Source organism: Pseudomonas sp. RW3S2 (assembly GCF_014268955.1).
In the GTDB taxonomy this organism is placed as follows: domain Bacteria; phylum Pseudomonadota; class Gammaproteobacteria; order Pseudomonadales; family Pseudomonadaceae; genus Aquipseudomonas; species Aquipseudomonas wayambapalatensis.
In genome coordinates, this window is sequence record NZ_JABWRM010000018.1 from 1 (window position 1) to 57671 (window position 57671).

At 63.0% G+C, this 57671-nt stretch carries 37 protein-coding genes (1 of these 37 running past the window's edge); 29 read left to right on the plus strand and 8 right to left on the minus strand.

The window, feature by feature from the left end:
- On the minus strand, positions 1 to 13433 hold a 13433-nt coding region (locus HU748_RS21700; protein WP_186721907.1), incomplete at its 3' end, for a retention module-containing protein.
- 338 nt (positions 13434 to 13771) lie between these two features.
- On the opposite strand from HU748_RS21700, the gene HU748_RS21705 reads away from it, so the two are divergent.
- From HU748_RS21705 to HU748_RS21740, 8 genes are all read left to right on the plus strand, one after another.
- Positions 13772 to 15109: a TolC family outer membrane protein gene (locus HU748_RS21705; protein WP_186665445.1), complete on the plus strand. Its 1338-nt coding sequence runs from the start codon at positions 13772 to 13774 to the stop codon at positions 15107 to 15109.
- A 45-nt stretch (positions 15110 to 15154) separates the two neighbouring features.
- Entirely contained in the window at positions 15155 to 17311 is a 2157-nt protein-coding gene (locus HU748_RS21710; RefSeq protein ID WP_186665447.1) for a type I secretion system permease/ATPase, read from the plus strand.
- Positions 17301 to 18677, plus strand: a complete 1377-nt coding sequence (locus tag HU748_RS21715; RefSeq protein WP_186665448.1) for an HlyD family type I secretion periplasmic adaptor subunit — start codon at positions 17301 to 17303, stop codon at positions 18675 to 18677. The genes HU748_RS21710 and HU748_RS21715 overlap by 11 nt, the downstream gene beginning before the upstream one ends.
- A gap of 386 nt (positions 18678 to 19063) precedes the next feature.
- Positions 19064 to 19963, plus strand: a complete 900-nt coding sequence (locus HU748_RS21720) for a TauD/TfdA family dioxygenase (protein ID WP_186710846.1) — start codon at positions 19064 to 19066, stop codon at positions 19961 to 19963.
- An 18-nt stretch (positions 19964 to 19981) separates the two neighbouring features.
- The gene (locus HU748_RS21725) at positions 19982 to 21001 is read left to right on the plus strand and encodes an ABC transporter substrate-binding protein (RefSeq protein ID WP_186665450.1); all 1020 of its coding nucleotides are present in this window, start codon (positions 19982 to 19984) and stop codon (positions 20999 to 21001) included.
- A 6-nt stretch (positions 21002 to 21007) separates the two neighbouring features.
- Entirely contained in the window at positions 21008 to 21871 is an 864-nt protein-coding gene (locus HU748_RS21730; RefSeq protein ID WP_186665451.1) for an ABC transporter ATP-binding protein, read from the plus strand.
- A 16-nt stretch (positions 21872 to 21887) separates the two neighbouring features.
- On the plus strand, positions 21888 to 22751 hold the full coding sequence (locus HU748_RS21735) for an ABC transporter permease (protein WP_186721909.1): 864 nt from the start codon (positions 21888 to 21890) through the stop codon (positions 22749 to 22751).
- A gap of 112 nt (positions 22752 to 22863) precedes the next feature.
- Positions 22864 to 23052 carry a hypothetical protein gene (locus tag HU748_RS21740; protein WP_186666128.1) on the plus strand — a complete coding sequence of 63 codons (189 nt, stop codon included), beginning with the start codon at positions 22864 to 22866 and terminating at the stop codon, positions 23050 to 23052.
- A 90-nt stretch (positions 23053 to 23142) separates the two neighbouring features.
- Here HU748_RS21740 and HU748_RS21745 read toward each other — a convergent pair whose 3' ends face one another.
- Positions 23143 to 23700 carry a WYL domain-containing protein gene (locus HU748_RS21745; RefSeq protein ID WP_186710841.1) on the minus strand — a complete coding sequence of 186 codons (558 nt, stop codon included), beginning with the start codon at positions 23698 to 23700 and terminating at the stop codon, positions 23143 to 23145.
- 204 nt (positions 23701 to 23904) lie between these two features.
- On the opposite strand from HU748_RS21745, the gene HU748_RS21750 reads away from it, so the two are divergent.
- The 8 genes from HU748_RS21750 (at position 23905) to gcvP (ending at position 35129) form a co-directional block, all read left to right on the plus strand.
- Entirely contained in the window at positions 23905 to 24717 is an 813-nt protein-coding gene (locus HU748_RS21750; RefSeq protein WP_186710839.1) for a tetratricopeptide repeat protein, read from the plus strand.
- 175 nt (positions 24718 to 24892) lie between these two features.
- Positions 24893 to 25336, plus strand: coding sequence for a MarR family transcriptional regulator (locus HU748_RS21755; protein ID WP_186721912.1), 444 nt, complete (start codon positions 24893 to 24895; stop codon positions 25334 to 25336).
- Complete coding sequence (locus HU748_RS21760; protein WP_186721914.1) at positions 25333 to 27420, plus strand: FUSC family protein; 2088 nt, start codon at positions 25333 to 25335, stop codon at positions 27418 to 27420. The genes HU748_RS21755 and HU748_RS21760 overlap by 4 nt, the downstream gene beginning before the upstream one ends.
- Positions 27417 to 27629 (plus strand): DUF1656 domain-containing protein, encoded by a 213-nt coding sequence (locus HU748_RS21765; RefSeq protein ID WP_054895000.1) that lies wholly within the window; start codon positions 27417 to 27419, stop codon positions 27627 to 27629. Before HU748_RS21760 ends, HU748_RS21765 begins: the two co-directional genes overlap by 4 nt.
- Complete coding sequence (locus tag HU748_RS21770) at positions 27626 to 28501, plus strand: HlyD family secretion protein (RefSeq protein WP_186665461.1); 876 nt, start codon at positions 27626 to 27628, stop codon at positions 28499 to 28501. Before HU748_RS21765 ends, HU748_RS21770 begins: the two co-directional genes overlap by 4 nt.
- Complete coding sequence (locus HU748_RS21775; protein WP_186721916.1) at positions 28498 to 29916, plus strand: efflux transporter outer membrane subunit; 1419 nt, start codon at positions 28498 to 28500, stop codon at positions 29914 to 29916. Before HU748_RS21770 ends, HU748_RS21775 begins: the two co-directional genes overlap by 4 nt.
- Before the next feature lie 246 nt (positions 29917 to 30162).
- Positions 30163 to 32139 carry a methyl-accepting chemotaxis protein gene (locus tag HU748_RS21780; RefSeq protein WP_186665464.1) on the plus strand — a complete coding sequence of 659 codons (1977 nt, stop codon included), beginning with the start codon at positions 30163 to 30165 and terminating at the stop codon, positions 32137 to 32139.
- Between the two features lie 116 nt (positions 32140 to 32255).
- Entirely contained in the window at positions 32256 to 35129 is a 2874-nt protein-coding gene (gcvP, locus tag HU748_RS21785) for an aminomethyl-transferring glycine dehydrogenase (protein ID WP_186710835.1), read from the plus strand.
- A 77-nt stretch (positions 35130 to 35206) separates the two neighbouring features.
- Here the strand turns inward: gcvP and HU748_RS21790 are convergent, their stop codons facing one another.
- The 3 genes from HU748_RS21790 to HU748_RS21800 form a co-directional block, all read right to left on the minus strand.
- Positions 35207 to 35521: a DUF2388 domain-containing protein gene (locus HU748_RS21790; protein ID WP_054894995.1), complete on the minus strand. Its 315-nt coding sequence runs from the start codon at positions 35519 to 35521 to the stop codon at positions 35207 to 35209.
- Positions 35522 to 35612: 91 nt separating this feature from the next.
- Positions 35613 to 37292 carry a GspE/PulE family protein gene (locus HU748_RS21795; protein ID WP_186721918.1) on the minus strand — a complete coding sequence of 560 codons (1680 nt, stop codon included), beginning with the start codon at positions 37290 to 37292 and terminating at the stop codon, positions 35613 to 35615.
- A gap of 101 nt (positions 37293 to 37393) precedes the next feature.
- A complete protein-coding gene (locus tag HU748_RS21800) occupies positions 37394 to 37720 on the minus strand; it encodes a hypothetical protein (protein ID WP_065862344.1) in 327 nt (108 codons plus the stop codon).
- 126 nt (positions 37721 to 37846) lie between these two features.
- On the opposite strand from HU748_RS21800, the gene HU748_RS21805 reads away from it, so the two are divergent.
- Entirely contained in the window at positions 37847 to 38317 is a 471-nt protein-coding gene (locus tag HU748_RS21805) for an Lrp/AsnC family transcriptional regulator (protein ID WP_186665468.1), read from the plus strand.
- Positions 38318 to 38377: 60 nt separating this feature from the next.
- On the opposite strand, the gene HU748_RS21810 is transcribed toward HU748_RS21805, so the two are convergent.
- Positions 38378 to 39757 carry a CYTH domain-containing protein gene (locus HU748_RS21810; RefSeq protein WP_186665469.1) on the minus strand — a complete coding sequence of 460 codons (1380 nt, stop codon included), beginning with the start codon at positions 39755 to 39757 and terminating at the stop codon, positions 38378 to 38380.
- A gap of 104 nt (positions 39758 to 39861) precedes the next feature.
- Here HU748_RS21810 and argE point away from each other — a divergent pair, with 104 nt between their 5' ends.
- Positions 39862 to 41004 carry an acetylornithine deacetylase gene (gene argE, locus HU748_RS21815; RefSeq protein WP_186710831.1) on the plus strand — a complete coding sequence of 381 codons (1143 nt, stop codon included), beginning with the start codon at positions 39862 to 39864 and terminating at the stop codon, positions 41002 to 41004.
- A 125-nt stretch (positions 41005 to 41129) separates the two neighbouring features.
- A complete protein-coding gene (argA, locus tag HU748_RS21820) occupies positions 41130 to 42428 on the plus strand; it encodes an amino-acid N-acetyltransferase (RefSeq protein ID WP_186665472.1) in 1299 nt (432 codons plus the stop codon).
- A 151-nt stretch (positions 42429 to 42579) separates the two neighbouring features.
- Here argA and HU748_RS21825 read toward each other — a convergent pair whose 3' ends face one another.
- A complete protein-coding gene (locus tag HU748_RS21825; protein ID WP_054894988.1) occupies positions 42580 to 43956 on the minus strand; it encodes a glutamine synthetase family protein in 1377 nt (458 codons plus the stop codon).
- Positions 43957 to 44624: 668 nt separating this feature from the next.
- On the opposite strand from HU748_RS21825, the gene HU748_RS21830 reads away from it, so the two are divergent.
- From HU748_RS21830 to HU748_RS21860, 7 genes are all read left to right on the plus strand, one after another.
- Positions 44625 to 45983 carry a glutamine synthetase family protein gene (locus HU748_RS21830; protein ID WP_054894987.1) on the plus strand — a complete coding sequence of 453 codons (1359 nt, stop codon included), beginning with the start codon at positions 44625 to 44627 and terminating at the stop codon, positions 45981 to 45983.
- Between the two features lie 48 nt (positions 45984 to 46031).
- On the plus strand, positions 46032 to 47393 hold the full coding sequence (locus HU748_RS21835) for an aspartate aminotransferase family protein (protein WP_186665477.1): 1362 nt from the start codon (positions 46032 to 46034) through the stop codon (positions 47391 to 47393).
- Between the two features lie 169 nt (positions 47394 to 47562).
- Positions 47563 to 48660 carry a polyamine ABC transporter substrate-binding protein gene (locus tag HU748_RS21840; RefSeq protein WP_186665478.1) on the plus strand — a complete coding sequence of 366 codons (1098 nt, stop codon included), beginning with the start codon at positions 47563 to 47565 and terminating at the stop codon, positions 48658 to 48660.
- Between the two features lie 162 nt (positions 48661 to 48822).
- On the plus strand, positions 48823 to 49917 hold the full coding sequence (locus tag HU748_RS21845; RefSeq protein WP_063541738.1) for a polyamine ABC transporter substrate-binding protein: 1095 nt from the start codon (positions 48823 to 48825) through the stop codon (positions 49915 to 49917).
- 69 nt (positions 49918 to 49986) lie between these two features.
- Positions 49987 to 51129, plus strand: a complete 1143-nt coding sequence (potA, locus tag HU748_RS21850) for a polyamine ABC transporter ATP-binding protein (protein WP_054894983.1) — start codon at positions 49987 to 49989, stop codon at positions 51127 to 51129.
- 35 nt (positions 51130 to 51164) lie between these two features.
- A complete protein-coding gene (locus HU748_RS21855; protein ID WP_172964842.1) occupies positions 51165 to 52046 on the plus strand; it encodes an ABC transporter permease subunit in 882 nt (293 codons plus the stop codon).
- Positions 52043 to 52936 (plus strand): ABC transporter permease subunit, encoded by an 894-nt coding sequence (locus HU748_RS21860; protein ID WP_186665480.1) that lies wholly within the window; start codon positions 52043 to 52045, stop codon positions 52934 to 52936. Before HU748_RS21855 ends, HU748_RS21860 begins: the two co-directional genes overlap by 4 nt.
- 95 nt (positions 52937 to 53031) lie before the next feature.
- On the opposite strand, the gene HU748_RS21865 is transcribed toward HU748_RS21860, so the two are convergent.
- Entirely contained in the window at positions 53032 to 53487 is a 456-nt protein-coding gene (locus HU748_RS21865; RefSeq protein ID WP_186711037.1) for a transposase, read from the minus strand.
- 262 nt (positions 53488 to 53749) lie between these two features.
- Here HU748_RS21865 and HU748_RS21870 point away from each other — a divergent pair, with 262 nt between their 5' ends.
- The 3 genes in view from HU748_RS21870 to HU748_RS21880 are tightly spaced (each overlapping or abutting the next) and all read left to right on the plus strand, a layout consistent with a single transcriptional unit that may run on beyond the window.
- Positions 53750 to 54838, plus strand: a complete 1089-nt coding sequence (locus HU748_RS21870; protein WP_186665484.1) for an efflux RND transporter periplasmic adaptor subunit — start codon at positions 53750 to 53752, stop codon at positions 54836 to 54838.
- Positions 54835 to 55902 carry an efflux RND transporter periplasmic adaptor subunit gene (locus HU748_RS21875; protein WP_186665486.1) on the plus strand — a complete coding sequence of 356 codons (1068 nt, stop codon included), beginning with the start codon at positions 54835 to 54837 and terminating at the stop codon, positions 55900 to 55902. Before HU748_RS21870 ends, HU748_RS21875 begins: the two co-directional genes overlap by 4 nt.
- Positions 55899 to 57671, plus strand: partial view of an efflux RND transporter permease subunit gene (locus HU748_RS21880; protein ID WP_186711039.1) — the 5' portion only. The gene runs 1278 nt beyond the window's last position; only the first 1773 of its 3051 coding nucleotides appear in the window; the start codon lies at positions 55899 to 55901; its stop codon lies off the right edge, out of view. Before HU748_RS21875 ends, HU748_RS21880 begins: the two co-directional genes overlap by 4 nt.

The window sequence follows — 57671 nt, forward strand, 5'->3', positions numbered from 1 at the left end:
GTGACCTTGTCGCCATTGCTCAGGGTGACGGTGAGCGGACGATCCAGCGGCTGGTTCACTTTGACGGTGAACGACGGCTGCTGGGCTTCGTTCACATCGCCATTGCTGACGATGGTGACCGAGACCTTGTCGCCTTGGTTGCCTGCACCCGGGGTGCCGGTGCCGGGCTCGTCGGTGACAGAGGTGGTGACAGTATTGCTGCCGAGGGTCAGCTTCTCGAAGTTGTCGCCGCCGGCGACCGACTCGATCTTGTTGACGATGTTCGGCTGGCCGCCGACATAGACGTCGTCTTTCGCGGTGATGGTGAAGGTGCCAGTGGCGCTGCCCGCTGGAACGGTGACTTTGGTGCCGTCGCTCAGGGTGAACACCAAGCCGTTGTGGCCGGTAACCGATAGGCCCTGGGCGTTGGTCAGGGTGACAGTGTAGGTGACCTGGCCACCTTCGCTGACGGTGGTTTTGTCGGCGCTGAGGGTCGCGACTACTTCGCTGATGGTGTCAGCGATCTGCACGGTGGCCGAACCACCGAGCTCCAGGTTTTCGAAGGTCTTGCCTGGAACGGTGGCGTCACTGATGCCCACGGTCAGGGAGCCCGAGTCTTTGAAGACATCATCGCCCTGGGCCGGTGCCTTGTATTCAACTTGGGTCTGGCCCGCAGCGATGGTGACCTTGTCGCCATTGCTCAAGGTAACGGTCAGCGGACGATCCAGTGGCTGATTCACTTTGACAGTGAACGATGGCTGCTGATCTTCGGTGACATTGCCGTTGCTGACGATGGTGACAGAGACCTTGTCGCCTTCGTTGCCGGTGCCCGGAGTACCAGTGCCCGGTTCATCGGTGACGTCAGTTTTCACTTCGCCCTGACCCAAGGTCAGTTTTTCGAAGTTGTCGGCGCCAGTGACGGACTCCAGCTTGTTCACGATCGATGGCTGACCGCCAACGTACACGTCGTCCGGTGCGTGGATGGTGATAGTGCCGGTGGCGCTGCCAGCCGGAACGGTCACTTTGGTGCCATCCGAAAGAGTGAAGGTCAGGCCGCCGTGGCCTTTGACATCCAGACCTTGGGCGTTGGTCAGGGTAACGGTGTAAGTGATCTCGCCGCCTTCGGACACGGTGGTCTTGTCAGCGGTGAGACTTGCGACAACTTCGCTTTCGGTGTCGGCGATTTGAACAGTCGCCGAGCCACCCAGTTCGAGGTTTTCGAAAGTCTTGCCCGGTACGGTGGCATCGGTGATGCCGACAGTGAGCGAACCGGAATCCTTGAAGACGTCATCACCTTGTGCCGGTGCCTTGTACTCAACCTGAGTCTGGCCGGCCGCGATGGTGACTTTGTCGCCATTGCTCAAGGTAACGGTCAGCGGACGGTCCAGCGGTTGGCTCACTTTGACAGTGAACGACGGCTGCTGGTCTTCAGTGACATTGCCGTTGCTGACGATGGTGACGGAAACCTTGTCACCCTCGTTGCCAGTACCCGGAGTGCCAGTGCCTGGCTCGTCTGTCACCGTGGTGGTGACGGTGTTGTCGCCGAGGGTCAGCTTCTCGAAGTTGTCGCCGCCGGTGACGGACTCGATCTTGTTGACGATGTTCGGCTGGCCACCGACGTAGACGTCGTCCTTGGCGGTGATGGTGAAGGTGCCAGTAGCACTGCCCGCCGGAACGGTAACCTTGGTGCCATCGCTCAGGGTGAATACCAGACCGCCATGGCCGGTGACAGACAGACCTTGGGCGTTGGTCAGGGTAACGGTGTAGGTTACCTGGCCGCCTTCGCTGACGGTGGTCTTGTCGGCGCTGAGGGTGGCGACTACTTCGCTGATGGTGTCAGCGATCTGAACGGTCGCCGAACCACCCAGTTCAAGGTTCTCGAAGGTCTTGCCCGGAACGGTGGCATCGGTGATGCCAACAGTCAGAGAACCCGAGTCTTTAAAGACATCATCGCCCTGGGCCGGTGCCTTGTATTCAACTTGGGTCTGGCCCGCAGCGATGGTGACCTTGTCGCCATTGCTCAAGGTAACGGTGAGCGGACGATCCAGTGGCTGGTTCACTTTGACAGTGAAGCTTGGCTGCTGGTCTTCGGTGACATTGCCATTGCTGACGATGGTGACGGAAACCTTGTCGCCTTCGTTGCCGGTGCCCGGAGTGCCAGTGCCCGGCTCGTCGGTCACAGTAGTGGTGACGGTACCGTCACCCAGCGTCAGTTTCTCGAAGTTATCACCACCGGTGACCGATTCGATCTTGTTGACGATGTTTGGCTGACCGCCGACGTAGACGTCGTCAGGGGCATGGATGGTGATGGTGCCGGTGGCGCTGCCCGCCGGAACGGTAACTTTTGTGCCGTCCGAGAGCGTGAAGACCAGGCCATTGTGGCCTTTGACGTCCAGACCCTTGGCATTGGTCAGCGTAACGGTATAGGTGATCTCGCCGCCCTCGGACACAGTGGTCTTGTCGGCGGTAAGGGTGGCGACAACCTCACTTTCGGTATCAGCGATCTGCACGGTAGCCGAGCCGCCGAGTTCCAGGTTTTCGAAGGTCTTACCTGGAACACTGGCGTCGCTGATCCCAACGGTGAGCGAGCCCGAGTCTTTGAAGACGTCATCACCTTGGGCTGGAGCCTTGTACTCAACCTGCGTCTGGCCCGCAGCGATGGTGACCTTGTCGCCATTGCTCAGGGTGACGGTGAGCGGACGATCCAGCGGTTGGTTCACTTTGACAGTGAAGCTTGGCTGCTGATCTTCGGTGACATTGCCATTGCTGACGATGGTGACGGAAACCTTGTCGCCTTCGTTGCCGGTGCCCGGAGTACCAGTACCTGGCTCGTCCGTAACGGTTGTGGTGACGGAGTTGTCGCCGAGGGTCAGCTTCTCGAAGTTATCTGCGCCAGTAACGCCTTCCAGCTTGTTCACGATCGCTGGCTGGCCACCGACGTACACGTCGTCCGGTGCGTGGATGGTGATGGTGCCGGTGGCGCTGCCAGCCGGGACAGTAACCTTGGTGCCATCCGAAAGAGTGAAGGTCAGACCGCCATGACCTTTGACGTCCAAGCCTTGGGCGTTGGTCAGAGTAACGGTGTAAGTGATCTCGCCGCCTTCGCGAACAGTGGTTTTGTCTGCAGTCAGGGTGGCGACAACCTCACTTTCGGTGTCAGTGATCTGAACAGTGGCGGAGCCACCCAGCTCCAGATTCTCGAAGGTCTTGCCTGGGACGGTTGCATCGCTGATGCCAACGGTGAGCGAACCGGAATCTTTGAAGACGTCATCACCTTGTGCCGGCGCCTTGTACTCAACCTGAGTCTGACCTGCCGCGATGGTGACCTTGTCGCCATTGCTCAAGGTGACGGTCAGCGGACGATCCAACGGCTGGTTCACTTTGACGGTGAACGACGGCTGCTGGTCTTCGGTTACGTTGCCGTTGCTGACGATGGTGACAGAGACTTTGTCGCCTTCGTTGCCGGTGCCCGGAGTACCAGTGCCCGGTTCATCGGTGACGTCAGTTTTCACTTCGCCCTGACCCAGAGTCAGTTTCTCGAAGTTATCCGCGCCAGTAACGCCTTCCAGCTTGTTCACGATCGCTGGCTGGCCGCCGACGTACACATCGTCCGGTGCGTGAATGGTGATGGTGCCTGTTGCACTGCCCGCCGGAACGGTCACTTTGGTGCCGTCGCTGAGGGTGAACACCAAGCCGTTATGGCCGGTAACCGAGAGACCTTGGGCGTTGGTCAGGGTAACGGTGTAAGTGATCTCGCCGCCTTCGCTGACAGTGGTTTTGTCTGCAGTCAGGGTGGCGACAACTTCACTTTCGGTGTCAGCGATCTGAACAGTTGCCGAACCACCGAGCTCGAGGTTTTCGAAGGTCTTGCCCGGTACGGTGGCATCGGTGATGCCAACAGTCAGAGAACCCGAATCCTTGAAGACGTCATCACCTTGTGCCGGTGCCTTGTACTCAACCTGAGTCTGGCCTGCAGCGATGGTGACTTTGTCGCCATTGCTCAAGGTAACGGTCAGCGGACGGTCCAGTGGCTGGTTCACTTTGACGGTGAACGACGGCTGCTGGTCTTCAGTGACATTGCCGTTGCTGACGATGGTGACGGAAACCTTGTCACCCTCGTTGCCAGTACCCGGAGTGCCAGTGCCTGGCTCGTCTGTCACCGTGGTGGTGACGGTACCGTCACCCAGCGTCAGTTTTTCGAAGTTATCCGCGCCGGTAACACCTTCCAGCTTGTTGATGATCGATGGCTGACCGCCAACGTACACGTCGTCCGGCGCATGGATGGTGATAGTCCCGGTGGCGCTGCCAGCCGGAACGGTCACTTTGGTGCCGTCGCTGAGCGTGAATACCAGGCCGTTATGGCCGGTAACCGACAGACCTTGGGCGTTGGTCAGGGTAACGGTGTAAGTGATCTCGCCGCCTTCGGCCACGGTGGTCTTGTCAGCGGTCAGGGTTGCGACGACTTCGCTTTCGGTATCGGCGATCTGCACGGTGGCCGAACCACCGAGCTCGAGGTTTTCGAAGGTCTTGCCCGGAACGGTGGCATCGGTGATGCCAACAGTCAGAGAACCCGAGTCTTTAAAGACATCATCGCCCTGGGCCGGTGCCTTGTATTCAACTTGGGTCTGGCCCGCAGCGATGGTGACTTTGTCGCCATTGCTCAAGGTAACGGTCAGCGGACGGTCCAGTGGCTGGTTCACTTTGACAGTGAAGCTTGGCTGCTGGTCTTCGGTGACATTGCCATTGCTGACGATGGTGACGGAAACCTTGTCACCCTCGTTGCCAGTACCCGGAGTGCCAGTGCCTGGCTCGTCTGTCACCGTGGTGGTGACGGTGTTGTCGCCGAGGGTCAGCTTCTCGAAGTTGTCGCCGCCGGTGACGGACTCGATCTTGTTGACGATGTTCGGCTGGCCACCGACGTAGACGTCGTCCTTGGCGGTGATGGTGAAGGTGCCAGTGGCGCTGCCCGCTGGAACGGTGACTTTGGTGCCGTCGCTCAGGGTGAACACCAAGCCGTTGTGGCCGGTAACCGATAGGCCCTGGGCGTTGGTCAGGGTGACAGTGTAGGTGACCTGGCCACCTTCGCTGACGGTGGTTTTGTCGGCGCTGAGGGTCGCGACTACTTCGCTGATGGTGTCAGCGATCTGCACGGTGGCCGAACCACCGAGCTCCAGGTTTTCGAAGGTCTTGCCTGGAACGGTGGCGTCACTGATGCCCACGGTCAGGGAGCCCGAGTCTTTGAAGACATCATCGCCCTGGGCCGGTGCCTTGTATTCAACTTGGGTCTGGCCCGCAGCGATGGTGACTTTGTCGCCATTGCTCAAGGTAACGGTCAGCGGACGGTCCAGTGGCTGGTTCACTTTGACGGTGAACGACGGTTGCTGATCTTCGGTGACATTGCCGTTGCTGACGATGGTGACGGAAACCTTGTCGCCTTCGTTGCCGGTGCCCGGGGTGCCGGTACCTGGCTCGTCAGTCACTGTGGTAGTGACGGAGTTGTCGCCGAGGGTCAGTTTCTCGAAGTTATCCGCGCCAGTGACACCTTCCAGCTTGTTGATGATCGACGGTTGACCGCCAACGTAAACGTCGTCCGGGGCATGGATAGTGATGGTGCCGGTGGCGCTGCCCGCCGGAACGGTCACTTTGGTGCCGTCGCTGAGGGTGAAGACCAGGCCGTTATGGCCAGTAACCGACAGACCTTGGGCGTTGGTCAGGGTAACGGTGTAAGTGATCTCGCCGCCTTCGGACACGGTGGTTTTATCGGCCGTCAGGGTCGCGACCACTTCACTTTCAGTGTCAGCGATCTGAACGGTAGCCGAGCCGCCGAGTTCCAGGTTTTCGAAGGTCTTACCTGGAACACTGGCGTCGCTGATCCCAACGGTGAGCGAGCCCGAATCTTTGAAGACGTCATCGCCTTGAGCTGGCGCCTTGTACTCAACCTGAGTCTGACCTGCCGCGATGGTGACCTTGTCGCCATTGCTCAGGGTGACGGTCAGCGGGCGATCCAGCGGCTGGTTCACTTTGACGGTGAACGACGGCTGCTGGTCTTCGGTTACGTTGCCGTTGCTGACGATGGTGACAGAGACTTTGTCGCCTTCGTTGCCGGTGCCCGGAGTACCAGTGCCCGGTTCATCGGTGACGTCAGTTTTCACTTCGCCCTGACCCAAGGTCAGTTTTTCGAAGTTGTCGGCACCAGTGACCGATTCCAGCTTATTCACGATGCTTGGCTGGCCGCCAACGTACACGTCGTCAGGTGCATGAATGGTGATGGTGCCGGTAGAACTGCCTGCTGGAACGGTGACTTTTGTGCCGTCCGAGAGGGTGAATACCAAACCGCCATGACCTTTGACATCCAGACCCTGGGCATTGGTCAGGGTAACGGTGTAAGTGATCTCGCCGCCTTCGCTGACAGTGGTCTTGTCAGCAGTCAGGGTCGCGACGACTTCGCTTTCGGTATCGGCAATCTGAACAGTTGCGGAGCTTCCCAGCTCAAGGTTTTCGAAGGTTTTGCCCGGAACACTGGCATCGGTCACGCCAATGGTGAGTGAACCGGAATCCTTGAAGACGTCATCGCCTTGAGCTGGAGCCTTGTACTCAACCTGAGTCTGGCCTGCGGCGATGGTGACTTTGTCACCATTGCTCAAGGTGACAGTCAGCGGACGATCCAACGGCTGGTTTACTTTGACAGTGAACGACGGCTGCTGGTCTTCGGTGACATTGCCATTGCTGACGATGGTGACGGAAACCTTGTCGCCTTCGTTGCCGGTGCCCGGAGTGCCAGTGCCCGGCTCATCGGTGACGGAGGTGGTGACAGTGTTGCTGCCGAGGGTCAGTTTCTCGAAGTTATCCGCGCCGGTAACACCTTCCAGCTTGTTGATGATCGATGGCTGACCGCCAACGTACACGTCGTCCGGCGCATGGATGGTGATAGTGCCGGTGGCGCTGCCAGCCGGAACGGTGACTTTGGTGCCGTCGCTGAGGGTGAAGACCAGGCCGTTATGGCCAGTAACCGACAGACCTTGGGCATTGGTCAGGGTAACGGTGTAGGTGACCTCACCGCCTTCAGATACGGTGGTTTTGTCAGCAGTCAGGGTCGCGACAACTTCACTTTCGGTGTCAGAGATCTGAACAGTGGCCGAGCCGCCGAGCTCCAGGTTTTCGAAAGTTTTACCTGGTACGGAAGCGTCGGAAATACCAACGGTAAGGGAGCCCGAGTCTTTGAAGACGTCATCACCTTGGGCTGGAGCCTTGTACTCAACCTGCGTCTGGCCTGCAGCGATGGTGACCTTGTCGCCATTGCTCAGGGTCACAGTCAGCGGACGATCCAGTGGCTGATTCACTTTGACAGTGAACGACGGCTGCTGATCTTCGGTGACATTGCCATTGCTGACGATGGTGACCGAAACCTTGTCGCCTTCGTTGCCAGTACCCGGAGTACCAGTACCCGGTTCATCGGTGACATCGGTTTTCACTTCGCCCTGACCCAGAGTCAGCTTCTCGAAGTTATCTGCGCCGGTAACACCTTCCAGCTTGTTGATGATCGACGGCTGGCCGCCGACGTAGACATCGTCCGGCGCGTGGATGGTGATGGTGCCGGTGGCGCTGCCTGCCGGAACGGTGACTTTGGTGCCGTCGCTGAGGGTGAAGACCAGGCCGTTATGGCCAGTAACCGACAGACCTTGGGCATTGGTCAGGGTAACGGTGTAGGTGACCTCACCGCCTTCAGATACGGTGGTTTTGTCAGCAGTCAGGGTCGCGACAACTTCACTTTCGGTGTCAGCGATCTGAACAGTGGCCGAGCCACCCAGCTCGAGGTTTTCGAACGTCTTACCCGGAACGGTGGCATCGGTGATGCCGACAGTCAGAGAACCCGAATCCTTGAAGACGTCATCACCTTGTGCAGGTGCCTTGTACTCGACTTGAGTCTGGCCTGCGGCGATGGTGACCTTGTCGCCATTGCTCAGAGTGACGGTGAGCGGACGGTCCAGTGGCTGGTTCACTTTGACAGTGAACGACGGCTGCTGATCTTCGGTGACATTGCCGTTGCTAACGATGGTTACGGAGACCTTGTCGCCTTCGTTGCCGGTGCCCGGAGTGCCAGTACCCGGTTCGTCTGTCACTGTGGTGGTGACGGAATTGTCGCCGAGGGTCAGTTTCTCGAAGTTATCCGCGCCGGTAACACCTTCCAGCTTGTTGATGATCGATGGCTGACCGCCAACGTACACGTCGTCCGGCGCATGGATGGTGATAGTGCCGGTGGCACTGCCCGCTGGAACGGTCACTTTGGTGCCATCCGAAAGAGTGAAGGTCAGGCCGCCGTGGCCTTTGACATCCAGACCTTGGGCGTTGGTCAGGGTAACGGTGTAAGTGATCTCGCCGCCTTCGGACACGGTGGTCTTGTCAGCGGTGAGACTTGCGACAACTTCGCTTTCGGTGTCGGCGATTTGAACAGTCGCCGAGCCACCCAGTTCGAGGTTTTCGAAAGTCTTGCCCGGTACGGTGGCATCGGTGATGCCGACAGTGAGCGAACCGGAATCCTTGAAGACGTCATCACCTTGTGCCGGTGCCTTGTACTCAACCTGAGTCTGGCCGGCCGCGATGGTGACTTTGTCGCCATTGCTCAAGGTAACGGTCAGCGGACGATCCAACGGCTGGTTCACTTTGACAGTGAACGACGGCTGCTGATCTTCAGTTACGTTGCCGTTGCTGACGATGGTGACAGAGACTTTGTCGCCTTCGTTGCCGGTGCCCGGAGTGCCAGTACCTGGTTCGTCTGTCACTGTGGTGGTGACGGAATTGTCGCCGAGGGTCAGTTTCTCGAAGTTATCACCACCGGTGACCGATTCGATCTTGTTGACGATGTTTGGCTGACCGCCGACGTAGACGTCGTCAGGGGCATGGATGGTGATGGTGCCGGTGGCGCTGCCCGCCGGAACGGTCACTTTGGTGCCGTCGCTGAGGGTGAAGACCAGGCCGTTATGGCCGGTAACCGAGAGACCTTGGGCATTGGTCAGGGTAACGGTGTAAGTGATCTCGCCGCCTTCGCTGACAGTGGTTTTGTCTGCAGTCAGGGTGGCGACAACTTCACTTTCGGTATCGGCGATCTGAACGGTGGCCGAGCCACCCAGTTCCAGATTCTCGAAGGTCTTGCCCGGTACGGTTGCATCGCTGATGCCAACGGTGAGCGAACCAGAGTCTTTGAAGACGTCATCGCCCTGAGCTGGAGCTTTGTACTCAACCTGGGTTTGGCCCGCAGCGATGGTGACTTTGTCGCCATTGCTCAAGGTAACGGTGAGCGGACGATCCAGCGGCTGGTTCACTTTTACGGTGAACGACGGCTGCTGATCTTCGGTGACATTGCCGTTGCTGACGATGGTGACGGAGACCTTGTCGCCTTCGTTGCCGGTGCCTGGAGTACCAGTGCCTGGCTCATCGGTGACGTCAGTTTTCACTTCGCCCTGACCCAGAGTCAGTTTCTCGAAGTTATCCGCGCCGGTAACACCTTCCAGCTTGTTGATGATCGATGGCTGACCGCCAACGTACACGTCGTCCGGCGCATGGATGGTGATAGTCCCGGTGGCGCTGCCAGCCGGAACGGTCACTTTGGTGCCGTCGCTGAGCGTGAATACCAGGCCGTTATGGCCGGTAACCGACAGACCTTGGGCGTTGGTCAGGGTGACGGTGTAAGTGATCTCGCCGCCTTCAGACACGGTGGTTTTATCGGCCGTCAGGGTCGCGACCACTTCACTTTCAGTGTCAGCGATCTGAACGGTAGCCGAGCCGCCGAGTTCCAGGTTTTCGAAGGTCTTACCCGGAACGGTGGCATCGGTGATGCCGACAGTCAGAGAACCCGAATCCTTGAAGACGTCATCACCTTGTGCAGGTGCCTTGTACTCGACTTGAGTCTGGCCTGCGGCGATGGTGACCTTGTCGCCATTGCTCAGAGTGACGGTGAGCGGACGGTCCAGTGGCTGGTTCACTTTGACAGTGAACGACGGCTGCTGATCTTCGGTGACATTGCCGTTGCTAACGATGGTGACGGAGACCTTGTCGCCTTCGTTGCCGGTGCCCGGAGTGCCAGTGCCCGGCTCATCGGTGACATCGGTTTTCACTTCGCCCTGACCCAGAGTCAGTTTTTCGAAGTTATCGGCACCAGTGACCGATTCCAGCTTGTTGATAATCGACGGCTGACCGCCGACGTACACGTCGTCCGGTGCGTGGATGGTGATGGTGCCGGTAGCGCTGCCAGCCGGAACGGTCACCTTGGTGCCATCCGACAGAGTGAAGGTCAGGCCGCCATGGCCTTTGACGTCAAGGCCCTGGGCGTTGGTCAGGGTAACGGTATAGGTGATCTCGCCACCTTCGGACACAGTGGTCTTGTCAGCGGTCAGAGTCGCGATCACTTCACTTTCGGTATCAGCAATCTGAACGGTAGCCGAGCCGCCGAGCTCGAGATTTTCGAAAGTCTTACCTGGAACACTGGCGTCGCTGATCCCAATGGTGAGCGACCCGGAATCCTTGAAGACGTCATCTCCCTGGGCCGGGGCTTTGTACTCGACCTGGGTCTGGCCCGCCGCGATGGTGACCTTGTCGCCATTGCTCAAGGTAACGGTGAGCGGACGATCCAACGGCTGGTTCACTTTTACGGTGAACGACGGCTGCTGATCTTCGGTGACATTGCCGTTGCTAACGATGGTGACGGAGACCTTGTCGCCTTCGTTGCCGGTGCCCGGAGTGCCAGTGCCCGGCTCATCGGTGACATCGGTTTTCACTTCGCCCTGACCCAGAGTCAGTTTCTCGAAGTTATCCGCGCCGGTAACACCTTCCAGCTTGTTGATGATCGATGGCTGACCGCCAACGTACACGTCGTCCGGCGCATGGATGGTGATGGTGCCGGTGGCACTGCCCGCCGGAACGGTCACTTTGGTGCCGTCGCTGAGGGTGAAGACCAGGCCGTTATGGCCAGTAACCGACAGACCTTGGGCATTGGTCAGGGTAACGGTATAGGTGATCTCACCGCCTTCGCTGACGGTGGTTTTGTCAGCAGTCAGGGTGGCGACAACCTCACTTTCGGTGTCGGCAATCTGAACAGTGGCGGAGCTTCCCAGCTCGAGGTTTTCGAAGGTTTTTCCTGGAACACTGGCATCGGTCACGCCAATGGTGAGCGAACCGGAATCCTTGAAGACGTCATCGCCTTGAGCTGGAGCCTTGTACTCAACCTGCGTCTGGCCTGCAGCGATGGTGACCTTGTCGCCATTGCTCAGAGTGACGGTGAGCGGACGATCCAGTGGCTGGTTCACTTTTACGGTGAACGACGGCTGCTGATCTTCGGTGACATTGCCATTGCTGACGATGGTGACCGAAACCTTGTCGCCTTCGTTGCCAGTACCCGGAGTACCAGTACCCGGTTCATCGGTGACATCGGTTTTCACTTCGCCCTGACCCAAGGTCAGTTTTTCGAAGTTATCCGCACCAGTGACACCTTCCAGCTTGTTCACGATCGCTGGCTGGCCGCCAACATAGACGTCGTCCGGAGCAGTGATAGTGACCGTGCCGGTAGCACTGCCCGCCGGGATGGTGACTTTGGTGCCATCCGAAAGGGTGAAGGTCAGGCCGCCATGGCCAGTGACATCCAGGCCCTGACCATTGGTCAGGGTGACGGTGTAGGTGATCTGGCCGCCTTCGGACACGGTGGTCTTGTCGGCAGTCAGGGTCGCGACGACTTCGCTCTCGGTGTCGCTGATCTGGACGGTGGCCGCACCACCAAGCTTCAGATCCTCGAACGTCTTGCCCGGTACGCTGGCGTCGGTCACGCCCAGGGTCACGGAGCCCGCGTCCTTGAATACGTCGTCACCCTGCGCCGGCAGGCTGTAGGTGGCCTGGGTCTGGCCTGCGGTGATGGTAACTTTGTCGCCATTGCTCAGGGTCACGGTCAGGTCGTGGTCGAGCTTCTGGCTCACGGAGACAGTGAAGGTCGGCTGCTGGGCTTCAGTCACGTTACCGTTGCTGGCAATGCTGACAGTCACGGTATCGATGCTGTCGCTGACCACGGTCTGTGCCGGGGTCGGGTTGGGCACCAGGTTCTCGAAGTTGCCGCCGGTGGCGCCGGTAATGGTGGTGCTGACCGTGCTGCCATTGACGAAGACGTCGTTGGCTGGGGTCTGGAAGTCGACCGAGCCACTGGTCTTGCCGGCTTCGACGGTGACGGTCTGGCCGTTGGACAGGGTGACGGTGACCGGCGTCTGTGCCGGGTTGGTCAAGGTTACGGTGTAGGTGATCACGCCGCCTTCGGTGACGCTTGGCGAAGCGGTCAAGGTGGCGGTGGTGGTGTCGACCGAGTCGTTGATCACGGTCTGTGCCGGAGTCGGGTTCGGCACCAGGTTCTCGAAGTTGCCGCCGGTGGCGCCGGTGATGGTGGTGCTGACCGTGCTGCCATTGTTGTAGACGTCGTTGGGCGGGGTCTGGAAATCGACCGAGCCGCTGGACTTGCCAGCCTCGACGGTGATCGTCTGGCCGTTGGACAGGGTGACGGTGACCGGCGTCTGCGCCGGGTTGGTCAGGGTCACGGTGTAGGTGATCACGCCGCCTTCGGTGACGCTTGGCGAAGCGGTCAGGGTGGCGGTGGTGGTATCGATCGTGTCGGTGATCTGGGTCACCGCAGGCGTCGGGTTCGGCGTAACGATCAGGCCATTGCCACCGGTGGTACCGGTGATGGTGGTGGAAATCTGGCCACCATCGATGTACGGCGTGTCATTGGCAGGAATGTTGACGTTGACCGAGCCGCTGGTCTGGCCAGCCGGAATCACGATCACCGCGCCGTTGGACAGTGTGACGGTCAGGTTGCTCTGCGGCGCCTGGCCAACCGTGGCGGTATAGACGATGACGCCGCCCGCTTCGCTGATCGAAGGGGTGGCGCTCAGGCTCAGGCCGGTTGGAATGGGATTGTTGTTGGTGGTGGTGTCGTTGTTGCTATCCAGCCCACCGACTTCTTCGTTTGCCAGGCCTGCGGCGAAGCCCAGGGGGCCGGTGGGGAAGCCGATGCTCGGGTCGACAACGCCTGCGGTTTCTTCCAGCAGCACGAAGCTGTGGCCACCACCGACCGAACCACCACCTGCGGCAGCAGGGCCGGCAGCGGGCGCTTCCAGCTCGGTGGTCGGGTCGACGCCGGAGGCGATGGCCTGTTGCAGCTCTTCGATCGAGGGTGCGGCCTGCGCAGTGGCCTGGGCCAGGTCGGTGCTGCTGTCGGGCGCATCGGCGCTCCATTGAGAGTCGCGGCCCAGATCGAGCATGCGACCGTCGGCCAATTCCAGGGTCACGGCGCCGCCCGGGCCGGTAAGGACTTCCTCGCCTGCGAACAGGCGGTCGCCTTCGATCAGCACGCGCTTGATGCCTTCCGGGGATACTGCGATGACTTGGCCAACAATGCTTTTGACGATGGCAACGACAGTGCTCATGGAACTCTCCGGGATGTGTCTCAATTGGCTTCCGGCCGGCGTGCGAACCTGCTTCCGCTGGAATGTTACAAAAATGATTTGACGCTTTTATGCGTCAATATTGCGTCAATAATTTTCGGCTATTAAGTTTATGCCAAAGTATTGACCTTCCTCTCGCCATCCTAAACAATCGGCAAACTAATGTCACATTGATATTTGGGTAAAAGCCTCTTCCTTTCGTATTAATTACGTACAGTCTCGCAAGCTCGCCAATCGTTCAGTTTCGGCCGCTATTTTCACGGGCCAGACCCGCTTCGGCCGTGATTTGGGACAACAGCGCCACTTGGGAATCAGTAAAAATGCGTGCGTCACTTTTCACCGTTCTTCCTCTCGCCCTTGCAGCCTCCATTGCCCAAGCACAAACCCTGCCGCAAGCCATGCAACAGGCCTTGGACGTGCACCCGGAAATCCAGGCCGGGGTCAACGCCCGCACAGCCGCAGACTATCAACTGCGCGCCGCGCAGGGTGGTTACCTGCCGCGCGTCGACATGACCGCCGGCTACGGCCGCGAGGGCAGCGATTCGCCGAGTACGTCGCATCGCTGGGAGACCTTGAACCGCGGCGAGTCAAGTATCCGTCTTCGACAAATGGTTTTTGACGGTTTCGCCACCTCCAGCGAAGTCGGCCGTCAGCAAGCCACCGTCAATGCCCGCGCCTACTCCCTGATGGGCACCTCCGAACGCACCGCGCTGACCGTCGCCCAGGTCTACCTCGATGTGCTTTCGCGCCGTGAGATGGTGCGCCTGGCCGAAGACAACCTGCGCAACCACGAACGCATCCTCGACCAGATCAAGCTGCGCACCAGCCGTGGCGTAGGCCGCCTGGCCGACCTCGACCAGGCCGAAGCGCGCCTGGCGCAGGCGCGCAACAACCTGATCACCGAACAGACCAACCTGGCCGATGCCAACACCAACTACCTGAGCGTGGTCGGGCAGATGCCTGACGAACTGAGCGCGCCCGCGCCGTTCATCGACCTGCTGCCGGCCACCCTGGACGAGGCGCGCCACCAGATGGTCGAGAGCAGCCCGATCCTGCGTTCGGCAGAATCCGACATCGCTGCGGCCGAAAAACAATACGAAGCAGCTAAGTCTAGTTTCTATCCACGTTTTGACGCGGAGCTCGGACGGACGGCAGACAACAATCTCGACGGCTCGGTCGGCCACAACAATGAATGGCAGGCCATGCTGCGCATGAACTTCAACCTGTACGCCGGTGGCAGCAACAAGGCCGACCTCGAATCGAAGTCGTATCTGGCCAACCAGGCGCTGGATATCCGCAACAACGCCTTGCGTCAGCTCAATGAGGAGTTAGGCTTGGCATGGAATGCTCTGGACAACGCCAACGCCCAGTTGCCGATCGCCCAGCAGTATGTCGATCACAGCACCCGGGTGCGCAGCGCCTACCAGCAGCAGTTCGGTCTGGGCGAGCGAACCCTGCTTGACCTGCTCGACAGCGAGAATGAAACCTTCACCGCGCAACGTCGTCTGGTTGAAGTGAAGAACACGCAGTTGTTTACTCAGTACCGAATCAAGGCGACCATTGGTCAACTGCTGAAGAGCCAGGGTGTCGTAGCCCCCATGGCGACCGTCGTACAGAACGATCTGAAGCCAAAGGTGAACCTGCCAGGCATGAACTGAAGGCGCACCTGTCCTATCCAACCGCAAGGATGAAGAGAGCGCCGCGTGGAATCTGAAGTCAGTCGAGTACAACTCAACCATGATCCACGCAGTCAGCATGACGATCCGCTACTGGACAGCCTGCTGACCCTGTGTGTCCTGCACCAGAAGCCCGCCAGCCGGGCCATGCTGACCACCGGCCTGCCGCTGCCGGCGCAGCGCCTGAGCGTCGAGCTGCTGCCGCGCGCCGCCGCGCGCGCGGGCTTGCAGGGGCGTTTGCTGCAGCGCAAGCTCGAGCAGATCCCCAGCATGGCCATGCCGGCCATGCTGCTATTGAAGGAAGGCCGCAGCGCCGTCCTGGTCGGTTGGGAAAATGAAGACACCGCGCGCCTGCTGCTCAGCGAGAGCGACGGCGGGGAAGTGCTGGTCACCCGCGAGGCGCTGCTCAGCGACTACAGCGGCAAAGTGTTCTTCGCTCAGCCGCAGCACAAGTTCGACGTCAACCACGGCAACTTGATCCCGCGCGCCCGCTCCTGGTTCCGCGACACCCTGATGCGCAGCAAATGGCTGTACATCGACGCCATCGCCGCCAGCCTGGTGATCAACCTGATTGCCCTGGCGGCGCCGCTGTTCGTGATGAACGTCTACGACCGCGTGGTTCCCAACCAGGCCACCTCGACCCTGTGGGTGCTGGCAGTGGGTATCGCCGGTGCCTATGTCTTCGACCTCATCCTCAAGGGGTTGCGCAGCCTCTGTCTGGACCTCGCCGGCAAGAAGACCGACCTGATCATTTCCGCGACGCTGTTCGAGCGGATCGTCGGTATGTCGATGAAGTACCGCCCCGCGCGGGTCGGCAGCTTTGCGCAGAACATCCACGAGTTCCAGGGGCTGCGCGACTTCCTCGCTTCGCTCACCCTCACCAGCCTTATCGACCTGCCGTTCACCCTGCTGATCCTGATGGTGATCGCCATCATCGGTGGGCACCTGGTATGGATTCCGGTTTTGGCCTTCCCGCTGGCCCTGGGCATCGGCTATGCCCTGCAGAAACCATTGATGGCGACGATGGAGCGCACCATGGCGCTGGCTTCCGAGCGCCAGTCCAGCCTCATCGAGACCCTTGCCGGGCTGGATGCGGTAAAGGTCAACAACGCCGAGAGCGAGCGCCAGTACATGTGGGAGCAGACCCTCGGCACGCTCAGCCGCCTCGAACTGCGGGTCAAGGTGCTGTCGGGCCTGGCGATGAACATCACCATGCTGATCCAGCAGCTCGCCGGTGTGGCGATGATCTGTGTCGGCGTCTACCTGATCATCGACGGCAACCTCAGCATGGGCGGCCTGGTGGCCTGCTACATGCTCAGTGGCCGCGCGCTCGGCCCGCTGGGTCAGCTCAATGGGCTGCTGGCCCGCTACCAGCAGGCCAAGGTGACCATGGTCGCGACCGACCAGATGATGGAACTGCCCCAGGAGCGCAACTTCGAAGAGCGTCCGCTGAGCCGTCAGGTATTGCAGGGCGCGGTCGAGTTCCGCGGCGTCGAGTTCACCTACCCGAACCAGCAGAACCAGGCACTCAAGGGCATCAACCTGGTCATCCGGCCTGGTGAGAAAGTCGGCATCATCGGCCGCAGTGGTTCGGGCAAGAGCTCGCTGGCCAAGTTGATCGTTGGCCTTTATGAGGCCGACGGCGGCTCGCTGCTGGTGGATGGCGTCGATATCCGCCAGATCGACGTCAGCGAACTGCGCCACAACATCGGCTACGTGCCCCAGGATATCCAGTTGCTGGCCGGCACCCTGCGCGACAACCTGGTCAGCGGCGCCCGCTACATCGAAGACGAGCTGATCCTGCAGGCCGCAGAGCTGGCGGGCGTGCATGAGTTCGCCCGCCTGCACCCCGACGGTTACGAGCTGCAGGTCGGCGAGCGCGGCCAGAATCTCTCCGGCGGCCAGCGCCAGAACGTCGCCCTGGCCCGTGCGCTGCTGCTCAATCCGCAGATCCTGCTGCTCGACGAGCCCACCAGCGCCATGGACAACACTGGCGAAGAGCGACTCAAGCAGCGCCTTGGCGCGGTGATCGAAGGCAAGACCGTGCTGCTGGTCACTCACCGGGCGTCGTTGTTGTCGCTGGTGGACCGGTTGATTGTCATCGATCGTGGACAGATCGTCGCGGATGGCCCGAAAGCCGCCGTCATGGAAGCGCTGAAGAAGGGGCAGATCAGTGTTGCATAAGCTGGATATCGGGCGTTTCAAGGACAACCTGCGCCGCTACTTCAAGGGCTCCGAGTCGCTGGCAGGCCAGCCGCTGCCAGAGGTCAACAAGGCACTGATCGAAGATGCCCCGCGCATCGTGCGTCTGACCATCTGGGGCGTGATCGCGTTCTTCGTGTTCCTGATCGTCTGGGCCAGTGTCGCGCCCATCGATGAGGTGACGCGCGGCGAAGGCAAGGCCATCCCGTCGTCGAAGGTGCAGAAGATCCAGAACCTGGAAGGCGGGATCGTTGCGCAGATCTACGCCAAGGAGGGGGAGATCGTCGAAGTCGGCCAGCCGCTGTTGCGCCTGGACGAAACGCGCTTCGCCTCCAACGTCGACGAAACCGAGGCCTCACGCCTGGCCATGGCGCTGCGTGTACAGCGCCTGAGCGCCGAGGTCGACGACAAGCCACTGCAGATCGACGAGGAACTGCGCAAGGCTGCGCCGAGCCAGGCAGCCAGCGAGCAGTCGCTGTACCAGAGCCGCCGCCAGCAACTGCAGGATGAAATCAGCGGCCTGGAGCAGCAACTGGTGCAGAAGCAGCAGGAGCTGCGCGAGTTCAACTCCAAGCGCGCCCAGTACGCCAACAGCTTGCAGTTGCTGCGCCAGGAAATCTCCATGTCCGAGCCGCTGGTGGCCCAGGGCGCGATCTCGCAGGTCGAGGTGCTGCGCCTGCGCCGCGCCGAAGTCGAGAACCGTGGCCAGATGGACTCCACCGCCCTGGCCATTCCCCGCGCCGAGGCGGCGATCAAGGAAGTGCAGAGCAAGATCGAGGAAACCCGCGGCAAGTTCCGCAGCGAGGCCCTCACCCAGCTCAACGAGGCTCGCACCGAGCTGAACAAGGCCACGGCCACCAGCAAGGCGCTGGATGACCGGGTCAACCGCACAATGGTCACATCGCCGGTGCGCGGTATCGTCAAGCAACTGCTGGTGAACACCATCGGCGGCGTGATCCAGCCGGGCAGCGACATCATCGAGATCGTGCCGCTGGACGACACCTTGGTGGTGGAAGCGAAGATCCTGCCCAAGGATATTGCCTTCCTGCACCCGGGGCAGGAGGCCACGGTCAAGTTCACCGCCTACGACTACACCATCTATGGCGGCCTGAAGGCCAAGCTCGAGCAAATCGGTGCCGACACCATCACCGATGAAGACAAGAAGACCACCTATTACCTGATCAAGCTGCGCACCGAGAAGAGCCATCTGGGCTCGGATGAGAAGCCGCTGCTGATCATCCCGGGCATGGTCGCCACGGTGGATATCCTCACCGGCAAGAAGACCATCATGAGCTACCTGCTCAAACCAATCATCAAGGCCCGCTCCGAGGCGCTGCGCGAGCGCTGATCACGACCCGGCCCGGTCCTTGTAGGAGCAACTGTCTTGTTCAAAATCTAAAGGCCAGCCCGATCCCTGTGGGAGCGGGCTTGTCCCGCGAACACGGGCGTAGCCCGTGCCAGGCCGCGCGGTGTATTTTTCGCGGGCAAGTCGGGGCGCCGAACCGCCGCTCCTACACAGAAACTCCCGCAGTTTTTCCACCAGGCCATCGCAGCCCGTATATGCATATTCGCTAAAGATATTTAAATTTCCATTCTTATGACTTTATAGTCGCTCCCACTGCGTACCTGCCGACCAATCGGCGCGCCGCACGACTCGAACCCACACGGGAAATCCCCGTGCGTTTCTGAATCGATGCGCGCCCCTGGAAGTCGCGCACTGCGTGGGAGTGAACAATGTCAGCCGCCTCGAACGCCTTGTCGTCCATCGACAGCGCGCAGCCGCAACGCTTCGAAATCCGCCCCTTCTCCGGCGCCGTCGGTGCCGAGATCATCGGGCTGGACCTGTCCCGGCCGGTCAACGCCGAGGACTTCAACCGCATCCATCGCGCCCACCTCGACCACCATGTCCTGGTGTTCCGCGACCAGCGCATCACCCCCGAACAGCAGATCGCCTTCAGCCGCCGTTTCGGCGTGCTGCAGATCCATGTGCTCAAGCAGTTCCTGCTGGAAAACCACCCCGAAATCCTGATCGTTTCCAACATCATCGAAGACGGTCGCAACATTGGCCTGGGTGATGCCGGCAAGTTCTGGCATTCGGACCTCTCCTATAAAGAGCTGCCGAGCCTCGGTTCGATGCTGCATGCCCAGGAGCTGCCCAGCGAGGGCGGCGACACCCTGTTCGCCGACATGCACAAGGCCTGGGACGCTGTGCCCGATGCGCTACGCAAGGTCATCGAAGGGCGCAGCGCCGCGCATTCCTATACCGCCCGTTATTCGGAAACCAAGTTCGAAGGCAACTGGCGCCCGACCCTGACTGCCGAGCAACTGGCCCAGGTCAACGAAGTCATCCACCCGGTGGTGCGTACTCACCCGGAGAACGGCCGCAAGGCGCTGTTCGTCAGTGAGGGGTTCACCACTCGCATCGTCGGCCTGCCCGATGACGAAAGCCGCGATGTACTGCAGCAGCTCTACGCCCTGAGCGTGCTCGAGCAGAACATCTACCGTCACGCCTGGCAGCCCCACGACATGGTGTTCTGGGACAACCGTTCGTTGATCCACCTGGCTGCCGGCTGCCCCGCGCACCTGCGCCGCAAGCTCTATCGCACCACCATCCAGGGCGATGCCCCGTTCTGACGACTGAGGACTCTCATCATGCGTAAATCCATCAGCCGCCTGGCGGCCAGCATCGGCCTGGGCGCGAGCCTGATCGTAGGCGGCCTCGCGTCGCCGGCGGTGGCCCAGGCCGAAGGCAAGATCCGTATCGCCGAGCAGTTCGGCATCGTGTACCTGTTGCTCAACGTCGTTCGTGACCAGCAACTGATCGAGAAGCACGGCAAGGAGCAGGGCATCGACATTCAGGTCGACTGGGCGCAGCTTTCCGGCGGCGCGGCGATCAACGACGCGTTGCTGTCGGGCTCGGTGGACATCGCCGGCGCCGGCGTCGGGCCGCTGCTGACCGTCTGGGATCGCACCTACGGTCGGCAGAACGTCAAGGCCGTGGCCTCGCTGGGCAATTTCCCGTACTACCTGGTCAGCAGCAATCCCAATGTGAAGACCATCGCCGACATTTCCGAGAAGGACCGTATCGCCGTGCCGGCGGTGGGTGTTTCGGTGCAGTCGCGCTTCCTGCAGTACGCGGCGGCCAAGCAGTGGGGCGACAAGGAGTACAACCGCCTCGACAAGTACACCCTGGCCGTGCCGCATCCGGATGCCACAGCCGCGCTGCTGGCCGGCGGCACCGAACTCAACGGGCATTTCTCCAACCCGCCGTTCCAGGACCAGGCCCTGGCCAACAAGAACGTGCACATCGTGCTCAACAGCTATGACCTGCTCGGCCCCAACTCGCCGACCCTGCTGTTCGCCACCGAGAAATTCCGCAAGGACAACCCCAAGACCTACAAGGCATTCATCGATGCGCTCGCCGAAGCCGCCGACTTCGCCCAGAAAGACAAGGCCGCAGCCGCCGACACCTACATCCGCGTGACCAAGGCCAAGATCGATCGCGATGCGTTGATCAAGCTGATCGACAACCCGCAGTACGAGTTCACCATCACGCCGAAGAACACTTACCCGCTGGCCGAATTCCTCTACCGGGTCGGCGCCATCAAGCACAAGCCCGAGTCGTGGAAGGACTACTTCTTCCAGGATGAGCGCCCATTGCAAGGGAGCTGATCGACCATGACCGCCCCATTGCCAGGCCACACGGTCAGCAACCTGAGCCGTGTCGACACCCCACCGCTGCTCAAGGTGGACAATCTCAGCCTCGAATACCGCACCGCGCAGCGCGTGGTGCGGGCCACTCACCAGGTCAGCTTCGAAGTCGATCGCGCCGACCGCTTCGTACTGCTGGGCCCATCCGGGTGCGGCAAGTCGACCTTGCTCAAGGCCGTGGCCGGCTTCATCGAGCCGCGCGAAGGGCAGATCCTGTTGCAGGGCCAGCCGGTCAAGGGCCCAGGCCCTGACCGCATCGTCGTGTTCCAGGAGTTCGACCAGTTGCCGCCGTGGAAGACGGTCAAGCAGAACGTCATGTTTCCGCTGCTGGTCTCGGGCCAGCTCAAGCGCGCCGAGGCCGAGGCGCGGGCGGTGCACTATCTGGAGAAAGTCGGCCTGGCCGCCTTTGCCGATGCCTACCCGCACACCTTGTCTGGCGGTATGAAGGCGCGCGTGGCGATTGCCCGCGCGCTGGCCACGCAGCCGAAGGTGCTGCTGATGGACGAGCCCTTCGCCGCGCTCGACGCCCTGACCCGGCGCAAGATGCAGGAAGAATTGCTGCTGTTGTGGGAAGAGGTGCGCTTCACGCTGCTGTTCGTCACCCACTCCATCGAGGAGGCGCTGGTGGTGGGCAACCGCATCCTCTTGCTGTCGCCGCATCCGGGACGGGTACGGGCCGAGGTGCACAGCCACCAATACGACCTGGGCAGCCTGGGTGGCAGCGACTTCCAGGCCAGCGCCCGGCGTATCCATCGCCTGCTGTTCGACGAAGCCGGTGAGCCGGAGCAGGCCTCGGACCTGGGCTTCAACGATATCCGCATCGCTTACTGACAGGAGGAGCCTGCGCATGACGACCACACCTGCACGCCAGGAATACGAAGTGCCGCTGCAGCCCTTGCCAGGGCTTTCGCTGGTGCGCGATCTGCCGCTTGCCCAACGTCTGTGGCAACAGGCCTGGTTGCGCAAGACCGCGATTCTTGTGCTGCTCGCCCTGATCTGGGAGGCGGTGGCGCGCTACACCGCCAACGACCTGCTGCTGCCGACCTTTCTGCAAACGGCGGCGGCATTCTGGGACGGCATGGCCAGTGGCGAGCTGCCGGCCAAGGTCGGCGTCTCGCTGGTGGTGCTGCTCAAGGGCTATGTGCTGGGGATCGTACTGGCCTTCGGTTTGACCAGCCTGGCAGTCTCGACCCAGTTCGGCCGCGACCTGCTGGGTACCCTGACCTCCATGTTCAACCCACTGCCGGCCATCGCACTGTTGCCGCTGGCCCTCTTGTGGTTTGGCCTGGGCGACAACAGCCTGATCTTCGTGCTGGTGCATTCGGTGCTCTGGGCACTGGCGCTCAACACCTACGCGGGCTTTCTCGGGGTGTCCGAGACCCTGCGCATGGCCGGGCGCAACTATGGCCTGCGTGGGTTGCGACTGGTGCTGCACATCCTGGTGCCGGCGGCATTGCCGTCGATTCTCTCGGGTCTGAAGATCGGCTGGGCCTTCGCCTGGCGCACCCTGATCGCCGCCGAGCTGGTGTTCGGCGCCAGCAGCGGCAAGGGCGGGCTGGGCTGGTACATCTTCCAGAACCGCAACGAGCTGTACACCGACAAGGTATTTGCCGGGCTGGCGGTGGTGATCCTGATCGGCTTGCTGGTGGAGGGCCTGGTGTTCAATACCCTCGAGCGGTTGACCGTACGGCGTTGGGGGATGCAGAGGTAGTTCCGCGTGGGAGCAGTTTCTGGGCCTCGGGAAACAATGCCTCGTTATCAGGGGGCGGCAGCTTTTCTACGATGCCCGTGCGGTACGTAAATCAACGTATGGAGAAAATCGTATGAAATCACTGATCACAGCCCTTGCTCTGAGCCTCGCCGCCTTGGCCCCAACCGCGTTTGCCGACAATCACAATGCGCCGAGTGGTGCAACTACCCGAGGTGTTGCCCCTGTCGTAGGTATGCCGTGCGAGCCGGGATACAAGCTGGTCGGCGATGACTGCGTACTCGCCAACATCGGGTTTGAGTAAACCCTGGGCGCTTGTCGAGCTCACCTGTGCCTGTGTCATTCGCAGGCACACTCGCGTGTTTCGCAGCGCGGATGCCTGGTTCGCGCGCCATCAGACCATGTATCGAGCTGCTGCATTACTCAGCGTCCTGCGAATCTCATCCCTCAGCGCCTCCGGCTGCTCGACCACCACCGCCTCCCCCTGGCCCAGCACCCACCAGCGCAACGTCCAGCCGTCTTCCACCGTCGCCCGTAATCGATGGCCATGTTGCAGCGCCGTCAACTGCATGTTCGCGCTCAACGGCACTTCTCGCAGCTGTCGCGCCAGCTGATCGCTGACCCACGCCTGCAGTTCCAGCCCCGTGCCCTGGCGGGGCTGCTGCGGGTCGCCGCGCAGGTAGTCCAGCAAGTCAAAATTGCCACGCGGCTCGCCCATGGCGCTGGCCGACCAATGCCAGCCGAATGGAATGCTCTTGTCATTGCGCTCCAGCGGGAAGATCAGCGACAACTCGTTGAGGTCGCGCTCGACTGTGCGCTTGCTGACATTGAAGCCGACATCGCGCAGTCGCCAGACCAGTTCGGCGCTGGTGACTCCCGGTGAACGGCTGGGCAATTGACGCAGCAGCGCCCACTGGCGGCTGAGGGTGGCGCGGGTAGTGGCGAACGGCAAAGGGTAACGTCCTTGTCTAGGCTTGCGGCATTAGCATGGCGGGCACCGCGGCAGATGGCAATTCGCTACTTTGCGCTGAGATCGCGGAACCGCGATTTGGTTGCGTCGAGGTGAATCGTTCGCGACAGGTTTCGTCGTGTCGTCGCGCAGAATCGCCTCATCACAGTCGAGGTCGGAACTGTGGGACGTTCAATGAGGATGAACATGTCTGCTGCCAGCAATATCCATTCGCTGCTCGCCCGTCTCCTGCCCGAGCGCATCGTGCCTGCGCCAGCCATTCCACGGCGACACCTGCGCCTGTTCGCTGGCGTCGGCATGCCCACCCAGTGGGCGGTGCTGGGTGAGCGCTCTGCGCTGGTGAGCCGTCTGGACGAGGCAGTGGATGTGCAGGCGATCTACACCGACCTGCGGCACCAGGCACTGGAGGGCAATGCCGCGGTGCTCAACGACCTGGGCTGGATCTGGCTCAATGGCCGCTACTGGCGCGCCGACACGGCGCTGGCCAGCCATCTGCTGCGCATGGCCGCGTTGCAGGGCAATGCTGCAGCTTGGTTCAACCTGGGGCAGCAGCACTATTTCGGCAAGGGCGTGGCGGTGTGCTATGCCACCGCTGCGGAGCATTACCGGCATGCTTTCGAGCGGGGGCTGTCGCACGCTGCCGCGGCCCTGGGCGACCTGTACGAGGAAGAAGTCTGCGATGCCGATCAGGACTGGGAGGTGGACCTGGCCGAGGCTTACCAGTGGTTCCTGCGCGGAGCCCAGCGTGGCGAGGCACGTTGCCGGTTCGAGGTGGGTTACCGGCTGCTGTATGGACTGCATGTCGAACCGGATACGCGGGCGGCGCTGTACTGGCTGGAGCTCGCGGCAGGGGCAGGGGTGATGCAGGCGGCCGAGGAACTGGCAGTGCATTTCAGTCGCCGCGATGGGGCGCGCTACCTGGAGTGGCGCGATCAGGCGATCGCACTGGGCAGCACCCTGGCCTTGACCATGAAGCTGGAGGATCAGGTTCAGTCTTGAGTCCGGTGGGGTGGTGGTGAGGCCTTCGCGGGCGCGTGGGAGCGGGCTTGCCCGCGAAGGCCTCGCCGCCGATCCCGACTGTAAACACACTGTTCATCGCCCCCGGTTGACGAGGGGGGGAGGGCTGGGCGTATATTGATAGTTAGCAAACTATGAATATCCTCGGTTCCTCCATATGACACTCGATGCACTGCACCTGAAAGTCAGCAGCGGCATGGTCGTTGCCGGTCGTCACTGGCGACGCATCTGCCATGCGGCGCTGACCGGCTATGGCATCTCCGAGGCCTGCGCGGTGCCGTTGCTGATGATCGTGCGCCTGGGCGATGGCGTGCATCAGGTGGCCGTGGCCCAGGCCGCCGGCCTGGAAAGCCCGTCGCTGGTGCGTCTGCTCGACCAACTGTGCAAGGCCGGGCTGGTGTGCCGCACCGAGGATCCGCTCGACCGACGCGCCAAGGCGCTGAGCCTGACCGCCGAAGGACGTACCCTGGCCGAATCCATCGAGCGCGAGCTGGTGCGCCTGCGTCGCGAGGTGTTGCATGGCATCTCGGCTGCCGACCTGGAAGCGACCCTGCGGGTGATCCGTGCCTTCGAAGTCGCTGCACAGGGGGCGTCGGCGTGAACGGCTTCTTCAGTTCAGTGCCGCCTGCCCGCGACTGGTTCTACGGCGTGCGTACCTTCGCCGCGTCGATGATTGCCCTGTACATCGCCTTGCTGATGCAACTGCCGCGCCCCTACTGGGCGATGGCCACGGTCTACATCGTGTCCAGCCCCTTCGTCGGCCCCACCAGTTCCAAGGCGCTGTACCGCGCAGTCGGCACGCTGCTCGGTGCGGGTGGTGCGGTGCTGCTGGTGCCGCCGCTGGTGCAGTCGCCCTTGTTGCTGAGCATTGCCATCGCCCTGTGGACCGGCACCTTGCTGTTTCTCTCGCTGAACCTGCGCACGGCCAACAACTACATGCTGATGCTGGCCGGCTACACCTTGCCGATGATTGCCCTGGCCGTGGTCGACAACCCGCTCGCGGTGTTCGATGTCGCCTCTTCGCGGGCCCAGGAAATCTGCCTTGGCATCGTCTGCGCCGCCGTGGTGGGAGCGATATTCTGGCCGCGTCGTCTGGCGCCGGTGGTGATGGGCGCCACGTGCACCTGGTTTGGCGAGGCGATCCGCTACAGCGATCTGTACCTGAGCCGAGAAGCTGTGGCCGACAAGGTCGCGGGCCTGCGCGGCTCGATGGTTGCCACCTTCAACAGCCTGGAGCTGATGATCGGCCAGCTTGGCCACGAAGGCGCCGGCCCGCACACCGTGAAGAACGCCCGCGAGCTGCGCGGCCGGATGATTCACCTGCTGCCGGTGATCGATGCCCTCGACGACGCGCTGGTCGCCCTCGAAGGCCGTGCGCCGGAGCAGTTCGCACAGGTCCAGCCGCTGCTGGCATCGGTCCGCGAGTGGCTCAAGGGCACCGCCGACAGCGCTTCGGTCGCGCGCTGGACCGCGCTGCACGAGCAGATCGACCGCCTGCAACCGCGCGCCGATGCGCTCGACCAGCGCCACGCCCTGCTGCTGTCCAACGCCCTCTACCGCCTCAGCGAATGGCTCGATCTCTGGCAGGACTGCTGCACCCTGCAGCATGCACTGCGCCTGGACGACACCAAGCCCTGGCGGGCGGTCTACCGTCATTGGCGGCTGGGCCGCCTGACGCCATTCTTCGACCGCGGCCTGATGCTGTATTCGGTGTTCTCCACCGTCACCGCGATCGTCGTCGCCTGTGGCCTGTGGATCGGGCTGGGGTGGAACGACGGCGCCAGTGCCGTGATCCTCGCCGCCGTGGCCTGCAGCTTCTTTGCGGCGATGGACGACCCAGCGCCGCAGATCTACCGCTTTTTCTTCTGGACGCTGATGTCGGTGATCTTCTCCAGCGTCTACCTGTTCCTGGTGCTGCCGAACCTGCACGACTTCCCGATGCTGGTGCTGGCATTCGCCGTACCCTTCATCGTGGTCGGCACCCTCACCGTGCAGCCGCGCTTCTACCTCGGCACCCTGCTGACCATCGTCAACACCTCGACCTTCATCAGCATCCAGGGCGCCTACGACGCCGACTTCTTCACCTTCCTCAATGCCAACCTGGCAGGCCCGGTGGGGCTGCTGTTTGCCTTCATCTGGACCCTGGTGGTGCGCCCGTTCGGTGTGGAGCTGGCCGCCAAGCGCATGACCCGCTTCACCTGGCGCGACATCGTCGAGATGACCGAGCCTGCGACCTTGGCTGAACAGCGCAAGGTAGGCGTGCAGATGCTCGATCGCCTGATGCAGCATCTGCCGCGCCTGTCGCAGACCGGCCAGGACAGCGGCATCGCCCTGCGCGACCTGCGTGTGGGCCTGAACCTGCTCGACCTGCTGGCCTACATGCCGCGTGTGGGCCTGCAGGCCCGTGAGCGCCTGCAGACCGTCATCGAAGAAGTCGGCGGCCATTACTCAAGCTGCCTGCGTGCCGGCGAGCGTTTGCACGCACCTGCAGCGCTGCTGCGCAACATGGAGCGGGCACGCCTGGCGTTGGCGCCTGACCAACTGAACGAGCGCGGCGAGCCCCGTGTCCACCTGCTGCATGCCCTGGCCGGCTTGCGCCTGGCACTGTTGCCAGGCGTCGAGGTGATGCTCGAGCCGGTCGAACAACCGCAACTGCCACCTGGAATCGACGGAGCGCCGCTGTGATCGGTGAACTGGATATCAGCGGGGTGTTCCTGCCCACGCTGCTGGTGATGATGTTTGCCACCTACCTGCTGTTCCTGGGCGTGCACGCTGTGCTGGTGCGCCTGCATTTCTACCGCCTGGTCTGGCACCGGGCGTTGTTCAACGTTGCCCTCTACGCCGTACTGCTGGGTGCGGTGGATCACTTTTGCCGAAGCCTGATGCTGCCATGAAAAAACCGTTGTTGACCTTGGGCCGTGTGGTCCTGACATTACTGGTGGTGACCTTCGCGGCCGTGCTGGTCTGGCAGATGGTCGTGTACTACATGTTCGCCCCCTGGACCCGCGACGGCCATATCCGCGCCGACGTGATTCAGATCGCCCCGGATGTGTCCGGGCTTATCCAGAAGGTCGAGGTGCGCGACAACCAGGTGGTCAAGCGTGGTGACGTGCTGTTCACCATCGACCAGGACCGCTTCGGCCTGGCCTTGCGCCAGGCCCGGGCGACCCTGGCCGAGCGCGAGGAAACCCTGGCCCAGGCCGCCCGCGAAACCCGGCGCAATCGCAAGCTGGGCAACCTGGTGGCGGCCGAGCAGCTCGAAGAGAGCCAGTCGCGCGAGGCCCGTGCCCGCTCGGCGGTGAGCGAGGCGCAGGTGGCGGTCGATACCGCCCAGCTCAACCTCGACCGTTCGGTGGTGCGCAGCCCGGTGGATGGCTACCTCAACGACCGCGCCCCGCGTGCCCATGAGTTCGTCACGGCGGGCCGGCCAGTGCTGTCGGTGGTCGACAGTGCCTCGTACCATGTCGATGGCTACTTCGAGGAAACCAAGCTCAGTGGCATCCATGTCGGCGATGCCGTGGACATCCGCGTGATGGGCGATGACACACGCCTGCGCGGCCATGTCGAAAGCCTGTCGGCAGGGATCGAGGACCGTGACCGCGTCAGTGGCGCCAACCTGTTGCCCAACGTCAACCCGGCGTTCAGCTGGGTGCGCCTGGCTCAGCGGATCCCGGTGCGCATCGCCTTCGATGAGGTGCCGGCAGATTTCCGCATGATCGCCGGGCGTACCGCGACAGTGTCGATCATCGAGGGCCCGCGGCCATGAAGCGCCTGATGCTGGCAGGGCTGGCGCTGTCGCTGGGGGCCTGCGCCATGGTCGGCCCCGACTACCAGGTGCCCGAGGATGCCGCGGTGCAGCGCAGCGACCTGAACGGCCCGTTGCGCCAGGATGCCGCGAGCGTGGTGTCGGCACCGGTGCCGGATGATTGGTGGCAGTTGTACCAGGACCCGCGCCTCAATGCGCTGGTGCGCCAGGCGTTGAGCGCCAATACCGAGTTGCGCGTGGCGGCGGCGAACATCGCCAAGGCCCGCGCGCAGGTCGAGGTCGCCGAGTCGCAGGGGGGCTTCAGCGGCGGCGCTAAGGCCGGTGCCCAGCGTCTGCAGGAGTCCGGCGAAGCGTTCCTGCTGCCGGAGAAAGTCCCGGTGGCCAACATCGGCGAGGCGATTCTCAGCGCCTCGTACCAGTTTGACCTGTGGGGCACCTTCAAGCGCGGCACCGAAGCTGCCAAGGCCAATGCCGACGCGGTGCAGGCAGCCGCCGACACCGCGCGCATCACCCTGGTGGCCGATGTGGTCAAGGCCTACACCCAGGTGTGCTCGGCCAATGAGGAGTACCACATTGCCCGCGAATCGCTCGACCTGCAGCAGCAGAGCGTGCAGTTGAACCAGCGCCTGCGCGATGCCGGCCGTGGCGACGAGACCCTCGTCACTCGCTCGCAGACCCAGTTCAAGTCGTTGCGCGCCGAGCTGCCGCGCTTCAAGGCCGAGCGCGAGGCTGGGCTCTATACCCTCGCCGCATTGCTGGCCAAACCGGTCGACCAGTTGCCGCCTGGCACCGCCGAGTGCGCCGAGCTGCCGCATCTGGCCCAACTGATTCCGGTGGGCGATGGCGCGGCGCTGCTCAAGCGCCGTCCCGACGTGCGTCAGGCCGAGCGCCAACTGGCGGCTGCCACCGCGACCATTGGCGTGGCCACCGGCGCCCTGTATCCGAACATCAGCATTGGCGCCCAGGTCGGCACCATCGGCATTCTTGATAACCTCGGCGAGCCTTCGACCAACCGCTGGGGCTTCGGCCCGCAGATCAGCTGGGCCATCCCCACCAACGGCACCCGCGCCCGGATCCGCGAAGCCGAAGCCTCGACCCAGGCCGCGCTGGCGCATTTCGATGGCGTGGTGCTCAACGCCATCCGCGAAACCCAGACCCGCCTGGCGCAGTACAGCGCCCTGCTGGACCGTCGCGATGCCTTGGCCGACGCCGAGCGCTCGGCGCAGGAAGCGGCCGACCAGACCCATCGCCGCTATGAGGCCGGGCGCGAGTCGTTCCTCGCCGACCTGCAGGCGACCCGCGCCTACACCGACGTGCGTGCGCAACTGTCGGCAGCCAATACCCAGGTGGCGATGGGACAGATCGGCGTGTTCCTGGCGCTGGGTGGTGGCTGGAAGGCCACAGCGGGGCAGTGAGTAGCACCGCGTCGTGGTATTGGTGAGTTTGTAGGAGCGGGCTTGCCCGCGAAGCAGGCGCCGCGATTCCACGGTCACACCGCATGGAAAACGTTTGCGCATTTCCCGGTCCGACACTCAAGTATTCCCCCGCGACGCCGATCTATTAGCACCAGCGTCCCGGAAGAGGACGCGATTTCCCGTTCAATATGAAGCGGGTGGTCAGCGTGATCAGGACGATCCCGGCCTCTTGCCAGGAGCTTCGCAATGTCTCGACCCCGTGCCCGGATTGCCTCGCAACTCGGCATCGCCCTCGCCATCGTGCTGGCGCTGGTGATCACCGGCAGTACCCTGTTCGCCCTGCGCTCGCTGGACGACGCCAACCTCGCCACCCGCCAGCAACACCTGGCCAGCGAAGCGCGGCTGCTGGCCGACCAGCTCGACACCTTCCACGGCTCGCTCAAGGACAACACCCAGCGCCTGAGTGGCCTGTTCGAGCGCCGTTTCGCCTCGGGCCTGTCGCTGCATGCCGGCGAGACCGTGCAGGTAGCCGGCCAGGCCACGCCCGCCCTGTACCTGGGCGACCAGCTGATGAACAACGACTTCAGGGTCGTCGATGAATTCCAGCAGATGACTGCCGGCATCGCGACGCTGTTCGTGCGCAGCGGCGATGACTTCGTGCGCATCACCACCAACCTCAAGAAGCAGGACGGCAGCCGCGCCATCGGCACGCAGCTGGATCGCCAGCACCCGGCCTACGCCAAGCTGCTCGCCGGGCAGATGTATGTAGGGCGTGCGCTGCTGTTCGACCGCAACTACATGACCCGCTACGTGCCGGTGAGCGATGCCAGCGGTCGGGTGATCGCCGTGCTGTTCGTCGGCTTCGACTACACCGATGCGCAGAATGCGCAGTTCGCCAATCTCAAGCGCTTCCGCATCGGCCAGACCGGCTCGCTGGCGCTGCTCGACAACCAGGGGCAGTGGCTGGTGCCGCCTGCGGGCGTGGCCGATCCGCAGGCTGCGGTTGCCGCAGTGGCCGGCCTGGGCGACAAGGGTCGCTTCTGGACCAACGGCCAGCAGCAACTGTTCAGCGTGGTCGAACCCTTTGCCGAGGGGCCGTGGACTGTTGTGGCGAGCATGCCCGAGGCGGAAATCCGCGAGGTGACCTGGAGTGTCGGCCTGCGCCTGGCGATCGGCAGCCTGCTGGCGATGGTCCTGGCCGTGCTCGCCACGCTCTGGCTGCTGCGGCGCAAGCTGCGCCCGCTGGACGACCTGGTGCGCCAGGCCGAAGCCCTGGGCGCGGGTGATCTCAGTGCGCGCCTGGCGGTGACCAGCGAAGACGAGATTGGCCAACTGGCGCGCAGCTTCAACCAGATGGGGAATGCCCTGGCGACCATGGTCGAGCACATTCGCAGTGCTTCCGAGCAGGTCAGCGCGCGCTCGCGCTCCCTGGCCGGGCTTTCGTCTGGTGCCTGCGAGGGCATGGAGCAGCAGTCAGGCGAGATCACCAGCATGGCTGGCGCCGTCGAGGAGTTCAGCGCCACGTCGATGAACATCGCCGAGAACATGGCCGGCACCGAGCGCATGGCCCAGGACAACGCCCAGCAGACGCGCATCGGCCGCAGCGCCATGGACCAGGCGTCCGTCTCGCTCAAGCAGATCGCCGAGGCGCTGGGCGGCACCGCCACGGTGATGGACAGCCTGGGCGCACGGTCGCAGGAAATCGGCGGCATCGTCGGGGTCATCACCGCGATTGCCGAGCAGACCAACTTGCTGGCGCTCAACGCCGCCATCGAGGCGGCCCGCGCTGGCGAGCAGGGCCGTGGTTTCGCCGTGGTCGCCGACGAAGTGCGTGGCCTGGCGGCGCGCACGCGTCAGGCCACCGACGAGATTTCCGGGATGATCGCCAGTATCCAGCAGCAGACCGGGCATGCCATCAGCACCCTGGAGCAGGGCAATCGCCTGATGCAGGAAGGCCTGGAACGCAACGACAAGGTCGCCGAGGCACTGGCGCGCATCGACGAGCAGAGCCGCGCGGCGGGCGAGCAGTTCACGGCCATCAGCACTGCGACCCAGGAGCAGAGCAGCACCGCGAACCTGCTCAGCCGTAACCTGCAGAGCATCGCCCAGGCCAACAGCGAGCAGCACGACGTGGCCAATGAACTGGCGGCCACGGCCAAGGAGCTCGAGGGCCTGGCCGGGCAGTTGCGCCAGGAAGTGGATCGCTTCCGGGTCGGCGGTTGACCTGATCGGACCAGGGCTGCGATGCGGCCCTGGATGCAAGTTTTTCCGCAACATCGTCGATCCCTTCCTAGACTTGTAAGTCTCCACGAGAACTGGTCCAGGAAGAGAAGATCGCCATGTCCCAGTCGCCATCCCTGCAGCAACTGCAAGTGCCCAACCCTTTTCTGCAGCGCCATCTGGGCCCCGATGCCAGCGAGCAGAGCGCCATGCTCGCGGCCCTGGGCGTTGCCAGTCGCGATGCCCTGATCGAGCAGACTGTCCCGCCAGGTATCCGTTTTGGTCGCCCGCTTGACCTGCCCCCCGCCCTCGACGAGCAGGCGGCCCTGGCCAGGCTGGCCGGATACGCCGGGCAGAACCAGGTGTGGACCAGCCTGATCGGCATGGGCTATCACGGCACCGTCACGCCAACCGTCATCCTGCGCAACGTGCTGGAAAACCCTGGTTGGTACACGGCCTATACACCGTATCAGCCCGAGATCGCTCAGGGCCGCCTCGAGGCGCTGCTCAACTTCCAGCAGATGATCATCGACCTCAGTGGCCTGCCGCTGGCCAACGCGTCGCTGCTCGACGAGGCGACCGCCGCCGCCGAGGCCATGGCCCTGGCCAAGCGGGTTGCACGCAGCAAGAGCAATGCGTTCTTCGCCGACGAGCACTGCCACCCCCAGACGCTCTCGGTCTTGCGAACCCGTGCCGAAGGTTTCGGCTTCGAGTTGATCGTCGATTCGCTGGAAAACCTCGGCAAGCACTCGGTGTTCGGCGCGCTGCTGCAGTACCCCGACACCCATGGCGAGGTCCGCGACCTGCGGCCGCTGATCGAGCACCTGCACGGTCAGCAGGCGCTGGCGTGCGTTGCCGCCGACCTGTTGAGCCTGGTGGTGCTGACACCGCCTGGCGAAACCGGGGCCGACGTGGTGCTTGGGTCGAGCCAGCGCTTCGGTGTGCCGATGGGCTATGGCGGGCCTCATGCTGCGTATTTCGCCTGTCGTGACGACTACAAGCGGGCGATGCCTGGGCGCATCATCGGCGTGTCCCGCGATGCCCGTGGCAACACCGCCCTGCGCATGGCCCTGCAGACCCGCGAGCAACACATCCGCCGCGAGAAGGCCAACTCCAACATCTGCACCGCCCAGGTGTTGCTGGCCAATATCGCCGGCTTCTACGCCGTCTACCATGGGCCCGACGGCCTGCGGCGCATTGCCCAGCGTGTGCAGCGCCTGACCCAGATCCTGGCGGCCGGGCTGCAGGCCAAGGGCATCAAGCGCCTCAACCAGCACTTCTTCGACACCCTCACCCTTGACGTGGGCGGCACCCAGGCCGCGATCATCGAAAGTGCCGAAGAGGCGCGCATCAACCTGCGCATTCTCGGGCGCGGGCACCTGGGCGTGAGCCTGGACGAGACCTGTGACGAAGCGACGGTACTCAAGCTGTTCGACGTCTTCCTTGGTGTCGACCATGGTCTGGACGTCGCCACCCTCGACCAGCAGCCCTTGCCCCCGGCAGTGCCGGACACTCTGCTGCGCAGCACGCCGCTGCTCGAACACCCGGTGTTCAACCTGCACCACAGCGAAACCGAGATGCTGCGTTACCTCAAGCAGCTGGAGAACAAGGACCTGGCGCTGAACCAGTCGATGATCCCGCTGGGCTCGTGCACCATGAAGCTGAACGCCACCAGCGAGATGATCCCCATCACCTGGCCTGGCTTCGCCCTGCTGCATCCCTTCGCACCGGCCGCACAGGTGCAGGGCTACAAGGCGATGATCGACGAGCTGGAGGCTTGGCTGTGCGCGATCACCGGGTTCGATGCGATCTGCATGCAGCCCAACTCCGGCGCCCAGGGTGAATATGCCGGGCTGATGGCCATCACCCGTTATCACCGCAGCCGTCATCAACCGCAGCGCACCCTGTGCCTGATTCCGTCGTCGGCCCATGGCACCAACCCGGCGTCGGCGCAGATGGCGGGCATGGAGGTGGTGATCGTCGACTGCGACGAGGCGGGCAATGTCGACCTCGATGATCTCAAGGCCAAGGCGCGCCAAGCCGGGGATCGATTGTCGTGCCTGATGGTCACCTACCCCTCGACCCATGGGGTGTACGAGGAGGGCATTCGCGAAATCTGCGAGGTGGTCCATCAACAGGGCGGGCAGGTGTACATGGACGGCGCCAACCTCAACGCCCAGGTGGGCCTGGCGCGCCCGGCGGATATCGGTGCCGACGTCTCGCACATGAACCTGCACAAGACCTTCTGCATCCCTCACGGCGGTGGTGGGCCGGGCATGGGGCCGATCGGGGTGCGGGCGCACCTGAAGCCTTTCGTCGCCAGCCATCCGGTGGTGCCTGTAGCGGGCCTGGACCCGAACAACAGCGCTGTCAGCGCAGCGCCCTGGGGCAGTGCCAGTATCTTGCCGATCAGCTGGATGTACATCGCCCTGATGGGGCCGCAACTGGCCGATGCCAGCGAGGTGGCGATCCTCAGCGCCAACTACCTGGCCAGTCGCCTGGCGGGGGCCTTTCCGGTGCTCTATCGCGGACGTAACCAGCGGGTCGCCCATGAATGCATCCTCGACCTGCGTCCGCTCAAGGCGCAGACCGGGATCACCGAGGAGGACGTGGCGAAGCGCCTGATGGACTATGGCTTCCATGCGCCGACCATGTCGTTCCCGGTGCCGGGCACGCTGATGGTCGAGCCGACCGAGAGTGAGTCGAAGGCGGAGCTGGATCGCTTCGTCGAGGCGATGCTGGCGATCCGTGACGAGATCGCTCAGGTGCAGGAGGGGAACTGGCCGGCGGACGATAACCCGCTCAAGCATGCGCCGCACACGCTGGCCGATGTACTGGGGCCCTGGGATCGGCCCTATGGTCTGGAACAGGCGGTCGCACCCAGTGCGCATGTGCGCTTGCACAAGTACTGGCCGGCGGTGAACCGGGTGGACAACGTGTACGGCGATCGCAACCTGTTCTGTGCTTGCGTGCCGGTGGACGCGTATCGCTGAGCCCGGGCCTGCTGTGGAGGCGGTGCTGCGCGGGTCTGTGCGCGCAGCCCGCTCCCGCAGCGGGCGTGGGGTGCAGGTTACTGAGCGGTGAGGTTACGGGCCAGGATTGCGTTGGCCAGTTCCATGTCGCTGGCCTGGACACCAGGGTTGTCGGCGCGCACCTGACGCATCGCCGCTTCCAGGTAAGGGCCGCGGATCGATCCTTCGCTCGCCACGAAGCTGCCGGCATCGTCCTGGGCGGCCGCGACGAGCTTGTGGTCCTTGAACGTCAGGTAGGTGGAACCGGTGGTCGCACCGGACGAAATGACGTTGCGCCAGAAGCCGTCGGCCATGGCGGAGCCGATCGGCAGGGACAGCAGGGCAGCAGCCGCAATGGCGGTTTTGAAACGCATGTGAATTACCTCGAACGATGAGGGCGGATGATGCGAGTTTGGATCGCCGCGCGGGCCGCAAGTTCCTTTGCACGCTGCGTATGCCGGGCGCTCAGGCACATACCCGCAGGACTTCTTCCAGGCTGGTCAGGCCCCTGGCCACCCGGTCTTCACCGCAGCGGCGCAGCTCGCGCATGCCCTGTGCCAGAGCCTGCTGGCGCAGGCTGGCAAGGTCGCTGCCCGGGCCAATCCGGGCTCGCAGGGCGTCGTCGAGCACGAGCAGTTCGAACAGCCCGGTGCGCCCCTGGTAACCGGTGCCGCGACAGAGGCGACACGCCGCTTCACGTGTGCCAGGACATCCCTTGCAGGCGCTGCAGAAGGTGCGTGCCAGGCGCTGGGCCATCACGCCGATCAACGTGGCCTTTATCAGGTAATCGGCCACACCCAGCTCCTGCAGGCGAGTAATTGCGCTGCAGGCGTCGTTGGTGTGCAGGGTCGATAGCACCAGGTGTCCGGTCAGCGCTGCTTGCACCGCCACCTGGGCGGTTTCGCGGTCGCGTATCTCGCCGATCATGATGATGTCCGGATCCTGGCGCAGCAGAGCGCGCACGCCGTTGGCAAAGCCGAGGTCGAGGCTGGGTTGGACCTGCAACTGATTGAAGCCGGGCTCCAGGCGCTCGATCGGATCTTCGATGGTGCACAGGTTGACCTGTGGCGTAGCCAGGTGCTTGAGGCTGGCGTAGAGCGTGCTGGTCTTGCCCGAGCCGGTGGGGCCGGTGAGCAGAATGATGCCTTGGCGGTTTGCCAACAGCGCGTGCCACTGACCCAGCAAGGTCCCTTCGAGCCCCAGGCGCTCCAAGTCTTCGTGCAGCTGTTCGGGGTCGAAGAGGCGCAACACCAGTTTTTCGCCGAACGGTGTCGGCAGGGTCGACAGGCGCAGCTCCACCTGCGCGTTGCCGGGCAGGCGGCTTTTCAGGCGTCCATCCTGTGGGCGGCGTTTCTCGGCGACATCCATGCGCCCCAGGTGCTTGAGGCGGCTGACCAGCGCCAGGACCACGCTGGCCGGAAACAGGTAGACCGTATGCAGCAGGCCGTCGATACGGTAGCGCAGGCGGCCCTCGTCGCGCTGCGGCTCGAGATGGATATCGCTGGCGCGCTGCTCGATGGCGTACTGCAGCAGCCAATCGACGATATGCACGATGTGGGCATCGTCGGCGCTGATGGCGCCGCCGCGCCCACCGAGCTCCAGCAACTGCTCAAGTTCGCCCAGGCTTGCCCGCTGCTGCTGGTGAGCGCCCTGTACGGATCGCGACAGGCGCTGGAACGTGTCGCCAAGCTGGCGCAGTTGTACAGGGCTGGCCAGCACCCGGCGAATCGGCTGGCCGAGGCTGCGGCTCAGGTCGGCTTCCCACTCGCGTTGGTAGGGCTGTGCGCTGGCCACCGTAACACCGGTCGCGTCCATGGCCACGGCAAGGATGCCGTGGCGCTGGGCGAAGGCGGGGGAGATCAGGCCGGCGACGTGGGCCAGATCGACCTGCAACGGGTCCAGGCGCAGGAAGGGTTGGCCGACGCTGTCGGCGAGCCATTGGCAAAGGGTGTCGAGGTCCAGCGTATGGCCGGGGCGCAGGCGGTCGCTCAGGGCGAGGCTGGCAAGGATTTCGAGAGGATGGCCAGGGTGGCTGGGGGCCTGTTCGAGTGCACGCAGGGCGTCGCCGGGGGCCAGGCGATGTTCGGCGAGCAGCCTGTCGAGAAGGCGCTTGAGGTCGAGGCTGTCATCTTGAGTGTTGTGCATGGCGGCGTCCTTGCCGAGGCTGCTGAAAGGCCCAGGCAAGGGTAGCTGCACAGCGGGGCAGTGCCTTGGCGAAGGCGTTTCTGGATCTTGCGGGGCAGATGTCAGCCCGCCGCCACCTCAGACAGTTTCGGCACGCTTTCCAGAAAGACCTCGCCGACACACACCAGGTTACGCATCTTCTGCGCGATCACCCCGGCGCGGTGCCAACTGAGGCCGTCGATCCCGATCTCCAGCTCCAGCAGGTCGTCGCGCTGGCACACCTGCACGCTGTGCGGCGTGAGGAACTGCAGGGCGAAGAGGTTGAGTACCCGGCACAGGCTGTCCGGCTCGGCCTCGATGTCGAGGCGGTAGCGGACCTCGCCATGCAGGGCGCTGGCGGCCCAGGCGTCGCTACGGGGCTGAGGGGTGTGCCGTTCGAGTGCATTCATGGAGCGTCTCCTTCGATGTGGAGAAATTCTCGCAGGTCGAAACCGGCATTTCTTCGCTATGATTCACCTGGTTTTGTGGTTTGGCGAATAATAATTGTCGCATTGGTAGGCTTTGGAGAATTGATCATGCAAAGCGAGTTGGATGCCTACGACCGACGCATCCTTGAACTGCTGCAGGAGGATGCGTCGTTGTCCAGCGCGCAGATCGCCGAACGTGTCGGGCTGTCGCAGTCGCCGTGCTGGCGTCGGATACAGCGCCTGAAGGATGAAGGGGTGATTCGCGGCCAGGTCACCTTGCTGGACCGCAAGAAGGTCGGGCTGAACACGCAAATCTTCGCCGAGGTGAAACTCAACGCGCACGGGCGGTCGAACTTCACCGAATTCACCGAGGCGATCCGCGGCTTTCCGGAAGTGCTGGAGTGTTATGTGCTGATGGGGGCGGTCGACTTCCTGCTGCGTATCGTCACCTCGGACATCGAGGCCTACGAGCGGTTTTTCTTCGAGAAGTTGTCGAACGTACCAGGGATACAGGAAGTGAACTCGATCGTGGCGCTGTCGGAAATCAAGTCCACGACCTGCCTGCCGCTATCGAGGTGAGGCCTTCGCGGGTACATCGGTTCGGTGCCCCGATATACCCGCGAAGCAGCTGATGCGGTCTTACACCTTGAGCAGGTGCTTCCAGGCGCGGCTCTGGTCGATGGCGCGGGCCTGCTCGATGCGGGCTTCGAACAGTTCGCCCGACTGCTCTTCGGCCAGCGGCTGCTCGGCCAGTTCGTGCAGCTTCTTCAGATCGCCGTACAGGCGGTCCAGTTGCGGCACTTCCAGCACCTGGCGGGCGTGGTGCAGCCAGGTCAGCAACTGCTCGATGCGCGGCAACTGTTCACCCAGATCCTCCGGGCGCTGGGTGTACAGCGGCAGCTTCAGCGCGCGGCCTTCTTCACCCAGCTGGTGGTGCAGCCAGCTGGCCAGTTGCGCCTTGCCCTGGCGCTCACCGCGGCCCTTGCGCTCGACGGTCCAGGCGCGCGCCAGCAGCCAGCGCGAGGTTTCCAGTGAGAACTGGCCCCAGCGCGTGTCTTCCAGCTCTTCGGCGAACTGCTCGGGTGCGGCGCGGCGGATGTCTTCGTCGTCGTTGCCGGCCTGTACCAGTGGGCGCCAGTCTTCGAGCAGGGCGTCGAGGCGGCTGCGCAGGTCACGGGTGGTGGCCCGTGGCGCGGCCTGGCCCAGGCTGCTGGTGAGGGCGCGCAGCTCTGCCAGGCACTGCACCCATTCCTGCAGCAGGCGCCAGTGGCCGTTATGACGGTACTGTTCGGCCAGGCGCTGGCTGCTGCCCAGCAGTTGCCAGGCGAGCGCGGTGTAGGCGTCGTCCACGGCCATTTCGGCGTCCAGCTCGGTGTGTGGCAGGCTCAGCTCGTAGCTGTCGGGATCGAGCAGACGATAGCCCCGCTCGGCCTTGCTGATGTCGCAGGGCATCAAGGCCAGCGTGGCGGACAGCTCGGCGGCCAGCTCCAGCAGAGCTTCCGGGGCGCCTTCACGCAGCTCCAGTTCGAGCTCGCAGATTTCTTCCTTGCGTTTGCCGGCGATGACGAAGCCTTGGTCGAGCGCGGCTTCGATCACCACCTTGGCCTTGCCGCGACCCCAGGAGATCTCGGCGTATTCGCGGGTGAAATCGGTGGTGAACAATGGCTTGATGGTTTTCTTGTCCAGCTCGGCCAATTGCTCGGGCCAGCAGCTGGCGTCGAGTTTCTTCAGGTCCAGCTTGACCTTGTCCAGGTACCACTCGTACTCGTTGCGTTCGGACAGGCCGGCAACGCTCTGCCCACGGCATTTGAGGGTCTGGATGATGACCTCGCCGTCGCGGCGCAGGCGAAGGGCGACGCGGGCTGCAGAGAGCTCGCGGTCGGGGGTGTCGAAGTACTGGTTGAGCAGTTCGCGGGTCTGCCAGCCGGACTTGTTGCGCTTCTTCAGCAAGGGGTGCTCGCGCAGGGCGGCAAGGGTCTCGCGGCTGGCGCGGAGCTTGAGTTCGGTTTCTTTGTGCATCGCTGGCTCGAAGGAAGGCGTGGTTGGCGGAGAGTCTACAGGAGTTGCCCTGCCAAGGGACGGCATTGCTATGATGACCCCCATGCTTTACGAGGATTCCGTGCATGCCGTTGCCATCGCTCAAAGACCAGTTCGCCGCCCTGATCGCCGCCCCCTCGGTCAGCTGCACCCAGGCCGCATTGGACCAGTCCAACCGTCAGGTCATCGACCTGCTCGCCAACTGGCTGGGCGATCTGGGTTTCCGTTGCGAGATCCAGGAGATCACTCCAGGCAAGTTCAACCTGCTCGCCAGCCGCGGTACCGGCCCGGGCGGCCTGGTGCTGGCCGGCCACAGCGATACGGTGCCGTTCGATCCTCAGTTGTGGAGCAGCGACCCGCTGAAACTCACCGAAGTGGATGGCCGCTGGATCGGGCTGGGCAGTTGCGACATGAAGGGCTTCTTCGCCCTGGTGATCGAGGCGGTGATCCCGCTGCTGGAGCACGATTTCAAGCAGCCGCTGCTGATCCTCGCCACCTGCGATGAAGAAAGCTCGATGTCCGGTGCCCGCGCCCTGGCCGAAGCCGGGCAACCGCTGGGCCGGGCGGCAGTGATCGGCGAACCCACTGGGCTGAAGCCGATCCGCATGCACAAGGGCATCCTCATGGACCGCATCGATATTCTCGGGCGCAGCGGCCATTCGTCGGATCCAAGCCTGGGCCACAGTGCCCTGGAGGCCATGCACGCGGTGATGGGCGAGCTGATGGGCCTGCGCCAGCAGTGGCAGCAGACCTACCGCAATCCGCAATTCACCGTGCCCACGCCGACGATGAACTTCGGCTGCATCCATGGTGGCGACAACCCCAATCGCATCTGTGGCCAGTGCGCCCTGGAGTTCGACCTGCGCCCGTTGCCAGGGATGGACGTGGAGCAACTGCGTGCGGCGATCCGCGCGAAGCTGACGCCCGTGGCCGAGCGCCATGAAGTGCGCATCGACTATGCGCCGCTGTTCCCCGAGGTGCCGCCGTTCGAGCAGACCGCCGATGCCGAGCTGGTGCAACTGGCCGAGCGTCTGACCGGCCATCGTGCCGAAGCGGTGGCCTTTGGCACCGAAGCGCCTTATCTTCAACAGCTGGGTTGCCAGACCATCGTGCTCGGCCCCGGCGACATCGCTTGCGCCCATCAGCCGGGCGAGTACCTTGAAATGTCACGAATCGAGCCTACCGTGCGTCTATTGCGTGACCTTATCCGGCACTACTGCCTGAGCTAAACGTCCACTGACCTGATTCGTTCCTGCCTAGAGGAGACCGCGCGTGACCGCAAGCCTGTTCCGACGATGACTTTCGAACGTTGTGCGCCTTCACCCGTCTCGTTCACTTATCCACAGGCCCTGTCATGCCCGAATACGTCAACTGGCTGCGTCATGCCTCCCCGTACATCAATGCCCATCGCGACTGCACCTTCGTGGTCATGCTCCCCGGCGATGGCGTCGAACATCCCAACTTCGGCAATATCGTCCACGACCTGGTGCTGCTGCACAGCCTGGGCGTGCGCCTGGTGCTGGTGCACGGTTCGCGCCCGCAGATCGAAAGCCGCCTGGCTGCCCGGGGCCTGACCCCGCACTACCATCATGGCCTGCGCATCACCGACGCCGCGACCCTGGAGTGCGTGATCGACGCCGTCGGCGCCCTGCGCCTGGCCATCGAAGCGCGCCTGTCGATGGATATCGCCGCATCGCCCATGCAGGGTTCGCGCCTGCGCGTGGCCTGCGGCAACCTGGTGACTGCACGGCCGATCGGCGTGCTGGAGGGTGTCGACTACCACCACACCGGCGAGGTGCGGCGCATCGACCGCAAGGGCATCAGCCGCCTGCTCGACGAGCGCTCCATCGTGCTGCTGTCGCCGCTGGGCTATTCGCCGACGGGCGAGATCTTCAACCTGGCCTGCGAAGACGTCGCCACCCGCGCAGCCATCGAGCTGGGCGCCGACAAGTTGCTGCTGTTCGGCGCCGAGCCGGGCCTGCTGGACGAAAAAGGCAAGCTGGTGCGTGAGCTGCGGCCGCAGCAGGTCCCGGCGCACTTGCAGCGCCTGGGCAGCGACTACCAGGGCGAGCTGCTCGATGCTGCCGCCGAGGCCTGCAAGGGCGGCGTGGCGCGCAGCCATATCGTCAGCTATGCCGAGGACGGTGCGCTGCTCACCGAGCTGTTCACCCGCGATGGCGGTGGCACGCTGGTAGCCCAGGAGCAGTTCGAGATTGTCCGCGAGGCGACCATCGAGGATGTCGGCGGCCTGCTGGAGCTGATCAGCCCGCTGGAAGAGCAGGGCATCCTGGTGCGCCGTTCGCGCGAGGTGCTGGAGCGGGAGATCGAGCAGTTCAGCGTGGTGGAGCGCGACGGCATGATCATCGCCTGTGCGGCGCTGTATCCGATCGCCGAGTCCGAGGCGGGCGAGCTGGCGTGTCTGGCGGTGAATCCGGAGTACCGGCATGGTGGTCGGGGGGACGATCTGCTCGAGCGTATCGAGACCCGTGCGCGGCAGTTGGGCCTCAATACCCTGTTCGTGCTGACGACCCGTACGGCGCACTGGTTCCGCGAGCGCGGGTTCCAGCCCAGTGGCGTGGAACGCCTGCCGGCGGCGCGGGCTTCGCTGTACAACTACCAGCGCAATTCGAAGATTTTCGAGAAGTCGTTGTAGGTCAGTACCGGCCCTATCGCGGGACAAGCCCGCTCCCACAGGTACTGCAGAGATCTCAAGACCGATGCAGAGCCTGTGGGAGCGGGCTTGTCCCGCGATAGGGCCGGCCAGGTCCAATGAAAAACGCCGCCCCTGAGGGCGGCGTTTTCGTTTACACGGTATGCAGGTACCAGTTGTACTCGAGGTCGGAGATCGAGTGTTCGAACTCCTCCAGCTCGCTCTCCTTGCACGCGACGAAGATGTCGATGTACTTCGGATCGATGTACTTGTTCAGGATCTCGCTGTCGTCCAGCTCGCGCAGGGCATCGCGCAGGTTGTTCGGCAGGCTCTGTTCCAGCTGCTCGTAGGAGTTGCCTTCGATCGGCTCACCCGGCTCGATCTTGTTGGTCAGGCCGTGGTGCACACCGGCCAGGACCGCAGCCATCATCAGGTACGGGTTGGCGTCGGCACCGGCCACGCGGTGCTCGATGCGCACGGCGTCTGGCGAGCCGGTTGGCACGCGCAGGGCCACGGTGCGGTTGTCCAGGCCCCAGCTCGGCGCGTTCGGTACGTAGAACTGCGCGCCGAAACGGCGGTACGAGTTGACGTTCGGGCAGAGGAACGCCATCGAAGCGGGCAGGGTCTCGAGCACACCGCCGACAGCGTGACGAAGCGCGGCGTTCTGCTCGGGATCCTCGCTGGTGAAGATGTTGTTGCCATCTTTGTCCAGCACAGAGATGTGTACATGCAGGCCGTTGCCAGCCTGGCCCGGGTAGGGCTTGGCCATGAAAGTGGTGTCCATTTCATGGTCGTAGGCGATGTTCTTGATCAGGCGCTTGAGCAGCACTGCATAGTCACAGGCCTTCAGCGGATCGGGCACGTGGTGCAGGTTGACCTCGAACTGCGCCGGGGCGCTTTCCTTGACGATCGCGTCGGCCGGGATACCCTGCTCCTTCGCGCCTTCGAGGATGTCCTGCAGGCAGTCGGCATACTCGTCCAGGTCGTCGATCAGGTAGACCTGGGTCGACTGCGGACGCTTGCCCGAGATCGGCGAGCGCGGCGGCTGCGGACGGCCGTTCACGTTCTCCTGGTCGATCAGGTAGAACTCCAGCTCGAACGCGGCACAGATGGTCAGGCCCATGTCGGTGAACTTGCTCACCACCTGGCGCAACACTTCACGAGGGTCGGCGAAGAACGGCTCGCCTTCGATTTCGTGCATGGTCATCAGCAGTTGCGCGGTCGGGCGCTTCTGCCAGGGTTCGTTGGAGAGGGTGCCAGGGATCGGGTAGCAGATGCGGTCGGCGTCGCCGATGTCCAGGCCGAGGCCCGTGCTTTCGACGGTCGAGCCGTTGATATCCAGGGCGAAGAGGGAGGCGGGCAGGTTGATGCCTTTCTCGTAAACCTTGTGAAGGCTCGTGCGTTCGATACGCTTGCCACGAACCACACCATTCATATCTGCAATCAGAAGGTCAACGTAGAGAACCTCAGGATGTTCCTTAAGGAACGCGTTCGCTTCGTTAAGCTGAACGGCACGCGGGGGTACCGACATGATGCAACACCTTTGTTGTTAAAAATATCAATCAAGGGGGGCTTGCAGACCCAGTCAATCGAAAAGACAAACTGATGTCAAGCCAACCTCCTGATGCCCTGAAATGGCACATCAACGGCGGATTTGCTGCATATAAGGGCATCCCATTATCCGCTAAATCTGTAGGAAAGGGCTACGGCGATGGTGGCGTATTTTATTTTTTACGGAGGTGTTGTGAAAAAAAATGAACGAGGCTAAGCTCGGTCGCAACCCATAACAGTAATAATACGAGGGTCACATGGTCCGCCAGTCGCGACCTGAAAGCGCCGCCTGCGCTGCGCAGTCAGGTATTTTCACCGCTTGCCGAAAGGCCCTCGCGCGCCTGGCCCATCCCTGGAGCAGACTGGCCGCAATAATTGACGACCGGCACAGTCAGCCCTCGCCCCGTAGCAGTTTACTGCACGCTTTTCTTCCTTCCTGCCCTTTGCTTTCGAGATCGATACGCGTTTTGCGCGTGAATCGGCTGCCGTCCTGCGCATGGGTTTTTGCTTTGGCAACATACTCCATCCAGAATCAATGCGTGGGCCTTGCCAGGCCCTGCCGCGCCGAATGCGCCGACATTGACCGACGCCAGGCGTCAGTAGCGCCCGCCCCGCAGGGGCCGGGTCAAATGACCTCCTGAGGTATTTATGAGTAACAACCTCGACCAGCTCACCGATTGGTTGAAAGAGCACAAGATCACCGAAGTCGAATGCCTGATCAGCGACCTGACCGGCATCACCCGCGGCAAGATCTCGCCGACCAACAAATTCATCGCCGAAAAGGGCATGCGCCTGCCCGAAAGCGTTTTGTTGCAAACTGTGACTGGCGACTACGTCGATGACGACATCTATTACGACCTGCTCGACCCGGCCGACATCGACATGATCTGCCGCCCCGACCAGGACGCCGTGTTCCTCGTGCCCTGGGCCATCGAGCCGACCGCCCAGGTGATTCACGACACCTACGACAAGAAGGGCAACCCGGTCGAACTGTCGCCGCGCAACGTCCTCAAGAAAGTGCTCAAGCTCTACGCCGACAAGGGCTGGCAGCCGATCGTCGCGCCAGAGATGGAGTTCTACCTGACCAAGCGCAGCGAAGACCCGGACTTCCCGCTGCAACCGCCGGTGGGCCGCTCCGGCCGTCCGGAAACTGGCCGCCAGTCGTTCTCCATCGAGGCCGCCAACGAATTCGACCCGCTGTTCGAAGACGTCTATGACTGGTGCGAACTGCAGCAGCTGGACCTCGACACGCTGATCCACGAAGACGGCACGGCGCAGATGGAGATCAACTTCCGTCACGGCGACGCGCTGCACCTGGCCGACCAGATCCTGGTGTTCAAGCGCACCATGCGCGAGGCCGCGCTCAAGCACAACGTGGCCGCGACCTTCATGGCCAAGCCCATGACCGGCGAGCCCGGCAGTGCCATGCACCTGCACCAGAGCGTGATCGACATCGCCACCGGCAAGAACATCTTCTCCAATGAAGACGGCAGCATGAGCACGCTGTTCCTGCATCACATCGGCGGCCTGCAGAAGCTCATTCCCGAGGCGTTGCCGCTGTTCGCACCGAACGTCAACTCGTTCCGCCGCTTCCTGCCGGACACCTCGGCGCCCGTGAACGTGGAGTGGGGCGAAGAGAACCGTACCGTCGGCCTGCGCGTACCGGATGCCGGCCCGCAGAACCGCCGCGTGGAAAACCGCCTGCCGGGCGCCGACGCCAACCCCTACCTAGCCATCGCCGCGAGCCTGCTGTGTGGCTTCATCGGCATGGTCGAGGGCATCGAGGCCAGCGCGCCGGTCCAGGGCCGTGGCTACGAGCGGCGCAACCTGCGCCTGCCGCTGACCATCGAGGACGCCCTGGAGCGTATGGAGAACAGCCGGTCGCTGGTGCAGTACCTGGGCAAGAAGTTCATTACCGGCTACGTCGCCACCAAGCGCGCCGAGCATGAAAACTTCAAGCGCGTCATCAGTTCCTGGGAGCGCGAGTTCCTGCTGTTTGCCGTGTGATCAACCCTGGGGCCGCAGGAGCGCGGCCATCGGATAGTGGAGAAGCAGATGAGCGTCAACAACCCGCAAACCCGTGAATGGCAGAACCTGAGCGGCGAGCACCACCTGGCACCCTTCAGCGACTACAAGCAGCTGAAGGCGAAGGGGCCGCGCATCATCACCAAGGCCCAGGGTGTGCATTTGTGGGACAGCGAGGGGCACAAGATCCTCGATGGCATGGCCGGCCTGTGGTGCGTGGCGGTTGGCTATGGTCGCGAAGAACTGGTCCAGGCGGCAGAGAAGCAGATGCGCGAGCTGCCGTACTACAACCTGTTCTTCCAGACCGCTCATCCGCCGGCGCTGGAGCTGGCCAAGGCCATCACCGACGTGGCACCCGAAGGCATGAGCCATGTGTTCTTCACCGGCTCCGGCTCTGAAGGCAACGACACCGTGCTGCGCATGGTCCGCCACTACTGGGCGCTCAAGGGCAAGCCGAACAAGCAGACGCTCATCGGCCGGGTCAACGGCTACCACGGCTCCACCGTCGCTGGCGCCAGCCTTGGCGGCATGAGCGGCATGCACGAGCAGGGCGGCCTGCCGATCCCGGGTATCGTGCACATCCCGCAGCCGTACTGGTTCGGTGAGGGCGGCGACATGACCCCGGATGAATTCGGGGTGTGGGCTGCCGAGCAGTTGGAGAAGAAGATTCTGGAAGTCGGCGAGGACAACGTCGCCGCCTTCATCGCCGAGCCGATCCAGGGCGCCGGCGGGGTGATCATTCCGCCGGACACCTACTGGCCGAAGATCAAGGAGATCCTCGCCAAGTACGACATCCTGTTCGTCGCCGACGAAGTGATCTGCGGCTTTGGCCGTACCGGCGAGTGGTTCGGCTCCGATTATTACGATCTCAAGCCTGACCTGATGACCATCGCCAAGGGCCTGACCTCCGGTTACATCCCCATGGGCGGTGTGATCGTGCGTGACAAGGTGGCCAAGGTGCTCAGCGAAGGGGGCGATTTCAACCACGGCTTCACCTACTCCGGCCACCCGGTGGCAGCGGCGGTGGGGCTGGAGAACCTGCGCATCCTGCGTGACGAGAAGATCGTCGAGCGCGCACGCACGGAAGTGGCACCGTACTTGCAAAAACGACTGCGCGAGCTGCAAGACCACCCGCTGGTGGGCGAGGTACGTGGCCTTGGCCTGCTCGGCGCAATCGAATTGGTCAAGGACAAGGCGACCCGCAGCCGTTACGAAGGCAAGGGCGTGGGCATGGTTTGCCGCAACTTCTGTTTCGACAACGGCCTGATCATGCGCGCGGTGGGCGACACCATGATCATCGCGCCGCCACTGGTGATCAGCCATGAAGAAGTGGACGAGCTGGTGGAAAAGGCGCGCAAGTGCCTGGATCTGACCCTGGAAGCGATTCGATAGGCGTTTGCTAGGCTAGCGATGTGACATTAAGTCGTTACAAGGCCCTGCTTTTGTTGAAACAGCGCCTTGTAACTTGCCAGACTAGCGGTTGTTTCAGTCGTCCGGCGCTTGCACCACGGGACCTGGCAGCTGAACAGATGGCTACTAAAAAAATTCTGGAGCATAACGCATGAAGAAAATGGGCAAGACGTTGTTGGCCGCCGCCCTGATGGGTGCCATGGCCACTGCTGTTCACGCTGAAGACAAGGTGCTGAACGTCTACAACTGGTCGGACTACATCGCTCCGGACACCATCGCCAAGTTCGAGAAGCAGACCGGCATCAAGGTCAAGTACGACGTCTTCGACAGCAACGAAACCCTGGAAGCCAAGCTGCTGGCAGGCAAGTCGGGCTACGACATCGTCGTGCCGTCCAACAACTTCCTGGCCAAGCAGATCAAGGCCGGCGTCTACGAGGAGCTCGACCGCTCCAAGCTGCCGAACTGGAAGAACCTCGACGAAGACCTGCTCAAGGCCGTTGGCGACGCCAGCGACAAAGGCAACAAGTACGCCTTCCCGTACATGTGGGGCTCCATTGGCATCGGCTACAACCCGGCCAAGGTCAAGGCCGCGCTGGGCGTGGACAAGATCGATTCGTGGGACGCCGTGTTCAAGCCCGAGAACATCGCCAAGCTCAAGAGCTGCGGCGTGAGCTTCCTCGATGCACCGACCGAAATGCTTCCTGCCGCGCTGCATTACCTGGGCAAGCCGACCGACAGCACCACCAAGGAAGACCTCAAGGCGGCCGAGGACCTGTTCCTGAAGATCCGTCCTTCGATCACCTACTTCCACTCCTCCAAGTACATCGGCGACCTGGCCAACGGCAACATCTGCGTGGCCGTCGGCTACTCGGGCGACCTGGAGCAGTCCAAGGCCCGCGCCCACGAAGCCGGCGACAAGGTCAAGCTGGACTACATCATTCCGAAAGAAGGCGCTGGCACCTTCTACGACATGGTCGCCATCCCGAAAGATGCCGAGCATAAAGATGCTGCCTACCAGTTCATGAACTTCCTGCTGCAACCGGAAGTCATGGCCGAGATCACCAACGCCGTGCGCTTCCCGAACGGTAACAAGGCCGCGACCCAGTTCGTCGACAAGGACATCACCAGCGACCCGAGCATCTATCCGCCAGCGGAAGTGAAGAAGCATCTGTACGCGATCGCCGCCCCTGAAGCGGCCGCCCAGCGTTTGATCACCCGTAGCTGGACCAAGATCAAGTCGGGCAAGTAAGCCCTGTGCGGGGCTCTCTGGGCCGGGGTTTTCCGGCCCAGGGGGCATAAACCTCGATTGTTGATTGCGACATCCCAGCCACGCAGGTAAGTTGCGCGCCGGTTTTGCGTGTACGGCTGCTCCCAGCCGCCACCGAAGGCTCTGATTGTGAGGACCAACCACTTGTCTATTTCTGTATTGCGCAAGGCCATGATGGCTGGAGCAGGTCTGACGCTGGCCTGCAGCGTTCAAGCGGCGCCCACGGTGCACTTCTACAACTGGTCCGACTATGTCGGCCCGACCACGCTCGCGGACTTCGAGAAAGAGACGGGCATCAAGCCCGTGCAGGATGTCTTCGACTCCAACGAAACCCTGGAAGGCAAGCTGCTGGCCGGTAACACCGGCTATGACGTGGTGGTGCCGTCCAACCATTTCCTCGGCAAGCAGATCAAGGCGGGCGCGTTCCAGAAGCTCGACAAGCATCTGCTGCCCAATTATTCCAACCTGGACCCAGCGCTGATGAAGCGCCTGGAAAAGAACGATCCGGGCAACCAGTACGCCGTGCCTTACCTGTGGGGCACCAACGGCATCGGCTACAACGTCGACAAGGTCAAGGCCACGCTGGGCGTGGACAAGATCGACTCCTGGGCGGTGCTGTTCGAACCCGAGAACATGAAGAAGCTCTCCAAGTGCGGTGTGGCCTTCCTCGACTCGGCGGACGAGATGCTCCCGGCGGTGCTCAACTACATGGGGCTCAACCCCAACAGCACCGATCCCAAGGATTACGCCAAGGCCGAGAAGAAGCTGCTGGCGGTACGTCCGTACGTGACCTACTTCCACTCGTCCAAGTACATCACCGACCTTGCCAATGGCGACATCTGCGTCGCGGCAGGCTTCTCCGGCGATGTCTTCCAGGCCAAGGCCCGTGCTGAAGAAGCCAAGAAGGGCGTGAACCTGGCCTACGCCATTCCCAAGGAAGGCGGCAACCTCTGGTTCGACGTGCTGGCGATTCCCAAGGACGCCAAGAACGTGAAAGAGGCCCACGCCTTCATCAACTATTTGCTGAAACCTGAGGTTATCGCCCAGGTCAGTGATTACGTCGGTTATGCCAACCCCAACCCCAAGGCTGGCGACCTGATGGACCAGGCTGTGAGAACTGACGCCGCGGTTTACCCACCGCAGGAAGTGCTGGACAAGATGTTCGTCAACGCGGAGTTGCCCCCCAAGGTGCAACGTCTGATGACCCGCAGCTGGACCAAGGTCAAGTCGGGCAAGTAAAAATCCAGACCCGACGTGGCCCTGCACGCAGGCCGCTCGGGCACAAAAATCTTGTTGGGAGTTTCACTCATGGCAGTTGCCTCCGGTGCCTATAAGAAAGCCCTCGAGGGTGACCAGCAGCCCAAGCAGGTGCTGGTCAAGATCGACCGGGTCACGAAGAAGTTCGACGAAACCATCGCCGTGGACGATGTGTCCCTGGAAATCCGCAAGGGCGAGATCTTCGCCCTGCTGGGCGGCTCCGGTTCCGGCAAGTCCACCTTGCTGCGGATGCTCGCAGGCTTCGAGCGCCCGACCGAAGGTCGGATCTTCCTCGATGGTGTCGACATCACCGACATGCCGCCCTACGAGCGGCCGATCAACATGATGTTCCAGTCTTACGCGCTGTTCCCGCACATGACCGTGGCGCAGAACATCGCCTTCGGCCTGCAGCAGGACAAGATGCCCAAGGCCGACATCGAAGCCCGCGTGGCCGAGATGCTCAAGCTGGTGCACATGACCCAGTACGCCAAGCGCAAGCCGCACCAGCTCTCCGGTGGTCAGCGTCAGCGTGTGGCCCTGGCCCGCTCGCTGGCCAAGCGTCCGAAACTGCTGCTGCTCGACGAGCCGATGGGCGCGCTGGACAAGAAACTGCGTTCGCAGATGCAGCTAGAGCTGGTCGAGATCATCGAGCGGGTCGGTGTGACCTGCGTGATGGTGACCCACGACCAGGAAGAGGCCATGACCATGGCCCAGCGCATCGCCATCATGCACCTGGGCTGGATCGCCCAGATCGGCTCGCCTGTGGATATCTACGAGACGCCAACCAGCCGCCTGGTGTGCGAGTTCATCGGCAACGTCAACCTGTTCGAAGGTGAAGTGATCGACGACGCCGAAGGCCACGCGCTGATCGCCTCGCCGGAGCTCGAGCGCAAGATCTACGTCGGCCACGGTGTCACCACCTCGGTTGAGGACAAGCACATCACCTACGCGCTGCGTCCCGAGAAGTTGCTGGTGACGACGACGCAACCCGATTTCGAGCACAACTGGTCGCGCGGCAAGGTCCACGACATCGCCTACCTGGGCGGTCACTCGGTGTTCTACGTCGAGCTGCCGAGCGGCAAGATCGTCCAGTCGTTCGTCGCCAACGCCGAACGCCAGGGCGCGCGCCCGACCTGGGGCGATGAAGTCTACGTGTGGTGGGAAGACGACAGCGGCGTGGTACTGCGCTCATGAAACCGCGAAAGCTCAAACGAGCCCTCCAGCGCATCATCCCCGAGGGACGCCATCTGGTGATCGGCGTGCCGTTCATCTGGCTGTTCCTGTTCTTCATGCTGCCGTTCTTCATCGTGCTGAAGATCAGCTTCGCCGAAGCCGACGTGGCGATCCCGCCTTACACGGAGATCTACACCTACGTCGAGGACAAGATCCAACTGGTGCTGAACCTGGCCAACTACGGCCTGCTCACCGAAGATGACCTGTACATCTCGGCCTACCTGGGCTCGCTCAAGGTCGCCTTCTTCAGCACCCTGCTGTGCCTGCTGATCGGCTACCCGATGGCCTACGCCATCTCCAAGGCCGAGAAAGAGATGCAGACGGTCCTGTTGCTGCTGATCATGATGCCGACCTGGACCGCGATCCTGATCCGCGTCTATGCCTGGATGGGCATCCTCAGCAACAACGGGCTGCTCAACAGCTTCCTGCTGTGGACCGGGCTGATCGACCAGCCGCTGCAGATCCTCAACACCAACCTGGCGGTGTATATCGGCGTGGTCTATTCGTACCTGCCATTCATGATCCTGCCGCTGTACGCGAACCTGGTGAAGCATGATCAGAGCCTGCTGGAAGCCGCGAGCGACCTGGGCTCGAGCACCTTCAACAGCTTCTGGAAGATCACCGTGCCGCTGTCGAAGAACGGCATCATCGCCGGTTGCATGCTGGTGTTCATCCCGGTGGTGGGCGAGTTCGTGATCCCTGAACTGCTCGGCGGTCCGGAAACCCTGATGATCGGTAAAGTGCTGTGGCAGGAATTCTTCAACAACCGTGACTGGCCGGTGGCATCCGCGCTGGCAGTGGTGATGCTGGCGATCCTGATCGTGCCGATCCTGCTGTTCAACCGCAGCCAGGCCAAAGAGATGGAGGGTCGGGCATGAAGCGCTTCAGTTTCTCCAAGCTGATGCTGGTGCTCGGCTTGCTGTTCATCTACCTGCCGATGCTGATCCTGGTGATCTACTCGTTCAACGCCTCGAAGCTGGTGACGGTGTGGGGCGGCTGGTCGGTGAAGTGGTACGTCGGCCTGCTCGACAACACCCAGCTGATGGGTTCGGTGATGCGCTCGCTGGAGATCGCCTGCTATACGGCGGTGGCTGCGGTCGCGCTGGGCACCCTGGCGGCCTTCGTGCTGACCCGGGTCACCCGCTTCAAGGGCCGCACGCTGTTCGGTGGCCTGGTCACCGCGCCGCTGGTGATGCCCGAGGTGATCACCGGTCTGTCGCTGTTGCTGCTGTTCGTGGCCATGGCGCAGATGATCGGCTGGCCGCAGGAGCGTGGCGTCGTCACCATCTGGATCGCCCACACCACCTTCTGTGCCGCGTATGTGGCGGTGGTGGTGTCGGCTCGCCTGCGCGAGCTGGACCTGTCGATCGAGGAAGCGGCGATGGACCTGGGTGCCAAGCCGTGGAAGGTGTTCTTCCTGATCACCATCCCGATGATCGCGCCTTCTCTGGCAGCAGGCGGCATGATGTCGTTCGCCCTGTCGCTGGATGACCTGGTGCTGGCCAGCTTCGTGTCCGGCCCTGGCTCGACCACCTTGCCGATGGAAGTGTTCTCGGCCGTGCGCCTGGGCGTGAAGCCTGAGATCAACGCCGTGGCCAGCCTGATCCTGCTGTCGGTGTCGTTGGTGACCTTCCTGGTCTGGTACTTCAGCCGCCGCGCCGAAGAGCGCCGCCGCCGGGCGATCCAGCAGGCCATCGAGGAAGGTGCTGCAGCGAACGTCGGGCAGCCGCAGGTGCGGCGTCCGGCTCCGGCTGCTGCGTCGGCCTGACGGCCCTTTCGCGGGCAAGCCCGCTCCCACAAGGATGGTGCAACGTGCACTGAACCTGTAGGAGCGGGCTTGCCCGCGAAGGCTTCACCACCGATTCAAAGCCAGACCGCATCCCAATGCGGATACTCCCGCACACTGCTGACCAGCCCTGCTCTCAGTGGATTGGCGATGATGTATCTGGCTGCCTGCACCACTTCCTCCTCCTTGCGCAAAGCGGCATCGTGATACCCCGGTTGCCAGACGGGTACATGCCTCACTCCGGCCTTGCGCAGGGTGATGGCGCTGCGCGACTTGAACCTGCGCATCAAACTCCCAAGCGTCACCCCCCTCAACTCGATCAACCAGTGCAGATGGTCCGGCATCAGCACCCAGGCCAGCGTGCGGCTGGCGTTTTCCTGATCTGACAGGCGTAGCTGTTTCACCACCAGCCGGGCGCTGCGCAGGTCGTGGAACAGGGGTTGTCGTTCGTGGGTGACAGTGGTCAGCAGGTAGCACCTGCCAGGCTCTGAGCAGCGGCCGCGGCGCAGGCGGGGAGAGTGGGCCAGGGGCATCGAATTTCCTCCGTGAAATTGACCTTTGGAGGTTAGCGGTGCTGTTCCGACCTTGGCGCCAGTCATGGTTTCCGGATTTTGCAGTGGCCTCTTCGCGGGCAAGCCCGCTCCTACAGGCACCACAACTCTCTGTAGGAGCGGGCTTGCCCGCGAAAAGGCCACCGCCAATCCAAAGCCGACCCCACCAGTACCGATTATTGAACCCTGAACTACGCTGACAGTCGCATCCCACGAATCATTTGCGCGCAAGCAAGGAGCCTGCATGACGTTTACGCGTCCGCTGTTGGTCGTTTGCCTGGGGTTGTTGGCAGTGCTGTCAGGCTGCAAGGAACAGGCGTCCAGCCCTGAACTGCCACGCGTCGGCGTGGCACGGGTCGAACCTACCGATTTCGCCGCCAACGTCACCCTTACCGGTGATGTGCAGGCGCGCGTACAGACCGACCTTTCATTTCGCGTGGGCGGCAAGATCATCGCCCGCAGCGTCGACGTGGGCGACCACGTCAAGGCCAACCAGGTGCTGGCGCGCCTGGACCCGAAAGACCTGCAGAACAATGTCGACTCGGCCAAGGCCGAGGTGTTCGCCGAGCAGGCGAGGGTCACCCAGACCCGCGCCGCCTTCGTGCGTCAGCAGAAACTGTTGCCCAAGGGCTACACCAGCCAGAGTGAATACGACTCGGCTGAAGCTGCCCTGCGCAGCAGCCAGAGCGCGCTCAAGGCGGCCCAGGCACAACTGGCCAATGCCCGCGAGCAATTGAGCTACACCGACCTGGTGTCCGAGGCGGACGGCGTGATCACCGCGCGCCAGGCCGAGGTCGGCCAGGTGGTGCAGGCGACCATGCCGATCTTCAGCCTGGCCACCGACGGCGATCGTGATGCCGTCTTCAACGTCTATGAGTCGCTGCTGGTGTCGCCACCCAGTGACGAGGGGGTGATCGTCCGGCTTGTGGATAACCCCAAGGTGCAGGCCGAAGGACGGGTTCGCGAAATCACCCCGACGGTGTCTGCCGAGAGCGGTACGGTGCAGGTCAAGGTGGCGCTGCGTAACGTGCCGGCTGCCATGCAGTTGGGCTCGCCGGTAACCGCCACGGCTCACGCACAGGGACGCCCAAGCATCGAATTGCCCTGGTCGGCGCTGACCAAGGCGCTGCATGAGCCGGCGGTGTGGGTGGTGGGCGAGGGCGATAAGGTCGAACTGCGCAAGGTTCAGGTGGCGCGTTATCTCACCGGGCGCATCGTCATCAGCGACGGCGTGAAAAGCGGCGAAACCGTTGTGGTCAGTGGCGGCCAGTTGCTGCATCCGGGCATGCAGGTGCAGAAAGTCGACGCCAAGAGCCCCGGAGGTGAGCCATGAAGCCCTTGCTGGTGTTACTTGCCGCAGCAGCCCTGCTGCCCGGTTGCAAGGGTGATGAGCCGGCGCCCGAGCCCGTACGGCCGGTGCTCTCGACCCTGGTCGAGCCGCAGACGCAGTCGCAGCTCGGTCGTTTTGCCGGCACCATCCAGGCCCGCTTTGAAAGCACCCTGGGCTTCCGAGTGTCCGGGCGCATTGCGCGGCGCTGGGTGGACGTGGGCGCGCAGGTGAAACCGGGCGACACCCTGGCCACTCTCGATCCCACCGACCAACAGAACCAGCTGCGCGCCGCCGAAGGCGACCTGGCGCGAGTCCAGGCGCAATGGATCAACGCCCAGGCCAATGCCCGTCGCCAGCAGCAGTTGTATGACCGCGGCGTCGGCGCCCAGGCCCAGCTGGACATCGCCCAGACCGACCTGAAGACCACCGGCGCCTCGCTCGAACAGGCGCGTTCGGCGCTCAGCCAGGCACGCGACCAGCTCGGCTACAGCACGCTCAAGGCCGACCATGGCGCCGTGGTCACGGCCTGGCGCGCCGAAGCCGGGCAGACGGTCAGTGCCGGCCAGGAAGTGGTCACGCTGGCGCGCCCGGACGTCAAGGAGGCGGTGATTGATCTGCCGATCCCAGTCGCCGAGCAGTTGACCCCGTCGCTGGTGTTCACCGTGGCATCGCAACTGGAGCCGGCCATCAGCACCACCGCCACGCTGCGCGAGCTTGAGCCGCAGGCCGATGCTGCCACCCGCACCCGACGTGCGCGGCTAAGCCTGGCCAGTACGCCGCAGGCGTTCCACCTCGGCACCGCCATCAGCGTCACGCTCAGCTCGGCGATCGCGCCGCGCACCGAGCTGCCGGCTACCGCCCTGCTGGAGCGAGACGGCAAGACCCAGGTCTGGGTGGTCGATCCGCAGCACAAGACCGTGGCCACCCGTGAGGTCACACTCGTGGAGCGCAGCGAACGGCGCGTCGTGCTGGGCGCCGGTGTGCAGCCGGGCGAACGGGTGGTGACGGCGGGTGTGAACAGCCTGAAGCCGGGCCAGCAGGTCAAATTCGACGAGGACGCACGATGAAAGGAAGCTTCAACCTGTCGGACTGGGCCCTGAAGCACCAGTCCTTCGTGTGGTACCTGATGTTCGTCGCCTTGCTGATGGGCGTGTTCTCCTACATGAACCTGGGCCGGGAAGAAGACCCGTCCTTCACCATCAAGACCATGGTGATCCAGACCCGCTGGCCCGGTGCGACCCAGGACGAAACCCTGTACCAGGTGACCGACCGGATCGAGAAGAAGCTCGAGGAACTGGACTCGCTCGACTACGTCAAGAGCTACACCCGGCCCGGCGAGTCGACGGTTTTCGTCTACCTGCGCGATACCACCAAGGCCGAGGATATCCCGCAGATCTGGTACCAGGTGCGCAAGAAGATCCAGGACATCCGCGGTGAATTCCCCCAGGGCCTGCAAGGGCCGGGTTTCAACGACGAGTTCGGTGATGTGTTCGGCTCGATCTACGCCTTCACCACCGATGGCCTGGACCTGCGCCAGTTGCGCGATTACGTCGAGCAGGTGCGCGCCGAAGTGCGCGAGGTGCCGAATATCGGCAAGGTCGAAACCATCGGCGTGCAGGATGAAGTGCTGTACCTGAACTTCTCCACCCGCAAGCTGGCGGCACTGGGCATCGACCAGCGCCAGGTGATGCAGGCGCTGCAATCGCAGAATGCGGTGACTCCGGCCGGGGTGATCGAAGCCGGGCCAGAGCGCATCTCGGTGCGCACCACCGGCCAGTTCGCCTCGGAGAAGGACCTGCAGGTGGTCAACCTGAGAATCAACGACCGGTTCTTCCGCCTGGCCGACATCGCCGATATCGAGCGCGGTTTCCAGGAGCCGCCCGCCCCCATGTTCCGCTACAACGGCCAGTCGGCCATCGGCCTGGCGATCGGCATGAAGAAGGGTGGCAACATCCAGGAGTTCGGCAAGGCACTGCGCGACAAGATGGACAGCATCACCGTTGAGCTACCGGTGGGTGTGGGTGTGCATACCGTGTCGAACCAGGCCGTGGTGGTCGAGGACGCCGTGGGCGGCTTCACCAGTGCGCTGTTCGAGGCGGTGATCATCGTGCTGGTGGTCAGTTTCATCAGCCTGGGCATACGCGCAGGCCTGGTGGTGGCCTGTTCGATCCCGCTGGTGCTGGCGATGGTTTTCGTGTTCATGGAGTACAGCGGCATCACCATGCAGCGCATCTCGCTGGGTGCATTGATCATCGCCCTGGGCCTGCTGGTCGACGATGCAATGATCACCGTAGAGATGATGGTCACGCGCCTGGAGATGGGCGAGAGCAAGAACGACGCGGCGACCTATGCCTATACCTCGACGGCATTCCCGATGCTCACCGGCACCTTGGTCACCGTTGCCGGCTTCGTGCCCATCGGCCTGAACGCCAGCTCTGCGGGCGAATACACCTTCACCCTGTTCGCGGTGATCGCGGTGGCGCTGCTGGTGTCGTGGGTGGTGGCGGTGTTCTTCGCGCCGGTGCTGGGCGTGCATATCCTCAGCAGCAAGGTCAAACCCCATGATGGGGAACCCGGCCGCATCGGCCGCGCCTTCGAAAGCGGCTTGCTGTGGTGCATGCGCAACCGCTGGCTGACCATCGTTGGCACCGTGGTGCTGTTCGCCCTGGCGGTGTTGAGCATGCGGTTCGTGCAGAACCAGTTCTTCCCGTCTTCGGATCGCCCGGAGATCCTGCTGGAACTGAACCTGCCGCAGAACGCGTCGATCCAGGAAACCCGCCGTGCGGTTGATCGCCTGGAAGCCACCCTCAAGGACGATCCGGACATCGACCACTGG

Excerpts from the sequence above, each read along its gene's own strand:
- HU748_RS21840 (WP_186665478.1), top strand. The coding sequence starts at position 47,563 with ATGAAGAAAATGGGCAAGACGTTGTTGGCCGCCGCCCTGATGGGTGCC.
- HU748_RS21835 (WP_186665477.1), top strand. The coding sequence starts at position 46,032 with ATGAGCGTCAACAACCCGCAAACCCGTGAATGGCAGAACCTGAGCGGC.
- HU748_RS21870 (WP_186665484.1), top strand. The coding sequence starts at position 53,750 with ATGACGTTTACGCGTCCGCTGTTGGTCGTTTGCCTGGGGTTGTTGGCA.
- HU748_RS21780 (WP_186665464.1), top strand. The coding sequence starts at position 30,163 with ATGTCTCGACCCCGTGCCCGGATTGCCTCGCAACTCGGCATCGCCCTC.
- HU748_RS21805 (WP_186665468.1), top strand. The coding sequence starts at position 37,847 with ATGCAAAGCGAGTTGGATGCCTACGACCGACGCATCCTTGAACTGCTG.
- potA (WP_054894983.1), top strand. The coding sequence starts at position 49,987 with ATGGCAGTTGCCTCCGGTGCCTATAAGAAAGCCCTCGAGGGTGACCAG.
- argE (WP_186710831.1), top strand. The coding sequence starts at position 39,862 with ATGCCGTTGCCATCGCTCAAAGACCAGTTCGCCGCCCTGATCGCCGCC.
- HU748_RS21735 (WP_186721909.1), top strand. The coding sequence starts at position 21,888 with ATGACGACCACACCTGCACGCCAGGAATACGAAGTGCCGCTGCAGCCC.
- HU748_RS21860 (WP_186665480.1), top strand. The coding sequence starts at position 52,043 with ATGAAGCGCTTCAGTTTCTCCAAGCTGATGCTGGTGCTCGGCTTGCTG.
- HU748_RS21795 (WP_186721918.1), bottom strand. The coding sequence starts at position 37,292 with ATGCACAACACTCAAGATGACAGCCTCGACCTCAAGCGCCTTCTCGAC.
- HU748_RS21790 (WP_054894995.1), bottom strand. The coding sequence starts at position 35,521 with ATGCGTTTCAAAACCGCCATTGCGGCTGCTGCCCTGCTGTCCCTGCCG.
- HU748_RS21865 (WP_186711037.1), bottom strand. The coding sequence starts at position 53,487 with ATGCCCCTGGCCCACTCTCCCCGCCTGCGCCGCGGCCGCTGCTCAGAG.
- HU748_RS21725 (WP_186665450.1), top strand. The coding sequence starts at position 19,982 with ATGCGTAAATCCATCAGCCGCCTGGCGGCCAGCATCGGCCTGGGCGCG.
- HU748_RS21730 (WP_186665451.1), top strand. The coding sequence starts at position 21,008 with ATGACCGCCCCATTGCCAGGCCACACGGTCAGCAACCTGAGCCGTGTC.
- HU748_RS21770 (WP_186665461.1), top strand. The coding sequence starts at position 27,626 with ATGAAAAAACCGTTGTTGACCTTGGGCCGTGTGGTCCTGACATTACTG.
- HU748_RS21740 (WP_186666128.1), top strand. The coding sequence starts at position 22,864 with ATGAAATCACTGATCACAGCCCTTGCTCTGAGCCTCGCCGCCTTGGCC.
- HU748_RS21800 (WP_065862344.1), bottom strand. The coding sequence starts at position 37,720 with ATGAATGCACTCGAACGGCACACCCCTCAGCCCCGTAGCGACGCCTGG.
- HU748_RS21750 (WP_186710839.1), top strand. The coding sequence starts at position 23,905 with ATGTCTGCTGCCAGCAATATCCATTCGCTGCTCGCCCGTCTCCTGCCC.
- HU748_RS21875 (WP_186665486.1), top strand. The coding sequence starts at position 54,835 with ATGAAGCCCTTGCTGGTGTTACTTGCCGCAGCAGCCCTGCTGCCCGGT.
- HU748_RS21825 (WP_054894988.1), bottom strand. The coding sequence starts at position 43,956 with ATGTCGGTACCCCCGCGTGCCGTTCAGCTTAACGAAGCGAACGCGTTC.
- HU748_RS21775 (WP_186721916.1), top strand. The coding sequence starts at position 28,498 with ATGAAGCGCCTGATGCTGGCAGGGCTGGCGCTGTCGCTGGGGGCCTGC.
- HU748_RS21705 (WP_186665445.1), top strand. The coding sequence starts at position 13,772 with ATGCGTGCGTCACTTTTCACCGTTCTTCCTCTCGCCCTTGCAGCCTCC.
- HU748_RS21720 (WP_186710846.1), top strand. The coding sequence starts at position 19,064 with ATGTCAGCCGCCTCGAACGCCTTGTCGTCCATCGACAGCGCGCAGCCG.
- HU748_RS21755 (WP_186721912.1), top strand. The coding sequence starts at position 24,893 with ATGACACTCGATGCACTGCACCTGAAAGTCAGCAGCGGCATGGTCGTT.
- gcvP (WP_186710835.1), top strand. The coding sequence starts at position 32,256 with ATGTCCCAGTCGCCATCCCTGCAGCAACTGCAAGTGCCCAACCCTTTT.
- HU748_RS21810 (WP_186665469.1), bottom strand. The coding sequence starts at position 39,757 with ATGCACAAAGAAACCGAACTCAAGCTCCGCGCCAGCCGCGAGACCCTT.
- argA (WP_186665472.1), top strand. The coding sequence starts at position 41,130 with ATGCCCGAATACGTCAACTGGCTGCGTCATGCCTCCCCGTACATCAAT.
- HU748_RS21830 (WP_054894987.1), top strand. The coding sequence starts at position 44,625 with ATGAGTAACAACCTCGACCAGCTCACCGATTGGTTGAAAGAGCACAAG.